At 68.2% G+C, this 56,531-nt stretch carries 54 protein-coding genes (2 of these 54 running past the window's edge); 19 read left to right on the plus strand and 35 right to left on the minus strand.

All coding sequences use genetic code 11. The features are described from left to right. The 3 genes from ACYVI5_RS17835 to ACYVI5_RS17845 all read right to left on the minus strand — a co-directional run. On the minus strand, window positions 1-555 hold the 5' portion of the coding sequence (locus ACYVI5_RS17835; protein WP_460581588.1) for an alpha-ketoacid dehydrogenase subunit beta. It extends 405 nt beyond the left edge of the window; 555 of the gene's 960 nt are visible here — the first part of the coding sequence; its start codon is at window positions 553-555; its stop codon lies beyond the left edge, outside the window. Between the two features lie 77 nt (window positions 556-632). Further along, window positions 633-1,820 carry a thiamine pyrophosphate-dependent dehydrogenase E1 component subunit alpha gene (locus tag ACYVI5_RS17840; RefSeq protein WP_460581425.1) on the minus strand — a complete coding sequence of 396 codons (1,188 nt, stop codon included), beginning with the start codon at window positions 1,818-1,820 and terminating at the stop codon, window positions 633-635. Window positions 1,821-1,825: 5 nt separating this feature from the next. Next, complete coding sequence (locus ACYVI5_RS17845) at window positions 1,826-2,932, minus strand: histidinol-phosphate transaminase (RefSeq protein WP_460581426.1); 1,107 nt, start codon at window positions 2,930-2,932, stop codon at window positions 1,826-1,828. Between the two features lie 82 nt (window positions 2,933-3,014). On the opposite strand from ACYVI5_RS17845, the gene ACYVI5_RS17850 reads away from it, so the two are divergent. After that, window positions 3,015-3,407 (plus strand): phage holin family protein, encoded by a 393-nt coding sequence (locus ACYVI5_RS17850; RefSeq protein ID WP_460535673.1) that lies wholly within the window; start codon window positions 3,015-3,017, stop codon window positions 3,405-3,407. Window positions 3,408-3,526: 119 nt separating this feature from the next. On the opposite strand, the gene ACYVI5_RS17855 is transcribed toward ACYVI5_RS17850, so the two are convergent. Then, a complete protein-coding gene (locus ACYVI5_RS17855; protein ID WP_460581427.1) occupies window positions 3,527-5,011 on the minus strand; it encodes a hypothetical protein in 1,485 nt (494 codons plus the stop codon). Window positions 5,012-5,016: 5 nt separating this feature from the next. Further along, window positions 5,017-5,259 carry a hypothetical protein gene (locus tag ACYVI5_RS17860; RefSeq protein ID WP_460581428.1) on the minus strand — a complete coding sequence of 81 codons (243 nt, stop codon included), beginning with the start codon at window positions 5,257-5,259 and terminating at the stop codon, window positions 5,017-5,019. A 199-nt stretch (window positions 5,260-5,458) separates the two neighbouring features. Here ACYVI5_RS17860 and ACYVI5_RS17865 point away from each other — a divergent pair, with 199 nt between their 5' ends. Both ACYVI5_RS17865 and purB read left to right on the plus strand, forming a co-directional pair. Then, on the plus strand, window positions 5,459-5,983 hold the full coding sequence (locus ACYVI5_RS17865; protein WP_460581429.1) for a low molecular weight protein-tyrosine-phosphatase: 525 nt from the start codon (window positions 5,459-5,461) through the stop codon (window positions 5,981-5,983). Next, window positions 5,980-7,365, plus strand: coding sequence for an adenylosuccinate lyase (gene purB / locus ACYVI5_RS17870; protein WP_460581430.1), 1,386 nt, complete (start codon window positions 5,980-5,982; stop codon window positions 7,363-7,365). The genes ACYVI5_RS17865 and purB overlap by 4 nt, the downstream gene beginning before the upstream one ends. 6 nt (window positions 7,366-7,371) lie before the next feature. Here the strand turns inward: purB and ACYVI5_RS17875 are convergent, their stop codons facing one another. From ACYVI5_RS17875 to ACYVI5_RS17890, 4 genes are all read right to left on the minus strand, one after another. Beyond that, entirely contained in the window at window positions 7,372-7,695 is a 324-nt protein-coding gene (locus ACYVI5_RS17875; protein WP_460581431.1) for a hypothetical protein, read from the minus strand. Further along, the gene (locus ACYVI5_RS17880; RefSeq protein ID WP_460581432.1) at window positions 7,692-8,342 is read right to left on the minus strand and encodes an HdeD family acid-resistance protein; all 651 of its coding nucleotides are present in this window, start codon (window positions 8,340-8,342) and stop codon (window positions 7,692-7,694) included. Before ACYVI5_RS17880 ends, ACYVI5_RS17875 begins: the two co-directional genes overlap by 4 nt. Window positions 8,343-8,468: 126 nt before the next feature. Further along, window positions 8,469-9,278: a class I SAM-dependent methyltransferase gene (locus tag ACYVI5_RS17885; RefSeq protein WP_460581433.1), complete on the minus strand. Its 810-nt coding sequence runs from the start codon at window positions 9,276-9,278 to the stop codon at window positions 8,469-8,471. A 202-nt stretch (window positions 9,279-9,480) separates the two neighbouring features. Next, entirely contained in the window at window positions 9,481-10,311 is an 831-nt protein-coding gene (locus ACYVI5_RS17890; RefSeq protein WP_460581434.1) for a helix-turn-helix transcriptional regulator, read from the minus strand. A 93-nt stretch (window positions 10,312-10,404) separates the two neighbouring features. On the opposite strand from ACYVI5_RS17890, the gene ilvD reads away from it, so the two are divergent. Both ilvD and ACYVI5_RS17900 read left to right on the plus strand, forming a co-directional pair. Further along, window positions 10,405-12,303, plus strand: coding sequence for a dihydroxy-acid dehydratase (ilvD, locus tag ACYVI5_RS17895; protein ID WP_460581435.1), 1,899 nt, complete (start codon window positions 10,405-10,407; stop codon window positions 12,301-12,303). A gap of 44 nt (window positions 12,304-12,347) precedes the next feature. Beyond that, window positions 12,348-13,625 carry a CynX/NimT family MFS transporter gene (locus ACYVI5_RS17900; RefSeq protein WP_460581436.1) on the plus strand — a complete coding sequence of 426 codons (1,278 nt, stop codon included), beginning with the start codon at window positions 12,348-12,350 and terminating at the stop codon, window positions 13,623-13,625. 85 nt (window positions 13,626-13,710) lie between these two features. Here ACYVI5_RS17900 and ACYVI5_RS17905 read toward each other — a convergent pair whose 3' ends face one another. Then, window positions 13,711-14,364, minus strand: a complete 654-nt coding sequence (locus ACYVI5_RS17905) for a GrpB family protein (RefSeq protein WP_460581437.1) — start codon at window positions 14,362-14,364, stop codon at window positions 13,711-13,713. Window positions 14,365-14,475: 111 nt separating this feature from the next. Between ACYVI5_RS17905 and ACYVI5_RS17910 the strand changes: the two genes are divergently transcribed. Next, window positions 14,476-15,006 carry a hypothetical protein gene (locus ACYVI5_RS17910; protein WP_460581438.1) on the plus strand — a complete coding sequence of 177 codons (531 nt, stop codon included), beginning with the start codon at window positions 14,476-14,478 and terminating at the stop codon, window positions 15,004-15,006. Window positions 15,007-15,121: 115 nt separating this feature from the next. Here ACYVI5_RS17910 and ACYVI5_RS17915 read toward each other — a convergent pair whose 3' ends face one another. The 3 genes from ACYVI5_RS17915 to ACYVI5_RS17925 form a co-directional block, all read right to left on the minus strand. Then, window positions 15,122-15,898 (minus strand): thioesterase family protein, encoded by a 777-nt coding sequence (locus tag ACYVI5_RS17915; protein WP_460581439.1) that lies wholly within the window; start codon window positions 15,896-15,898, stop codon window positions 15,122-15,124. A 26-nt stretch (window positions 15,899-15,924) separates the two neighbouring features. Further along, the gene (gene helR, locus ACYVI5_RS17920) at window positions 15,925-18,174 is read right to left on the minus strand and encodes a HelD family protein (RefSeq protein ID WP_460581440.1); all 2,250 of its coding nucleotides are present in this window, start codon (window positions 18,172-18,174) and stop codon (window positions 15,925-15,927) included. 142 nt (window positions 18,175-18,316) lie between these two features. Beyond that, window positions 18,317-19,867: an MFS transporter gene (locus tag ACYVI5_RS17925; RefSeq protein ID WP_460581441.1), complete on the minus strand. Its 1,551-nt coding sequence runs from the start codon at window positions 19,865-19,867 to the stop codon at window positions 18,317-18,319. Between the two features lie 24 nt (window positions 19,868-19,891). On the opposite strand from ACYVI5_RS17925, the gene ACYVI5_RS17930 reads away from it, so the two are divergent. Further along, on the plus strand, window positions 19,892-20,362 hold the full coding sequence (locus ACYVI5_RS17930) for a MerR family transcriptional regulator (RefSeq protein WP_460581442.1): 471 nt from the start codon (window positions 19,892-19,894) through the stop codon (window positions 20,360-20,362). 93 nt (window positions 20,363-20,455) lie between these two features. On the opposite strand, the gene ACYVI5_RS17935 is transcribed toward ACYVI5_RS17930, so the two are convergent. The 5 genes from ACYVI5_RS17935 to ACYVI5_RS17955 form a co-directional block, all read right to left on the minus strand. Then, window positions 20,456-21,247, minus strand: coding sequence for an alpha/beta fold hydrolase (locus tag ACYVI5_RS17935; RefSeq protein WP_460581443.1), 792 nt, complete (start codon window positions 21,245-21,247; stop codon window positions 20,456-20,458). A gap of 389 nt (window positions 21,248-21,636) precedes the next feature. Next, the gene (locus ACYVI5_RS17940; protein WP_460581444.1) at window positions 21,637-23,415 is read right to left on the minus strand and encodes a glycoside hydrolase family 35 protein; all 1,779 of its coding nucleotides are present in this window, start codon (window positions 23,413-23,415) and stop codon (window positions 21,637-21,639) included. A 126-nt stretch (window positions 23,416-23,541) separates the two neighbouring features. Then, on the minus strand, window positions 23,542-24,894 hold the full coding sequence (locus tag ACYVI5_RS17945) for an ABC transporter substrate-binding protein (protein ID WP_460581445.1): 1,353 nt from the start codon (window positions 24,892-24,894) through the stop codon (window positions 23,542-23,544). A gap of 75 nt (window positions 24,895-24,969) precedes the next feature. Further along, the gene (locus tag ACYVI5_RS17950; protein ID WP_460581446.1) at window positions 24,970-25,935 is read right to left on the minus strand and encodes a carbohydrate ABC transporter permease; all 966 of its coding nucleotides are present in this window, start codon (window positions 25,933-25,935) and stop codon (window positions 24,970-24,972) included. Then, window positions 25,932-26,942, minus strand: a complete 1,011-nt coding sequence (locus ACYVI5_RS17955; RefSeq protein ID WP_460581447.1) for a carbohydrate ABC transporter permease — start codon at window positions 26,940-26,942, stop codon at window positions 25,932-25,934. Before ACYVI5_RS17955 ends, ACYVI5_RS17950 begins: the two co-directional genes overlap by 4 nt. A 140-nt stretch (window positions 26,943-27,082) precedes the next feature. Between ACYVI5_RS17955 and ACYVI5_RS17960 the strand changes: the two genes are divergently transcribed. The 5 genes from ACYVI5_RS17960 to ACYVI5_RS17980 all read left to right on the plus strand — a co-directional run bounded on the left by ACYVI5_RS17960 (window position 27,083) and on the right by ACYVI5_RS17980 (window position 33,242). After that, a complete protein-coding gene (locus tag ACYVI5_RS17960; protein WP_460581448.1) occupies window positions 27,083-28,117 on the plus strand; it encodes a LacI family DNA-binding transcriptional regulator in 1,035 nt (344 codons plus the stop codon). A 185-nt stretch (window positions 28,118-28,302) separates the two neighbouring features. Next, complete coding sequence (locus ACYVI5_RS17965) at window positions 28,303-29,163, plus strand: hypothetical protein (RefSeq protein WP_460581449.1); 861 nt, start codon at window positions 28,303-28,305, stop codon at window positions 29,161-29,163. 80 nt (window positions 29,164-29,243) lie between these two features. Then, window positions 29,244-30,581 carry a hypothetical protein gene (locus ACYVI5_RS17970; RefSeq protein ID WP_460581450.1) on the plus strand — a complete coding sequence of 446 codons (1,338 nt, stop codon included), beginning with the start codon at window positions 29,244-29,246 and terminating at the stop codon, window positions 30,579-30,581. A 202-nt stretch (window positions 30,582-30,783) separates the two neighbouring features. Next, complete coding sequence (locus tag ACYVI5_RS17975; protein ID WP_460581451.1) at window positions 30,784-31,803, plus strand: zinc-dependent alcohol dehydrogenase family protein; 1,020 nt, start codon at window positions 30,784-30,786, stop codon at window positions 31,801-31,803. Between the two features lie 62 nt (window positions 31,804-31,865). Next, the gene (locus ACYVI5_RS17980; protein ID WP_460581452.1) at window positions 31,866-33,242 is read left to right on the plus strand and encodes an MFS transporter; all 1,377 of its coding nucleotides are present in this window, start codon (window positions 31,866-31,868) and stop codon (window positions 33,240-33,242) included. Between the two features lie 116 nt (window positions 33,243-33,358). Here the strand turns inward: ACYVI5_RS17980 and ACYVI5_RS17985 are convergent, their stop codons facing one another. From ACYVI5_RS17985 to ACYVI5_RS18000, 4 genes are all read right to left on the minus strand, one after another. Next, window positions 33,359-33,997, minus strand: coding sequence for a transcriptional regulator (locus tag ACYVI5_RS17985; RefSeq protein ID WP_460581453.1), 639 nt, complete (start codon window positions 33,995-33,997; stop codon window positions 33,359-33,361). Next, entirely contained in the window at window positions 33,994-35,109 is a 1,116-nt protein-coding gene (locus ACYVI5_RS17990; RefSeq protein WP_460581454.1) for a sensor histidine kinase, read from the minus strand. The genes ACYVI5_RS17985 and ACYVI5_RS17990 overlap by 4 nt, the downstream gene beginning before the upstream one ends. 9 nt (window positions 35,110-35,118) lie before the next feature. Further along, entirely contained in the window at window positions 35,119-35,568 is a 450-nt protein-coding gene (locus ACYVI5_RS17995) for a hypothetical protein (protein WP_460581455.1), read from the minus strand. Between the two features lie 166 nt (window positions 35,569-35,734). After that, complete coding sequence (locus ACYVI5_RS18000; RefSeq protein ID WP_460581456.1) at window positions 35,735-36,313, minus strand: TetR/AcrR family transcriptional regulator; 579 nt, start codon at window positions 36,311-36,313, stop codon at window positions 35,735-35,737. Between the two features lie 113 nt (window positions 36,314-36,426). On the opposite strand from ACYVI5_RS18000, the gene ACYVI5_RS18005 reads away from it, so the two are divergent. Further along, window positions 36,427-37,308, plus strand: a complete 882-nt coding sequence (locus ACYVI5_RS18005; RefSeq protein WP_460581457.1) for an SDR family oxidoreductase — start codon at window positions 36,427-36,429, stop codon at window positions 37,306-37,308. A 275-nt stretch (window positions 37,309-37,583) separates the two neighbouring features. Next, the gene (locus tag ACYVI5_RS18010; RefSeq protein WP_460581458.1) at window positions 37,584-39,821 is read left to right on the plus strand and encodes an adenylyl cyclase; all 2,238 of its coding nucleotides are present in this window, start codon (window positions 37,584-37,586) and stop codon (window positions 39,819-39,821) included. 120 nt (window positions 39,822-39,941) lie between these two features. On the opposite strand, the gene ACYVI5_RS18015 is transcribed toward ACYVI5_RS18010, so the two are convergent. Next, window positions 39,942-40,622 (minus strand): TetR/AcrR family transcriptional regulator, encoded by a 681-nt coding sequence (locus tag ACYVI5_RS18015; RefSeq protein ID WP_460537370.1) that lies wholly within the window; start codon window positions 40,620-40,622, stop codon window positions 39,942-39,944. A gap of 127 nt (window positions 40,623-40,749) precedes the next feature. On the opposite strand from ACYVI5_RS18015, the gene ACYVI5_RS18020 reads away from it, so the two are divergent. Then, window positions 40,750-41,034 carry a hypothetical protein gene (locus tag ACYVI5_RS18020; protein WP_460581459.1) on the plus strand — a complete coding sequence of 95 codons (285 nt, stop codon included), beginning with the start codon at window positions 40,750-40,752 and terminating at the stop codon, window positions 41,032-41,034. Window positions 41,035-41,118: 84 nt separating this feature from the next. On the opposite strand, the gene ACYVI5_RS18025 is transcribed toward ACYVI5_RS18020, so the two are convergent. The 5 genes from ACYVI5_RS18025 to ACYVI5_RS18045 form a co-directional block, all read right to left on the minus strand. Next, entirely contained in the window at window positions 41,119-42,096 is a 978-nt protein-coding gene (locus ACYVI5_RS18025) for a zinc-binding dehydrogenase (protein WP_460581460.1), read from the minus strand. A gap of 153 nt (window positions 42,097-42,249) precedes the next feature. After that, the gene (locus ACYVI5_RS18030; RefSeq protein WP_460581461.1) at window positions 42,250-43,443 is read right to left on the minus strand and encodes a Gfo/Idh/MocA family protein; all 1,194 of its coding nucleotides are present in this window, start codon (window positions 43,441-43,443) and stop codon (window positions 42,250-42,252) included. Between the two features lie 58 nt (window positions 43,444-43,501). Continuing rightward, window positions 43,502-44,860 carry an ABC transporter substrate-binding protein gene (locus ACYVI5_RS18035; protein ID WP_460537364.1) on the minus strand — a complete coding sequence of 453 codons (1,359 nt, stop codon included), beginning with the start codon at window positions 44,858-44,860 and terminating at the stop codon, window positions 43,502-43,504. Further along, a complete protein-coding gene (locus ACYVI5_RS18040; protein ID WP_460581462.1) occupies window positions 44,857-45,687 on the minus strand; it encodes a carbohydrate ABC transporter permease in 831 nt (276 codons plus the stop codon). The genes ACYVI5_RS18035 and ACYVI5_RS18040 overlap by 4 nt, the downstream gene beginning before the upstream one ends. 12 nt (window positions 45,688-45,699) lie before the next feature. Further along, entirely contained in the window at window positions 45,700-46,683 is a 984-nt protein-coding gene (locus ACYVI5_RS18045; protein ID WP_460581463.1) for a carbohydrate ABC transporter permease, read from the minus strand. 114 nt (window positions 46,684-46,797) lie between these two features. On the opposite strand from ACYVI5_RS18045, the gene ACYVI5_RS18050 reads away from it, so the two are divergent. Beyond that, window positions 46,798-47,778 (plus strand): LacI family DNA-binding transcriptional regulator, encoded by a 981-nt coding sequence (locus tag ACYVI5_RS18050; protein WP_460581464.1) that lies wholly within the window; start codon window positions 46,798-46,800, stop codon window positions 47,776-47,778. A gap of 317 nt (window positions 47,779-48,095) precedes the next feature. On the opposite strand, the gene ACYVI5_RS18055 is transcribed toward ACYVI5_RS18050, so the two are convergent. Continuing rightward, window positions 48,096-49,082 carry an NAD(P)/FAD-dependent oxidoreductase gene (locus ACYVI5_RS18055; RefSeq protein ID WP_460581465.1) on the minus strand — a complete coding sequence of 329 codons (987 nt, stop codon included), beginning with the start codon at window positions 49,080-49,082 and terminating at the stop codon, window positions 48,096-48,098. Between the two features lie 34 nt (window positions 49,083-49,116). Next, the gene (locus ACYVI5_RS18060; RefSeq protein ID WP_460581466.1) at window positions 49,117-49,935 is read right to left on the minus strand and encodes an oxidoreductase; all 819 of its coding nucleotides are present in this window, start codon (window positions 49,933-49,935) and stop codon (window positions 49,117-49,119) included. A gap of 138 nt (window positions 49,936-50,073) precedes the next feature. Between ACYVI5_RS18060 and ACYVI5_RS18065 the strand changes: the two genes are divergently transcribed. After that, the gene (locus ACYVI5_RS18065; RefSeq protein ID WP_460581467.1) at window positions 50,074-50,697 is read left to right on the plus strand and encodes a TetR/AcrR family transcriptional regulator; all 624 of its coding nucleotides are present in this window, start codon (window positions 50,074-50,076) and stop codon (window positions 50,695-50,697) included. Window positions 50,698-50,750: 53 nt separating this feature from the next. Here ACYVI5_RS18065 and ACYVI5_RS18070 read toward each other — a convergent pair whose 3' ends face one another. From ACYVI5_RS18070 to ACYVI5_RS18085, 4 genes are all read right to left on the minus strand, one after another. Continuing rightward, the gene (locus ACYVI5_RS18070) at window positions 50,751-52,028 is read right to left on the minus strand and encodes a threonine/serine exporter family protein (RefSeq protein WP_460581468.1); all 1,278 of its coding nucleotides are present in this window, start codon (window positions 52,026-52,028) and stop codon (window positions 50,751-50,753) included. A 100-nt stretch (window positions 52,029-52,128) separates the two neighbouring features. After that, complete coding sequence (locus ACYVI5_RS18075) at window positions 52,129-52,428, minus strand: helix-turn-helix transcriptional regulator (protein WP_460581469.1); 300 nt, start codon at window positions 52,426-52,428, stop codon at window positions 52,129-52,131. Between the two features lie 88 nt (window positions 52,429-52,516). Beyond that, a complete protein-coding gene (locus ACYVI5_RS18080) occupies window positions 52,517-53,050 on the minus strand; it encodes a DinB family protein (protein ID WP_460581470.1) in 534 nt (177 codons plus the stop codon). A 31-nt stretch (window positions 53,051-53,081) separates the two neighbouring features. Beyond that, window positions 53,082-53,624: a YbhB/YbcL family Raf kinase inhibitor-like protein gene (locus ACYVI5_RS18085; protein ID WP_460581471.1), complete on the minus strand. Its 543-nt coding sequence runs from the start codon at window positions 53,622-53,624 to the stop codon at window positions 53,082-53,084. Window positions 53,625-53,888: 264 nt separating this feature from the next. Between ACYVI5_RS18085 and ACYVI5_RS18090 the strand changes: the two genes are divergently transcribed. Further along, window positions 53,889-54,557 carry a VOC family protein gene (locus ACYVI5_RS18090; protein ID WP_460581472.1) on the plus strand — a complete coding sequence of 223 codons (669 nt, stop codon included), beginning with the start codon at window positions 53,889-53,891 and terminating at the stop codon, window positions 54,555-54,557. A 1-nt stretch (window position 54,558) separates the two neighbouring features. Further along, complete coding sequence (locus tag ACYVI5_RS18095; RefSeq protein WP_460581473.1) at window positions 54,559-55,206, plus strand: dihydrofolate reductase family protein; 648 nt, start codon at window positions 54,559-54,561, stop codon at window positions 55,204-55,206. A gap of 48 nt (window positions 55,207-55,254) precedes the next feature. Here ACYVI5_RS18095 and ACYVI5_RS18100 read toward each other — a convergent pair whose 3' ends face one another. After that, a protein-coding gene (locus ACYVI5_RS18100; protein WP_460581474.1) for an alkaline phosphatase family protein crosses the window boundary here: on the minus strand, window positions 55,255-56,531 show its 3' portion. Its footprint extends 400 nt past the window's final position; the window shows 1,277 of its 1,677 coding nt (coding positions 401-1,677); the start codon falls outside the window, past its right edge; the stop codon is at window positions 55,255-55,257.

A 56,531-nucleotide genomic window follows, 5' to 3' on the forward strand; every position in this document is an offset into this window, starting at 1 on the left:
GACGGCGCTCGCGGAGAAGTCCACCTCACCCTTCGGCCAGTACCGGCTCTTCGGCTCGAGGAAGATCACCGGATCGTCCGAGCGGCAGGCCTCCTGGATCATCCAGTAGGCGTCGTTCGGTGTCGAGGGGCTCACCACTCTTAGCCCTGGGGTGTGCGCGAAGTAGGCCTCGGGGCTCTCCTGGTGGTGCTCGACCGCACCGATGTGGCCGCCGTAGGGGATGCGGATCACCACGGGCATGCGTATCGCACCTTCATGCCGTGCGGTGAGCTTGGCCAGCTGGGTGGTGATCTGGTCGAAGGCGGGGAAGACGAATCCGTCGAACTGGATCTCGCACACAGGCCGGTAGCCGCGCATCGCGAGCCCGATGGCGGTGCCTACGATGCCGGACTCGGCCAGCGGCGTGTCGATCACGCGCTGCGCACCGAACTCCGCCTGCAGTCCCTCGGTGATGCGGAACACGCCGCCGAGCGGCCCGATGTCCTCGCCCATGAGCATGACCTTGGGGTCGTCGGCGAGCGCCTGTCGCAGTCCGGCGTTCAGTGCCTTCGCCATCGGCAGGCTCTCGATGCCGGTGCGGAAGGGCGCATGCGCGGATGCCTGCGGCACGGCATCCGCGGTCCTCACGTCGCTCACGCGGTCACCCCCTGTTTGCGACCCTGCTCGGGCTCGGGCACCGCGAAGGACTTCTCGTACCGCTCGAGCCACGCCTGCTGTTCGACGACGCCGGCGTGCGGCTCGGAATAGACGTGTTCGAACGCGACCTCCGCCGTCGGTGCCGTGAGCTCGAGTGTGCGACGGCGCACATCGGCCGCATAGTCGGCGGCCTCCTCGTCGACGCCATCGAACCAGTCGTCGCCGACGCCACGGCCGGCGAGAAACGTTCGCAGACGCACGATCGGGTCGCGGCCCCGCCAGTGCTCGTCTTCGTCGGCGGAGCGGTACCTCGTGGGGTCGTCGCTGGTGGTGTGGGCGCCCATGCGGTAGGTCACGGCTTCGATCAGGCTCGGTCCGTGGCCGCCGCGTGCTTCGTCGAGCTGCTTGGCGCTGACGATGTAGCTGGCCAGCACGTCGTTGCCGTCCAACTGCACGCCGGGGATCCCGAAACCGCTGGAGCGTAGGTACAGCGGGGTGCGGGCTTGCGTCTTGACCGGCACCGAGATGGCCCACTGGTTGTTCTGCAGGAAGAACACCTGCGGGGTCTGGAAGCTCGCGGCGAAGACGAACGACTCGCTGACGTCGCCCTCGGAGCTGGCGCCGTCGCCGAAGTAGACCATGACAGCTTGATCGGATGCGTTGTCCCCGGTTCCCGAGGCGCCGTCGAACTTCACGCCCATCGCGAAGCCCGTCGCGTGCAGCACCTGGGTGCCGAGCACGAGTGTGTAGATGCGCACGTTGCCGTTCTTCGGATCCGTCGGATCCCAGCCTCTGTTCGTGACACCGCGCATCACCCGGATGATCTCCAGCGGGTCGACGCCGCGGATCATCGTCACAGCGTGCTCGCGATAGGACGGGAAGATGGTGTCCTGCGGCGCTGCCGCGTGGGCGGAACCCACCTGCGCGGCCTCCTGCCCGCTGCTCGGCGGCCATAGGGCGAGCTGGCCCTGCCGCTGCAGGTTGGTGGCTTCGGTGTCGAACCGGCGCACCACGACCATGTCGCGGTAGAAGCGGCGAAAGTCGTCGTCGGTGAGCCGGTCGAAGTAGGGCAGGAACTCGGCGGCGGCATCCGTCGGCTCGAAACGGCCGTCTTCGGTCAGTACCTGCACCGTCGCCGCGGAGAGCCCGGTCGACGACGCGAATCGGTCGTTCGTGGCAGACATCCTCACTAACCTAACTGCTCGGCAGGAGGGCTCTTCCGTAGGTGTTCGACAAGCTCTTCCGTGATCTTTAGAACGCGGTCGACAGATTCCTCCTCGCCTACGCCGACACGGATGCCGTCGGGCACGAACCCGCGCACGGCCAGCCCCGCGTCGAAGAAGCGGTCGATGCAGAGCGCGGTGTGCTCGCCGGTGGGGAGCCAGACGAAGTTGCCCTGGGCGTCCGGGATGTCCCAGCCCTGGTGCAGGAGCGCGTCCCGCAACCGCGCTCGACGCTCGGCGATGACGGCGACGCGCTGGAGCAGCTCATCCTCGCGCTCGAGCGACGCGAGCGCCGCCGCCTGGGCCGTGTCGGTGACGCTCATCGGGATGGCCGTGGATCGCGCCGCGTTCAGCAGCCGCTCGGGGCCGACCGCGTAGCCGATGCGCAGTCCGGCGAGGCCGTACGCCTTGGAGAACGTGCGCAGCACGACGAGGTTGGGGTAGCGGCCCACGAGCGTGCGCCCGTCCACGTGCCTCGGGTCGGTGATGAACTCCACATACGCCTCGTCGAGCAGCACCAGGCGGTCGGTGGGCACGGCCGCCATGAACCGCTCGAACTCCTCGGCTGTGACGATCGGCCCGGTCGGGTTGTTCGGCGTGCAGACGATGATGACGCGCGTGCGATCGCTGATGGCTGCGACCATGCCGTCGAGGTCGTGGCGGGCATCCGGAAGCAGCGGGACGGTGACGCTGGATGCCCCCGAGACGGTCACGAGGCCCGGGTACGCCTCGAACGACCGCCACGCGTACAGCACCTCGTCACCGGGGCCTGCGGCGGCGTTGATGAACTGCGAGATCAGCGCAACGGATCCGGCACCCAGGTGCACCTCGGCGGTTCCGACACCGAACCGTTCGGCCAGCTTGTCCCGGAGGGCGAGGGCTGCGCCGTCGGGGTAGCGATTCAGCGTGCTCGCTGCGGCGACGGCATCGAGCACACCGGGAAGCGGGTGGAACGGATTCTCGTTGCTCGAGAGCTTGAACCCGTCGGCCGGAGGGACACGGCCCTGTTTGTAGGCAGCGAGGCTGGCGATCTCGGGGCGCAACAGCACCCGCTCGACGTTCTGGGCATCCACAGGGCCAACTTACCGTCGGCATCTGCACGCGCGATGGGCGGGGAGGGTATCGCGGACCGCCGCGACCTGGAACACTGTGCGGATGAGGTTTCTGCTGAAACTGATCATCAACGCATTCGCGCTCTGGGTGACCACCCTGATCGTGAGCGGGGTGACGGTGAAGTCCTACGACCCGATCGGCGGCAACTTTCCGCTCATCCTCACCTATCTGCTGATCGCGCTGATCTTCGGCATAGTGAACGGGATCGTCGGAACGGTCATCCGCATCGTGGCCTTCCCGCTCTACGTGCTCACGCTCGGTCTTATCTCCCTGATCGTCAACGGCCTGCTGCTGCTCATCGTGTCGTGGATCAGCGACGCGATGGGCTTCGGCCTGCACGTGGACGGGTTCTGGAACGGCGTCTGGGCCGCCCTGATCCTGGCGATCATCAGCTGGCTGCTGGGACTCATCTTCCGCCCGGTGATGCGGCGGTGACTGGACACGCGGCGACGGTGATCGTGGCCGCCTGAGCCTGGGCCCGAACGCCGGAGGCTCCTCGCGCCGCGAAGCGGCGTGTGGAGGGGTGTTAGGGACCGGCCCTGTGTGCGGCTTTCTCACCACGACCTCCCACCGCCCCCACGGCCTGCCGCTCGGGGGACGACCCGATCGCCGCGGAAGAGCTCGGCGTCGCCGGGGCCGCCCGTCGGGAGCCTGGACAACGCGGCGGCCAGTCGCGGGTCGGCGGCGGCATCCATCTTGTGCGCCGTGGCCGCGTACTCGTTCATCAGGTGCGCGTCGATCGGCGAGGAGTCCGGCGGCACGTCGCCGCTGAACGTCTGTCGCGTGACGACGATGCGGTCGCCTCCGCCCCGGTCGTCGGCGCGCGGGATGCCGCCGAGCGCCGGAACGAGGTCGTCCGTGTGTTCGACGGCGACGTCGATGGTGGTCGACGCGACGTCCACACCCGCGGTGGGGGAGCCGAACGTCACGAGTGCCGGGATGTCGTAGTCACCGGACGTCGCGATCGAGGTGGCCACGATGCCGCCCTGCGAATACCCGACGGGGATGACGGTGTCGCCCGGGCGGATGCCCGCCTGCTGCATCGCCAACTCCGTCGCGCGCAGCGACCCCGGGTCGAGCCGGGCCACGCCGTTCAGATCGCTGGTCATGTCGAATGGCTCGCCGCCGGCGACAGGGCTGGTGTCGATTGTTCCGCCGGCGTACACGACGTAGCTCTGCTTGTCGCCGTCGCCCGGGTAGCGTTCCACGCGCACCTGCGGCGAGTCGCTGCGGGACGGCGGGATGCGCGCGGCCAGGTCGGCGAATCCGGAGGGCGGGGCGACGGTGCTCGACGAGGTGCGCTCCACGTTCACCGGTGTCTCCTTGAAGGCACCGACGGTGCGTCCGGCTCCGACTATGACCGAGCTGCCCCCGCGCAGGCCGAACGCGCCCGTTCCGCGATCGTCGACGAGCGCAGCGAACGGCAGCGGCAGGCCGGCGGTGCCGAGCATCGCGTCGTCGGCCGCCGAGACGGCGAACCGGATCGCGGACACCACCCGCGGGTCGCGGAGCAGACTCGCCTTCGACCCGGCCGCATGGCCGAGGTTCTTGAGGAACGTCTGGGGCGAGCCTGCAACCAGGCTGCCGATGCTGAGGGCGGCAGCGAACGTGGCGAGCAGTTCGGGCAATGCGAGCATCGCGGCGAGGGCCGCCAGCGGCGCCAGCCGGCCGAGCGTCCACCCCGCGACCGTGCTGAGGTCGGCGATGCGGGCATCCGCGTTGCGATCGGCGGCGTCGTACTGCCCGGCGGCCTCGAGCAGCCCTTCGGCGAGACGCTTCGACTGCGAGGCTGCGGTGCGGATGCCGGTGGCCGCCACCTGCGCAAGCCGCGCGGCATCCTGCACCGCGATCGTCACCAGGGTGGTTCCCGGAGGAAGGTCCGACCCGAGCGCGAGCGCCGGGCGCAACGCATACGCGAGCTCGTCGAGGGTGCCGCTCAGCGAGGCGAGAGAGGCGCGGGCGACCAGCAGGGCATCCGAGGTGACCTCCGTGCTGCCGCCGGAGATGGTGATGTCGGAGACGGTGACGTCGTCGGACATGCGCCTCATCCCCCGCGCTCGCTGCGTGCGGTATCCATGCTCGACGCGGGTGGGCCCAGTTGATCGACGGGAACGACCGCCAGCTCCTGTGCCGCACGATCGAGGGCGGCAATCGCGTCGCCGATCGATGCGGTGAGATCGTCGACTCCGGCGCGGAACCTGCGTTGCGCGGGCGATCTCCAGTGCAGGGCACCGGCATCCGGAACCTGCGCCATGAGCGCGGCCAGCTCGGAACGCACGTAGTCCACGGCCGCCTGCGCGGCTCGTAGTGCCGCCTCGTCCAGACGATCACCTCCTGAAATCGCGAAAGGAATGGGATCAGCCTGCCGTCGGGCGTGCGGCCGCCGGCGGCTGGCGGCGCCTGATGGGGGCGAGCCGGCTCGGCGCCTGCCTGGGGACGGAAGGATGCCGGACCGGGAGCATCCGGGCGTACAGCAGAATGGAGGCATGACCTCGGATGCGACCCGGTTCCGCATCTGCTTCGTGTGCAGCGGCAACATCTGCCGCTCGCCGATGGCCGAGGTGGTGCTCCGGCAGCTGGCGGAAGACGCCGGGCTTGGCGACCGCCTGGCCATCTCGTCGGCGGGAACGGGCGACTGGCACGTCGGGGAGCAGGCCGATCCTCGCGCCGTCGAAGCACTCACCGCACACGGGTACGACGGGTCGACGCACCGGGCGCGGCAGTTCGATCCCGCCTGGTTCGCGGATCTCGATCTGGTCGTGGCACTGGACCGCAGCCACGAACGAATTCTCAAAGCATGGGCCGGGAACGACCTCGACCGCAGCAAGGTGCAGCTTCTGCGCAGCTTCGAGACGCCGCGATCCGATTCACTGGATGTGCCGGATCCCTATTACTCGGACCACACGCTCTTCGCCGCCGTTCTCGGCATGATCGAGCGAGCCGACCGGGCGCTGCTGGCCCAGCTGGCCCCCGCCCTGCGCGCACCGTCACAACAACAAGGAAAGTCATGACCTCGCTTCCCCCTCAGCCGCTCAGCCCGCTCGACGGCAGGTATCGCGCCGCCGTCTCCGAGCTCGGGGACTTCCTCTCCGAGGCCGGTCTGAACCGCGCCCGCGTGCAGGTGGAGGTGGAGTGGCTGCTGTACCTCACCTCGCACCGGATGTTCGGGAGCGAGCCGCTGACCGAGGGGCAGGCATCCGCTCTGCGCGCCCTCGTCACCGACTTCGGCCAGGACGAGATCGACCGGCTGGCAACGCTCGAAGCCACCACCAGGCACGACGTGAAGGCCGTCGAGTACCTCGTGCGCGAGAAACTGCACGAACTGGGCCTCGACTCGATCGCCGAGCTGACTCACTTCGCATGCACGAGCGAAGACATCAACAACCTCTCCTACGCGCTGACCGTCTCGGAAGCTGTGCGCGACGTGTGGCTGCCGAAGCTTCGCACCGTGATCGACGCGCTGCGTTCCCGTGCGGTGGAGCTGCGGAACGCCTCGATGCTCGCCCACACGCACGGCCAGCCGGCGACGCCCACCACGATGGGCAAGGAGTTCGCGGTGTTCGTGTACCGGCTCGAGCGCATCGCCGCCCAGGTGGAGGCGAGCGAGTACCTCGGCAAGTTCAGCGGCGCCACCGGCACCTTCTCCGCGCACCTGGCCGCGGATCCGGATGCCGACTGGCCGGTGATCTCGCGCGAGTTCGTGCAGTCCCTTGGCCTCACCTGGAACCCGCTCACGACTCAGATCGAGTCGCACGACTGGCAGGCGGAGCTGTACGGCCGTGTCGCGCACGCGAACCGGGTGCTGCACAACCTCGCGACGGATGTCTGGACCTACATCTCGCTCGGCTACTTCCGGCAGATCCCGCAGGCCGGCGCCACGGGATCGTCGACCATGCCGCACAAGATCAACCCGATCCGATTCGAGAACGCGGAGGCGAACCTCGAGCTCTCCAGTGCGCTGCTCGACTCGCTGGCATCCACCCTGGTCACGAGCCGCCTGCAACGCGACCTCACCGACTCGACCACGCAGCGCAACATCGGCGTCGCGCTCGGCCACTCACTGCTCGCCTTCGACAACTTCGAGCGGGGCCTGCGCGAGATCGCGATCGACGAGGATGCGCTCGCCCGCGACCTCGACGCCAACTGGGAAGTGCTCGGCGAGGCGATCCAAACGGTCATCCGTGCCGAGGTCACGGCCGGCCGCTCATCGATCAGCGACCCCTACGCGCTGCTCAAGGAGCTGACACGCGGCAAGCGGGTCGATCGCGAAGGCCTGGCGGGGTTCATCCGTGCGCTCGACATCGGTGAGGATGCCAAGACTCGCCTGCTCGCGCTCACTCCGGCCGGATACGCGGGCCTGGCCTCGCAGCTGGTCGAGTACGTGGAGCGGTAGCGCGCGTCAGTCGTGCGGGTTACGGGGGCCGGCGTCGGAGCCGGCATCCGTTCCGCCCGACAGTTCAGGATGCTCGCCGTTCTGCTCGGCCAGGTCGCGACGCTCCTCGTCGTCGGGCTTGAATCCGAGCGCGAACATCGCCAGCACGACCAGGGTCGCGATGAAGGCGACGCCGAAGAAGATCAGCGCGAGGACCGGCTCGCGAGTGGACATCAGCACGATGACGCCGACGAATACGGCCAGCACGGCGGCGATGCCGAGGAACTCCACGGGCTTCATGCGGTCGCGCAGGCTCGGCCGGCGGTCCTCTGGGATGTTGTCGTGGGTCACGCGTGTCTCTCCGAAGCGTTCTGATCAGTGTCGCCAGCGCCGGTCTTCCGGCCGCCCTGGCCGCTGGCGACCTGGCCGGGATGCTCGCCGTCGTGCGCGTGCGCGAGACCGAACTTGATCGTGAACGCGCCGATGCCCACGTAGACGCCGACGATCACCGCGTAGGCGCCGAACAGTCCGACCGCGAGCAGGGAGTCCGGCGGGATGACGAGGAAGACGACGGCGAGGATGACCGTGAGGCCGCCGATGACCATCCAGTCGCGCGCGGCGTCGTACCGGTGGCGGGCGCGCCATCCGCAGTAGAACTCCGCGAACCCGGTCAGCAGTGCCCACACGCTCACGCCGTAGAGCAGCGCGCCGAGGCCGGCCCCGTTCAGCACAAGGGCCGCGATGCCGACTACGACGCCGAGCGCGCCCTGGGCGACGAAGAGCCACTTCGTGAGGGCATTCTTCAGCAGCAGCGCGCCGATGCCGATGACGACGCCCTCCACCAGCGCGTAGCTGCCGAAGACGAGCAGGCCGATTCGCGCCGAGTGCTCGGGGTCGAACGTGATGAATCCGCCCGCAACGAGCGCGACGATGGCGCGCACGAGTGCGACGACCCAGTAGCGATCCGGGCTGACGCGCGAGGACGCGGCTGTGCTCACGTGACTTCTTTCGTGCGGATGGGGCAGTGCGAGTCTTCTGGGTACCGGCGGCTTGCGCTGTGCTTCTGACCTCGAGGGTTCCGCGGCGCCGGGACCGGAACGATTCTACCCGCCGTAGAGCACGGGCTAGCTGGGAGGTCGGCGGCCGACGACGACCGTGCCATCGACGTCGTCGTCGCGCACGATCGAGGCGGAGAAGCCCGCCGCCTCGAGGATGCCCACGGTCGCGGATGCCTGCCTCCTGCTCGTCTCGATCAACACGTGTCTGCCGGGCGAGAGCCACTCATCGGCGCCGGCGCCGACACGTCGCTGGAGTGCGAGACCGTCCGCACCGCCGTCGAGCGCGGCCGGCGCCTCGTGTTCCCGCGCCTCCGGCGGCATCAAGCGGATCTCATCCGTGGGCACGTAGGGCGCGTTCGCCACGATGACGTCGACGCGACCCCGCAGCGAGTCGGGGAGCGGTTCGTAGAGGTCGCCGGTGTACACCCGCGGAGCCTGCGTGGACACCGCGGCCAGCGTGCGGCGAGCGCAGTCGGTCGCTATCGGGTCGATGTCGGCGGCGTGCACAGCGGCATCCGGTCGAGCAGCGAGGATGGCCGCGCCGATCGCGCCCGCGCCGCAGCAGAGGTCGAGCACGACAGGCGCGCGGGGTGCGACCCGCAACGCCTCCCGCACGAGCAGCGTCGTGCGCTGTCGCGGAACGAACACGCCCGGCGCAACACTGACGCGGAGCCCGCGGAACTCGGCCCAACCGAGGATGTACTCCAGGGGTTCGCCCGCCACACGGCGACCGATGAAGTCCTCGAGCTGACGTGAATCGCACGCCTCGTCAAGGATGAGCCGCGCCTCATCCTCCGCGAAGACGCAGCCCACGGCGCGCAAGTGGGCGACGACGGCGTCGAAGCCGGGAGTTGTGCGGTCGGGGTCGGCGGACATGGGGCGAGCGTATGGGTTCCGCCGCGATCGGACGAGCCCACACGGGCCGGACCGCCGAACACAAAGCCATCCAGCGAGCACGGAACGGTCCACCGAGCACGGAAAGGACGTCCGCTCCGTGCTCGTTCGCGCGCTGCGTGCTCGTTCGCGCGCTGCGTGCTCGGTCGCCCGCTGCGTGCTCGGTCGTGCGCTCCGTGGTCGCTCAGCGCTGCGGCGCCGGCGTGTACACCACCACGTGCAGGTCTGGATGGTCGGACGGCACGAACTGGTGGTGCTCGAGCGTGATGAGACCCGCGGTCGGATGCCGGAACACCCGCTCGCGCGACGCGAATCCCTCGATGTCGTGGGCCGCCCATGCCGAGCGGAACTCTGGGCTCGCCTCCTCGAGACGCGAGACGAGGTCGAGGTAGGCGGGGTCGCCGAGGCGAGGGCCGGCATCCGCTCTGAACTCGGCGACGAAGCGTCGGCTCGTGACGTCCCAGTCCGGAAGCAGCTCGCGCACGAACGGGTCGGTGAAGACGAGCCAGAGCAGGTTGCGGTCTTCCGCGCGTGCCGTGGCGACGCCCGGGTAGAGCGCTGCATAGGCGGCGTTCCAGCCGGCGATGCGCCAGTCCGCGGTGACGGTGTACGAGGGCGAGTCGGCGAGCGCATCCATGAAGCGCTGCAACGCGGGCGGAGCGGTGGCCGCCGGCGGACGGGCTGTCGTCGCGGCGGTGGAGTATCCGGCGAGGGAGAGAAGGTACGCATGCTCGGTCACGGTGAGACGCAGGGTGCGAGCGAGGGCATCCAGAACCTGGCGGGACGGGTGGATGTCGCGCCCCTGCTCGAGCCACGTGTACCAGGTGACGCTGACGCCGCTGAGGTACGAGACCTCCTCACGGCGGAGGCCGGTCGTGCGTGAGCGGCCGACGGGCGGCAGCCCGGCATCCGCCCTGGAGAGGTTCTCGCGACGGGCGCGCAGGAACCCGCCGAGCTCGACCCTGCTCTGCTCGGCCATCACCCCTGCCGCTCCTGCGCGTTGCGAGATGTCCACGAGATAACGCTAAAGGTTCAGCCGTGCTAGTACTCCAAGTACTAGCATCCGGAGCGTCTTCCGCTCGCGCCACCGGCCACGCAGCATGTCACCATGCCCGTACTCCGCTCTCGCACCGTCACCCATGGCCGCAACATGGCCGGAGCCCGCGCCCTGCTGCGCGCCGCCGGCGTCAAAGGCAGCGACTTCGGCAAGCCGATCGTCGCCGTCGCCAACAGCTTCACCGAGTTCGTGCCGGGCCACACTCACCTGCAGCCCGTCGGGCGCATCGTCTCGGATGCGATCACCGCGGCCGGCGGCATCCCGCGCGAGTTCAACACCATCGCTGTCGACGACGGCATCGCCATGGGCCACGGCGGCATGCTCTACTCGCTGCCCTCGCGCGACCTCATCGCCGACTCCGTCGAGTACATGGTGAACGCGCACTGCGCCGACGCGCTGGTGTGCATCTCGAACTGCGACAAGATTACGCCCGGCATGCTGCTGGCCGCGCTGCGGCTGAACATCCCGACGGTGTTCGTCTCCGGCGGTCCGATGGAGTCCGGCCGCGCCGTGCTCGCGAACGGCACCGTGCGCACGCTCGACCTGATCGACGCGATGTCGGAATCGGCGAACGAGAACGTGTCGGATGCCGACCTGCAACGCATCGAGGAGGCCGCGTGTCCCACGTGCGGATCGTGCTCCGGCATGTTCACCGCCAATTCGATGAACTGCCTTACCGAGGCGATCGGGCTCTCCCTGCCCGGCAACGGCTCGACGCTCGCCACCCACACGGCACGTCGCGAACTGTACGAGCGGGCGGGCGCCCTCACCGTCGAGATCGCCAAGCGCTGGTACGACGATGACGACGCATCCGTGCTGCCGCGCAGCATCGCCACGCCCGCCGCGTTCGGCAACGCCATGGCGCTCGACATCGCGATGGGCGGGTCGACGAACACGATCCTTCACCTGCTCGCGGCCGCGCACGAGGCGGGCGTCGACTTCGGGCTGAACGAGATCGACGCGCTCTCGCGCCGCATTCCCTGCCTGGCGAAGGTGGCACCCAACGTCACCGCGACGCGCACGTATTACATGGAAGACGTGCACCGCGCCGGTGGCATCCCGGCGATCCTCGGCGAGCTGCGCCGCGGCGGCCTGCTCGACGAGGGCGTGCACTCAGTGCACTCGAACTCGCTCGGCGAGTGGCTGGACGAGTGGGATGTTCGCAGCGGCAAGGCATCCGACGCCGCGTTCGAGCTGTGGCACGCAGCACCCGGTGGCGTGCGATCCTCGTCGGCGTTCTCCCAGTCCGAGCGCTGGGAGGAGCTCGACACGGATGCCGCGGGCGGGTGCATCCGTGACATGGAGCACGCGTACACCCTCGATGGCGGCCTCGCGGTGCTGCGCGGCAACCTCGCGGAGAACGGCGCGGTCGTCAAGACCGCGGGTGTCGACGCATCCATACACACGTTCGCCGGAACCGCCGTCGTCTTCGACTCGCAGGAAGCGGCGTGCGAGGGCATCCTCGGAAAGAAGGTGAAGGAGGGCGACGTCGTCGTCATCCGCTACGAGGGACCGCGCGGCGGCCCCGGCATGCAGGAGATGCTCTACCCCACGTCGTTCCTGAAGGGACGCGGACTCGGCAAGGCGTGCGCGCTGATCACCGACGGACGCTTCTCGGGCGGCACGTCGGGCCTCTCGATCGGACACGTCTCGCCGGAGGCCGCTGCGGGCGGCACGATCGCGCTCGTGGAGAACGGCGACCGCATCGTCATCGACATCCCGAACAGGTCGATCAGTCTCGACGTGCCCGAGACGGTTCTGGATGACCGCCGCCGCGCCATCGAGGACGCCGGCGGTTACCGTCCGGTCGGCCGCGAACGCGTGGTGTCGCCCGCGCTGCGCGCCTACGCGCTGATGGCCACCTCGGCCGACACGGGTGCGGTGCGCGATGTGGATTCGGTGGAGGCGGCGGTCGCTGCGAGCCGGATGCCCGCGCCGGTCGGGGTGTAGTCAGCCCTACCCTCGTAGGGGTCCCCATCGAAACGAGGTGTCGAGTGCCCGATCCCCAGAGCGGCGCCGTGCGCACGCTGCGTGGCGGGATGCTGCTGATCGGGCTGCTGCTGATCGCGGCCAACCTCCGTGCGGCGATCACGTCGGTGGGGCCGGTGCTGGGCGACATCCGCAGCGATCTCGGGATCGGCGCTGTCACGGCATCCGTGCTCATCTCGATCCCGCTGGTCGCGTTCGGCGTGTTCTCTCCCGTCGCACCCATGCTCGCCGCGAAGTTCGGCATCGAACGCACACTCGGCGGCGCGATCATCGTGCTCGCGTTGGGCATCGTCGCGCGGTCCTGGCCCGGCCTCGTCACGCTCTGGGCAGGCACCGTACTGCTCGGCCTCGCGATCGCCGTGATCAACGTGCTACTGCCCGCGCTCGTCAAGCGCGACTACCCGAACCGGGTCGGCTCGGTCACCGGAACGTACTCCGCCGTGCAGTCCGGCATCGCCGCCATCGCGGCCGGAGTCGCGGTGCCGATCGCGGATGCCGCCCCGCACGGCTGGCGCCTCTCGCTGGGCATCTGGGCGGGACTGGCGCTCATCGCGTTCGCCGTGTTCCTCCCGCAGTTGCGGAACGGGCCGGAGTGGATGCGCGGGCCGTCGCAGGCGGTGCCCGTCACTTCCCACGGTCAGCCGGAGAGCCACCTCGAACCGGCCGGCGCTGCAGGACGATCGACGCGCCCTCCGCGCTCGTACCGCTCGCCGTGGGGCGCCGCACTCGCGTGGCAGGTGACGCTGTTCATGGGTCTGCAGTCGACCATCTACTACACCGTGGTCACGTGGTGGCCGTCGGTGGAGCAGGCATCCGGGGTCTCCGCCGCCATCGCCGGATGGCACCAGTTCGCGTACCAGATGTTCGGGCTGCTGGGCACGGTGCTGTGCGCCGCGACCATCTCACGGATGCGCGACCAGCGCACGATCGCGGTGGGCGTGAGCGTGCTGATGTTCGTGGGCATCCTGGGACAGCTGACCGCGCCGGCGCTTGGACTGCTGTGGATCGCGCTCGTCGGGCTCGGCTCGGGCGGATCCATCGTGCTCGCCCTCGCCCTGCTCGGCCTGCGCACGCATCACCACGGCCAGTCCGCTGCGCTGTCGGGGATGGCGCAGTCGATCGGCTACCTGCTCGCCGCGACCGGACCGATCGCGATCAGCATCCTGCACGATGCCAGCGGCGGGTGGGCTGCGCCGCTCATCGTGATGCTGGGGGTCATCGTCGTGCAGGTGGTTTTCGGCGTGCTCGGGTCACGCGACCGGCTGCTGCCGTTGCGTGCGTGAGCCGTAGCCCTGCCGTTCACGTTCCGCTTTCCCAGATCGCGGGTGTGCGGCATCCGGGCCGGCAATCTGCGACCATCCTGCGCGTCTATGAAGTCCCGTCGGCCGGCCAGGACGGATGCTCGTGCGGCGGCACGCTGAAGATGCGCGAGTAGATGTCGTCGATGACGCCGTTCTTGTCGAGGTTGTACGAGTCCGGGTCGTCGGCCGTTTCGATGGCGAGTCGTCGCTTCGCGGCGGCGTAGAGGTCGCGGTCGTCGGGATGCGAGCGCAACCAGTCGCGGAACAAGAGGTGCCGCAGCGGCTCGGGGGACCCGGCCTGGAACACGTGCAGGTTGACGCCGGTGCGCACGAGCATCCGGTGTCCGTTCCACCACGGTTCGCGCAGCACGTGCCGGTAGCCGGCGGAAATCAGCGCAGGCACGTATGCGCTCTCCTCCGCCGAATCGGGCACCTGCACGTCGATGTCGATGATCGGCTTGGCCGGCAAACCTGGGACGGACGTCGATCCGACGTGCTCGATGCGCACGATGAGGTCGCCGAGCGCGTCGACGATCTTCGCGCGCTCGCGCTCGTACTCGGCCGGCCATGCCGGATCGGGCTCGACGATCACGATCGGCGCGAACGCTGCAGGCGGCCCGTCGACCCAGCGGATGTCCTCCTGGTCCTCATCGCCGAGCTGCCTGCGGGTGAGTTCCTCCGGATAACCGTGCTCGGATAATGCTTCCGACTGCGCGCGCACTTCGACCTCCCAGTTCGAGCGAGCAAAGTCTTCAAGCGTACGACTCAGGAAGTCGCGCTACAAGCATCCGCTCGTCAGGCAGTACGTGCGCGCCGCTGGGAGGATGTCACGGTGACCTACGACGCGACCGAGCAGACGACCGACTACCAGGCGACGCGGGTGCGGATGCACGCGAATACCCGGTTCGAGGCGTTCGTCGCGGCGCTGGAGCAGGCGGTACCCGAGCTGTCGCACGCGGATGCCGTCGCACGACTCGCCGAGGACGGCGACTGGTCGGGGTTCACGCGTGGCCTGCAGTGGGAGGCGCCCAGTGGGTTCGTGCGTGTCTGGTCGTGGTCGCCGTCAGAGCTCATGCGGCACGCCGGCAACTCGACGCCGAGCGCGCTCTGGCTGATCGTGAATCACGCGATCGGGGCGCGCCTCTTCCGTCACGATCCGGCCGCCATGCTCTACTCGCCGCTGCGCGTCGAGGCTCACGCCGCTCCGGATGCCGGCACCATCGTGAGCTTCGACGTTCCGAGCTCCCGGCTGCGCGGCTTCGGCATCAATAAGGTCACGCAGGCCGGCGCCGAGCTCGACCGTGCGCTCGGCGACCTGCTCGAGGACCTCGGCCTGCCCCGCCCCGCCGCGCTGCGTCGCTGACGCATCGCTCGACGTCGAAATTGGGGGCCGAAAGTGTCGTTTCCGCCACTTCACACGACACATCGGGACCACAAGTCGGCGCTGGCGAGCCGCTTCAGCGGTGGGGGCGGCCAGGTCAGCGGCGGCGGCGCACCGTGAGGCCCTGTGCGCAGGTGCCGATGACGCCGCGCTCGTCGTGCAGCACGGTCTGCGTGACGCCCAGGCCGCTCACCCCGTACGCCACAGTGGTGTCGAACCCGAGCCAGTCGCCCTGCGGCTGTGCGAAGAGGTGTGCGGTCAGGTCGATGTTGGGGAACAGAACATCCTGCGGCGCGAACCGCGGCGTGATGCCGTTGGCGATGTCGAGGATGCTCAGCAGCCGCCCCGTCGCGCTCACCGGTTCGCCCTCGAGCAACGCAACCCGCGGGCGCAGCCACACCTGCGCCCGGCCCTGCTCAAGGCGCGTGCCGTGCACGTCGACGGTGCGCACGAACTCGCCCGGCCAGGCATCGAATCCATTCCACGCCTCCAGCTCCGCACGCGAAGGCATCGCGGGGAACGCGTTCCCGGCGAGCTTCTCCGTGTCGTGCCTGGCCATCAGCCATGCCCGCAGGATGACGGATGCCCGCCCGCCGTGGCTCATCGTCGCCTCGACGAGCTCGACGGTGCGGCCGGGTCGCAGCGTGCGGGTCTGAATCTCGACGACGTCGATCGGCATGGTGCCGAGGATGTCGAACGACAGCCGACCGACCTGCAGCCCGTCGGCGATCCGGTCGGCGAAGGTGCGCTCCACGACGTGCGTGAGCAGGCCGAGCGCGGGTGCGATGTGCTGCTCCGCCGGATCCCACGCGCCGCCAACCGCAGGCGTCGCACGGAAACGGGAGTCGTCGAGTCGTTCGAAGTACGCAGTCACCCAAGAGATCGTAACGAGGGCGCGGCTCACGTCGTCAGGATCACCAGCTGCTGCGTCGCACGCGTCATCGCCACGTAACGGTCGACGGCACCCTCGATGCCTTCGCCCCAGCGGTCGGGGTCGACCAGCACGACGAGGTCGAACTCGAGCCCCTTCACGTGCTCGGGACTCAGCGAGCGGATGCGTGCGCTCCCCGTGAATGACGGGTCTCCGATCACGCACGCGACACCCTCCGCGTGCTCCGCCGCCCACGTGTCCACGATGCCGCGCAGCCGGGACGCAGATGCCCGCACCACCGGGTGCCCGCCGCGGCGAATCGAGACCGGCACGTTCGCATCCGGGATCGCGGCACGGATGACCGGCTCGGCGGCATCCATCACCTCCTGCGGGGTTCGGTAGTTGATGCTGAGGGATGCCTGCACGGCCTCGCCCAGCCCCACACGCTCGAGCCGCTCGCGCCACGACTCGGTGAACCCGTGCCGCGCCTGCGCCCGATCGCCCACGATGGTGAAGCTGCGCGACGGGCAACGCTGCAGCAGCATGCGCCACTCAGCGTCGGTCAGCTCCTGCGCCTCGTCGACGATCACGTGCGCGAACGGGCCGGCGAGGGCATCCGAGTCGGCCGCGGGAAGCGCCGACTCGTCCACCAGCGCGTTCTTGAGGTCCTGGCCACGCAGCATGGTCATGACGAGCATCTCGGAGTCGTCGGCGGCGATCAGGTCGTCGGTGATGCGCTCCCGCTGCTCCCGCTCCGCGGCGAGCGCCGCCTCCCGCGCGCGTGCCCGGCGAGTGGCATCCGGGTCTCCGATGCGCAGCCGGGCGGCGTCGAGCAACGGAAGGTCCGAGACGGTCCAGGCGCGGGCATCCGTGCGCTGCAGCATCCGGATCTCGTCGGACTCGAGCCACGGTGCGCACAACCGCAGATAGGCGGGCACCGACCAGAGGTCGCCCACCACACCCGGCGGATCGAGCAGCGGCCACGCCTTGGCGAACGTCGCGGTCAGGGCGTCGTCGCCCGCGAGATACCGGCGCAGCTGGTGCGGAGGAGCCTCGTCGTCGTCGAGTTGATCGACGAGGATCTCCAGCAGCGCGTCCCACACCTGCTGCCTCGCCTCATTGTGCGGGGCACCCGGCTCGGCGGAGTCGAACGCCTCCGTCCATTCGGCCTCGCCGACCTCCGCGTCGCCCCACGGCGTCTCGACCACGAGGTCGACGGTCGGCGGCTGCTCGTAGTGCTTCACGGCGGCCTCTACGGCGTCGATCAGGCGAGCGGATGCCTTCAGCCGAGCCACCCGCTGGTCGCCCTCGTCTGCGACGGAGGAACCTTCTGGCACCAGATCGCGCAGCGTGCAGATGCGCACGCTGTGCTCGCCGAGGCTGGGCAGCACGTCGTCGACGTAGTCGAGGTACGCCTGGTGCGGCCCGACGAACAGCACCCCGCCGCCTGTGCCGCCCTCCGAGCCGCCGATGCGGGGCTCGGAGTACAGCAGGTAGGCGGCACGGTGCAGTGCGACCACGGTCTTGCCGGTGCCGGGTCCGCCGTCCACGACGAGCGGGCCGTGCGAGCCGGCGCGGATGATGGCATCCTGATCCGCCTGGATCGTGCTCAGAACGTCGCGCATGCGCGGCGAGCGGGTGCCGCCGAGGCTCGCGATGAACGCCGACTGGTCGTCGAGCGCCGCATTGTACTCAAGGCCATCGGCCGTGAAAACCTCGTCCCAGTAGTCGCTGATGCGACCGCGAGTCCACCGGTAGCGCCTGCGGCTCACGAGCCCCATCGGGTTCGCGTGCGTGGCCGCGAAGAACGGCTCGGATGCCGGTGCCCGCCAATCCACCAGCAACCGGCGCCCGTCGCCATCGGTGAGGCCGAGCCGCCCGATGTAGATCGGCGCGCCGCCGTCTGCTGCCACCATGCGTCCGAGGCAGAGGTCGAGGCCGAACCGGCGCAGCAGCCGCAGCCGCGACGCCAGCCGCCGGATCTCCAGGTCGCGGTCCATCGCCGCCTGGCCGACGCCGCCCGGCTCCCGGCGAACGGCGTCCAGGCGTGCGGTCAGCTCGGCGAGCTGCCGGTCGAGGGTGCGTCGCAACGCGGCGAAGTGCTCCTCGTCCGCGCCGATCAGTGCCGGGTCTGCTTTGGTGTTCAGCCGGGGCGGCAGGGCGAATGCGCTGCAGGCGTCGGGCGTGTTCTCGTCGGGTGTGCTGCTGTCGTTCGTGTTCGAGATCGAGCTGTGGTCGGTTGTGCTGCTGTCGTGGGTGTTCGAGATCGTGGCCGTCATCCGTTCTTCCACCTGTCATCGCACGCGAAAATGGCATGCGATCAGCGATTCTGCATCACAGAGGGGCTCTTGCGGCAAGCCCTGTGCCGTGCGGGATAATGGAAATGCGGGCTGAGGCTTGGAGCGGTTCCGGGAACGCCGCCTATCTCGCGACTGTGCTGACCGGTGGTTGAGCGGGTGCCTGTTCGAACTCGGCAGCGGCCTTACGCGCCGTTCCCTGCGCCCAGCGCCCGGTGCTCATCACGGCGAGAACGGCGAGTGCGAGGCCGAGGCCGGCGAGCATCCACCAGATGCCACGTGCCGCGTCCGTGAACGCCGCGGCTTGCGCGCCCGTGTGACGGATGCTCGTGCTCAGGATGCTCAGGCTCGGTCCGACGAACACGCCCGCGACCGCGACGCCCAACGCGGTGCCCGTCTGCCGGCCGGCCGAAGCCAGGGACGCCGCAAGTCCGGCCATCGATCGCGGCATGCCGGACACCGCCGTGTTGCTGATCGGCGGGTTGACGAAGCCGAGGAAGACGCCGACGAGAAGGAAGGCGGCGAGGAGTGCCGGCATCCACGTCGCGGGAGTGACCCAGAGCAGGGCGACGCCCGCCGCGGTGAGCGCGACACCGGCGACGAGCAGCGGATGCCGCGGCCCGCGCGCTCCGACCATGCGGCCGGAGATCGGCGAGAGTGCCAGCACGAGCACGCCGATCGGCAGCAGGCAGAGCCCGGCGGACCAGGCGGGGAGACCGCGCACGGTCTGCAAGTAGAGCGTGATGACGAACAGGAACGCCTGGAAGCCGCACAGCGCGAGGATCGCCATGACGAGCGCCGAGACGAACGGCACGCTGCGGAAGAGCTTCGGCTCCAGCAGCGGTTCGCGACGCCGGCGCTCGACGAAGACGAGCGCGATCGCACTGGCGGCCGAGGCGGCGGCTGCCGTGAGGATCGCCAGTGATGTCCAGCCCAGCGAACCGCCCTCGATGACGGCGAACACCGTGCCGCCGAGCAGAACGGCCACCAGCAACTGTGCGACCGGGTCGAAGCGGCGGGCGCGAGCGGCGCGGGACTCGGGCACGAACAGAGTGACGAGCACGACGGCGAGCGCGACGATCGGCAGGTTGACCATGAAGACCGCGCGCCAGCCGGCCGCGCCGACGAGCAGTCCGCCGAGCACCGGACCGAGGGCAAGGGCAAGGCCGCTCATCGCGCCGTACACCCCGATCGCCCGCGCGCGTTCCCGCGGGTCGGAGAATGTGTTGGCGACGATCGCCATCGCCACCGGGTTCAGCATCGTACCGCCGACGGCCTGCGCCGCGCGGGCCGCGACGAGCCATCCGATCGTGGGGGCGAGCCCGCAGGCGAGAGAGCCGACGCCGAAGATCACGAGCCCGATGACGAACATCCTTCGACGTCCGAATCGGTCGGCGAGCGAGCCGGAGAGCACGAGGAAGACGGCGAGCACGAGGGCGTAGGCGTCGATGGTCCACTGCAGGCCGTCCGCCGAGGCGTGCAGCTGGCGACGGATGTCCGGCAGCGCCACGTTGACGATGGAGAGATCCATCACGACGACGATCATGCTCATGCAGCAGATCGCCAGGATCAGCAGGCGCCTGACGCGGCTCGGCTCGGTGCCCGGCGTCGGCGCGGTGCGCACGACGGGCGGGGTCGGGTTGCTGGATGCCGGAATCGGGGTGGGAGCTCGCATGCTCTCGAACGTAGGATTTAGAGCGTGCTCGAAGTCAAGACGGCGCCCGTGCCGAAGCATCCGACTCGTCCGTCGCCCGAGGACCGGGAAGTACCGGAGGGCGGTGTGACCATCGCGGAAGCCGCCCGCCGCACGGGGGTGAGCGCCCACACGCTGCGCTACTACGAACGCGCGGGTCTCGTCGTCTCACCCGTCGACCGCACGAGCGGAGGCCGCCGTCGATACCGCCACATCGACCTGAAGTGGATCGTGATCTGCACCAAGCTGCGCGCCACCGGGATGCCTATCAAGGGCATCCGCAGGTACGCCGAGCTGGTGGCGGCAGGACCGGGCAACGAGCAGGAACGCCTCGAACTGCTGGAGGCGCACCGCGCGAACGTGCTGGAGAAGCTCGCCGAGGTGCAGGAGAACCTGCAGACCATCGACCACAAGATCGCGGTCTATCGCGGAAGTCTCGCCGCAGGCGAAGCCGATCGGCTCTGGGCGCCCCGCTAGGGGCCCGACTTTCTCCGTTCAGGTCGCGAAATCTGCCGTTATCCGGGCGTCATAACGGCAGATTTCGCGACTTGAAGCGGGTGCCGAGGCGACCTACGACGTGAGGAAGTCCACGATCAGCGGGGTCACCGACTCGGCGCGATCGCGCAGTACGGTGTGCGAACCGCCCCGCACGATGAGCAGGCGAGCGTGGGGGATGCTGCTGGCGAGCATCCGGGTGTGCCCGCGGCGGATGACGTCGTGCTGGCCGGCGAGCACCAGCGTCGGCGCCGAGATACGGCTCAGGTCGCGCATCCCGATACCGGGTGCATCGAGCATGAGACGCAGCAGCTCGAGCTTGTGCCTTCGAGCGTGGCCGGGGGTGAGGATCGCAGCGAGGTAGAGCATCCGCAGTCCCCATTGCACGCCGAATCGCAGGCCGCCTACTCCGAGGTTGCCGGACGCAAGCACGAGGGAGCGCACGAGTTCCGGATGCCTGACGGCCAGCAGCATCGCCACGTTCGCGCCGTCGGAGAAGCCGAGCACGTCGAACGGCTCCGGTGCGGCATCCGTTCCCGCGCCGAGCGCTCGGATCACCCGGGCGGCGTCGTCGGCCATGCGCGAGAGCGTGAGCGGCCCCGAGCCCCGCGCCGACCGCCCCTGACCGCGGCAGTCCATCGCCACGACGCGGTGGTGCTCTGCGAGCAGGGGTAGGTTGCGGTTGAAGAAGCGCAGGTCGCCGGAGTTGCCGTGGATGACCAACAGCGGCGCCCCCGATCCGCGCACCTCGACGTGGAGATCGCCGACCCGGTGCTGCCAGCTCGTGTGCTCGCCTGGCAGCTTGTCGGGGCGCGGCAGCACATCGGCGCCGTTCCCCGGCGTCGGACCGCGTTGCAAGTCGAGCACAATCACACGGTAAGTCACCTGCCTATGCGGCGCTCATGCATCCGCTCAGCGCCGGCCGCGGAACGGGCGCCTCCCAGGATGCACGGCCCGGCATCCGCTCGCTCCGGCCCCCACGGAGCGCACCACCAAGCACGGAACGGACCACCGAGCACAGAACCCACCACCGAGCACAGAGCGGACCACCGAGCACGGAACGGACCAGCGAGATACGAGACGATGACATCGTCACGCTGCACGGTCTCCGACTCACCGGGTCTGCGCTGACGGTGGCCGACACAGCGCGAAGTCTGCCGCTCGCGACGGCTCTGGCCGTCGCCGACGCATCACTGCGCCTTGCGGCCATCGACGGTCACGACTACGACCTCGACCGAGCGGCCGGCCGCGGCCGCCTACTCCTCTGTGTGTCCCAGCATCGGCGACGGAAGGAAACGGGCCGTACGCGACGACATCGCGTCGAGCTCCAGGACGACCAGCTCGTTCTCGCCAGCGCGCGTCGCACCGGCGGGCACGTAGAGCGTGCGCTGCGGCCCGGCGCTCCAGTAGCGCCCGAGTGGGAACCCGTTCACCCAGGCTGCACCCTTGCCCCAGGAGACCGTGTCGAGGAAGAGGTCGGCGGATGCCTCGAGCTCGAACACCGCGCGATGGAATCCAGGCAGCGACAGGTGGCCGCGACCCACCACGCCGCCACCGACCATGTGCGCCGACGCAGCAGCACCAGCCGTGCGTGTGAGCGCATCCGCGTCCAGACGCAGCGTCTCCCACCGATCAAGCTGAACGCCGTCGACGCTCGCCGGGCCGATCAGGCCCTTCCGCTCGCCGATGCGGGGGCCGTAGTCGACGCGTCCCTCGTCCTCCACGACGACGAGCAGCTCATAGCCGCCGGGCACCACCAGGGCTCGCTCGTGCCGCTCGCGCGCCAGCACTCCGATCCGCACGCCGTCCACGAAGACGATCGCGCGGTCGCGCACCTCGTCGAAGGTGAGCACCGCAGGCGAACGATTCGACAATGAGGCCCGGTACGCGACCAACCCGCGGTACACGCCGAGGTCTTCCATGGTGGGCAGAGCCGAATGCGTCAGCCACGAGTCCACCGCTGCCGCGGCATCCAGAAGCCCGGCTCCGGGCGAAAGCGACACCTCGAAGCTCGGTGCCGGCGAGCGCGGCACCCGCTCGAACTCGGGCACGGGCGCGTACTTCGCGATCACCTCGCGGAACGCCCAGAACTTCTCGGTGGGGCGTCCGGCCTCGTCGATCGGGGCGTCGTAGTCGTATGAGGTGGTGATCGGCTGGTACACGCCCTTGTCGTTCGCGCCGTTCGTGAATCGGAAGTTCGTGCCGCCGTGCACCATGTAGATGTTGACGGATGCACCGGCCGCCAGCAGCGCGTCGAGTTCGGCCGCCGACGCGGCAGCGGGCGTTGTGTGGTGGTGCGCGCCCCAGTGGTCGAACCATCCGCACCAGAATTCGCCGCACATCAGCGGTCCGGTCGGCTGCTGAAGCCGCAGCCGTGCGAGGCGCTCGACGGCGTGCGAGCCGAACGAGCCCGTCTTGTGCAGCTCGGGAAGGCTGCCGTCCGCGATCATCGATCCGCTCGGCTGGTCGACCGTGATCAGCGGGACGGTGATCCCGGATGCCCGAGTCGCCTGCGTCAACTCGCGCAGGTACTCCTTGTCGGAGCCGTATGCCCCGTATTCGTTCTCCACCTGCACGAGGATGACCGGGCCGCCCGCGTCCACCTGCAGCGGTGCGACGATGCCGAGCACGTGACCCAGATAGCGCTTCGCAGGGTCGAGGAAGCGGGCATCCGTGCTGCGCATGCGCACGCCGGAGTCGGCGAGCAGCCACGCCGGCAGTCCGCCGCCGTCCCACTCCGCGCAGATGTACGGGCCCGGCCGCACGATCGCGAACATGTTCTCCTCGGCGACGATCCGCAGAAAGCCCTCGAGATCGAGGCGCGGGTCATCCGTCACGAAGGCACCCGGCTGCGGTTCGTGCTCGTTCCACGGAACGTAGGTCTCGATGGTGTTGAGACCCATCGCACGGGCGAGCCGGATGCGATCGCGCCAGTGCGCGGGATGCACGCGGAAGTAGTGCAGAGCCCCCGAGATGACGCGGAAGGGGGCGCCGTCGAGCAGGAAGGCGTCGGATCCGATCTCGAAACGGCCCATGCGTGAGAACTCCAGGTTGTGGTGCGGGTGCGGCAGAGGAAACGGGCCGGCTCGTCACTCGAGCCGGCCCGTCATCGGGTGGGTCGCCGGTCGAGCTGCAATCGCCGCTCGACCGGGCAGGTTTCGCTAGGAGCCGGTCTTGACCGTGAAGCCCTGCTGGTTGCCGTAGCTGATCAGCTGCTTCTGCCAGTTCTCGAGCCCGGAGTCCAGCGAGGTCGCGCTGCTGTACGACTGGCCCACCGTGTCAGCGAAGATGCTGTTCGCGTACACCTCGTACGGCAGGTACTGCCAGCCCGGCAGCACGTTCTTCGCGCCGTCGACCAGCACCTTGTTGATCTTCTGGCCAGCGAAGTACGCGGGTGCCTGATTCAGGAACGAATCCGAGTTCTGGTCGGCGACCGTCGACGGGAACCCGCCGCCGCTCTTCACGAAGATGTCGACGCTCTGCTTGCTGTCGTTCAGCCACTTCAGGAACCCGGCGGCGAGCGCCTGGTTCTTGCTCTGCTTCATGACGACCTCGGAGCTTCCGCCGTTCTCGGCGTTCACGGCCTTGCCGTCGTAGGTCGGGATCGGCGCGACGGCCCACTGCCCGGATGCCTGCGGCACCGACGACTCGAGCACACCGGGCATCCAGGCGCCGGTGATCAGCGTGGCGATGTCGCCGTTGCCGAGGCCCTTGTACCAGTCATCCGTCCAGCCCGGCGTCTGGGAGAGGAGCTTGTTCTCGACGAGCTCGTTCCACACCGAGGTGAACTTCTTGGTGCCGGAGTCCTGCAGGTTGATCGTCACCTTCGTGCCATCGACCTTGAACGGATGCCCGCCCGCTTGCCAGATCATGCTGGTCGCGAACCCGGGGTCGCCGCTGTCGGAGGTGATGTAGGCGTTCGGGTCGGCGGCGTGCAGCTTCTTGGCGGCATCCACGTACTCGGCCCACGTCGTCGGCACTGAGATGCCGTACTTGTCGAACACGGTCTTGTTGTAGAACATCGCCATCGGGCCGGAGTCCTGCGGCAGGCCGACGAGCTTGCCCTGCACGTTGACGTTGCCCCACGGACCGACCGAGAAGTCCTTCTTCAGCTTGTCGAAGCCGAACTGCTTCAGGTCGACGAGGGAGTCGCTGAGCGCGAACTGCGGCAGCGCGTAGTACTCGACCTGGGCGACATCCGGTGCGCCCTTGCCCGCCTTCACCGCGTTCTGCAGCTTGGTGTACTCCGTCGTGTTGGTGCCGGCGTTGACGAGCTTGACATGCACCTTCGGGTACGCCTTCTCGAACGCGGCGACCTGTGCCTTGGCGGCCGGGGTCCACGTCCAGTACGTGATGGTGCCGCCCTCCTTGAGGGCCGCGTTCACGTCTGTGGAGCTGCCGCCTGCGCCGTTGCCGGATGACGAGCATCCGACCAGGGCAGCCGCGACGACCGCACCGGCGGCCGCGACGGATGCGAGCCGGCGGAGCGCCGACGATCGCGTGCTGTGTTTCATTTCGTGCCTTTCACTTCATCGGGATGTGAGGGGTTCGGGTAGAGGAGCTCGGGTAGAGGAGAACGACGGATGCGCTCACGACTTGACGCTTCCGGCGGCCAGCCCCGACTGCCAGTAGCGCTGCAGGAAGAGGAAGGCCACGACGATCGGCACGATCGTGAGCAGGCTTCCCGTGATGACGAGGTTGAAGATCGGCTGCGCGCCCACGCCTGTGGCCTGCGCGCTCCACTGGCTGAGGCCGACGGTGAGCGGATACCAGGTCGGGTCGCTCAGCATGATCAACGGCAGGAAGTAGTTGTTCCAGGTGGCGACGATCGCGAACAGGAGCACCGTGACGATGCCGGGCGCGAGCAGTTTCAGCGAGATCGTGAAGAAGGTGCGCAGCTCGCTCGCGCCGTCCATGCGCGCCGCCTCGAGCACCTCGGTGGGAACGGCGTCGATCGCGAACGTCCAGACAAGGTAGAGCCCGAATGGACTGATCAGCGACGGCAGGATGATCGCCCACGGCGTGTTCGTCAGCCCGATCTGGCTGAACAGCAGGAACGTCGGCACCGCCAGGGCCGTTCCCGGCACCGCGATCGCGCCGAGCACGACCGCGAACACGGCGCGCCTGCCGCGGAAGGCGAACTTCGCGAGACCATACCCGGCCAGCGTCGCCAGCAGGGTCGCGCCTCCCGCACCGACCCCGACGTACAGCAGGGTGTTGCCGAACCAGTGCAGGAAGATGCCGTCCTTATACGTGAACGTCTCGGCGATGTTCTGGAACAGCGCGAAGTGGTGTCCGAAGCCGAGCCCGAACGTGGAGAACAGGTCGCCCTGCGTCTTCGTCGCATTGATGAGCAGCCAGGCCAGCGGCACGAACGAGTAGACGACGAAGAGCGCCATCACGATGGTGAGCACGATGTTGCGGCGCGGGCGCGCGGCCGGCCGGCGTCGGCCCACTGCGCCCATGGGACGACGGATGCCGCCTGCCCGGCGCGTGCTGGCATCCGTGCGCCGGGTGCTGGCATCCGTCGGTGTTGTCGTGGTCGCGCTGGTCATCGGTTCTCCGCTCTCGTTCCGCGCACCTGCACCACGTAGGCGATGACGGCGGTGATCAGCCCCATCACGATGGCGACGGCCGCGGAGTAGTTGAACTGCTGGCCGGCGAACGACAGGTTGTAGGCGTACATGTTCGGGGTGAAGTTGCTGCCGATGGAGTTCGGCGCGAGCGGTTGCAGCAGATTGGGTTCGTTGAAGAGCTGGAAGCTTCCGATGATCGAGAAGATGACCGCGATCACGAGGGATCCGCGGATGGCCGGCAGCTTGATGTCGAACATCACGCGCCAGGCGCCGGCGCCGTCCAGCTCGGCGGCCTCGTACAGGTCGGGCGAGATGGCGCGCAGCGCCGAGTAGAAGATGAGCATGTTGTAGCCCATGAACTCCCAGGTGACGATGTTGCCGATCGAGCCGAGGATCCACGACTTGGCCAGCGGCGCCAGGTGCCACCCGAATGCGTCGTTCACAGCTGCGGTGAGCCCGAACTGATCGCCGTAGATGAAGCCCCAGATGAGCGCGGCGACCACTCCGGGAACCGCGTAGGGCAGGAAGATCGCGATGCGGAAGAACCCTGCGCCGTGCAGACGCGCACTGTCGAGCGCGAGCGCCGCGATGAGCGAGAGCACGAGCATGATCGGCACCTGCACGACGAGGAACAGCAGCACGCGCAGGAACGACTCCCAGAACTTCGCATCCTGGAAGAGCGTGATGTAGTTGCCAAGGCCGACGAAGGCAGTGCCGCCGACGAGCTGCGTGCGGAAGACGCTCAGGGCAAGCGCGTAGACGATCGGCGCCACGATGAACAGCGCAAGGCCGATCATGAACGGCGCGACGAAGCCGACGCCTGCCAGCGAGACGCGGCGCTGGAGTGTCGAGCGCTTGCGGCGGGTAGGGCCGCCCTGCGAGCGAGAGTCGCCGCTCTTCTGGCGGGAACCGGCGGGGGAGCCGGGTGAGCCGGCGGGGGAGCCGGTCGCACCCGCTGGGGATGCGGGCGATGAGGTGATGGACACGATTTCGGGTTCCTCAATGAACGATGTTCACGTAAACATGTTTACGCTAACATACTCGGCGATACGATTCTGTCGACCGCGCTCGTTGTCGCCGGTGCTGCTGCCGGGGCGGATGAGCGGTCGCGGAGCGAGGGAGCGCGATGACCGACACGGAGCAACGCGAATGGCTGCGCCCGGCATCCATCGCCGATGTCGCCGCGAGGGCCGGCGTTTCATCGCAGACGGTCAGCCGCGTCTCCAATGGCCTCGACACCGTCAAGGCCGAAACCCGCGACCGGGTGCTCGCCGCAATGGCGGAGCTCGACTACCGGCCCAACAGCGCAGCACGTGCCCTGAAGAGCGGCAGGTTCCAGACGATCGGCGTGCTCATGTTCACGCTGCAGAACATCGGGTCGATCCGCATCCTCGACGCGATCACGGCCGAGGCCGCGTCACACGCATTCTCCATCGACCTGATCTCGATCGGCGACCCGTCGACGGGCGACATCACGGATGCCCTCTCCCGCCTCGACCACGAAGCGGTCGACGGGATCATCGTCATCCTCGAGGCGCACGAGCTGCGCGAGCACTCGATCACATTCCCCGACCGCATTCCCTCCGTGCTCGTGGACTCCCGCGAGTACGACGACCGGATCTCGGTGAACGCAGACCAGCGACAGGGCGCGCGACTGGCGGTCGAGCACCTGCTCGAGCTCGGGCATCCGACCGTCTGGCACGTGGCGGGACCGGTCGAGAGCTCGAACGCGGCATCAGACCGCGCCGAGAGCTGGCGGCAGACGCTGCGGTCCCACGGAATCGAGGCGCCCGAGCCCCTCGGTGGAAGCTGGCGGGCCGAATCGGGCTACGAGGCCGGCCGAACGATCGCCGGCCGGCAGGATGTCTCGGCCGTCTTCTGCGCGAACGACCAGCTCGCGCTCGGTGTGCTCCGCGCCCTGCACGAGGCGGGCCGGGATGTGCCCGGCGAGATCAGCGTCGTCGGTTTCGACGACAACCCCGAGTCGGCCGAGTACTGGCCGCCATTGACCACGGTCCGGCAGAACTTCGCGGAAGTCGGCCAGCGCGCGTTCGCCCTGCTCAACCAGGCGATCCAGCGCGAGACCGTGAAGCCGGGGCTGCGGCTGATCGAGAACGAGCTCGTGGTGCGGGAATCGACGGCGCCGTTCGTGGCGCGCTGACACCTCGGGCTCTCGGAGAAGGTGGGGGTTGCACGACGCAGTAGCCCGCCCTGTCTATCCCACATACGGGGTGGACATGCTCTGCTCATCCGTGTACCGTCTCCTCCTGTCTGCGTCGAAGAACACGAGCCGAATGACGGCTCCGAGAGTCCAACGATTCCTCGACGCTCACGAACGGCTCATCAGTGGAAATCTCGGAATCGCGCCCAGCTTCCTGGCTGCTGCGCGTCCTTCTGCTCGGTGCCGCACTTGCCGCTGGATGGGTGATTCTCACAGTCGTTCTCGGCGTCGCCTCGCAGAGCGCCCACGCCGAAGACGCGATTCCGGATGACATTCCGGCCGTGTCCAGCTCCTCGACAACGGCATCGACGCCGCCGTCCACGCAGTCCGTCGACTCGTCGATCGTGGGACTCGCGACCGGCACCTCGAACGACCTCGCGTCGACGACATCCGCCGTGACCTCCGCCGTGCAAAGCACCGTCGCGCCGCTCACCACGGCGCCGGCCCCGACCGTCGATTCGTCCGTGTCCGGACTCGGCGACACAGGGTCGTCTGCCGGCACGTCCCCCGCTGTTCTCCTCGATGCCGCATCGGCCGCCGGCTCGACGCTCGACGCGCTCGACGGCACCGTCTCGAATACGCTCACCTCGGCCGTCGACGTCGTCCGCTACCCAGCGGTGGCATTGCTCGGTCCCGTGCCCGCCTCCCCGCGACCGGTGGTCGACAGCGCCTCCCAGACATCCGTCCCGGCGTCAGCGGTCCCTCGCACGTTCGCGCAGGGTCACGCGGGCCTGAGTGCGACGAGGCCGGGATCCGCGGCAGCCGACCGGCTGCCTGCGCCGTTCGGCACGCCGCCGAATGAGGCGTCCGGATGTCTCGGAGTCGGAATAGGTATTGCCGGCTCGGGAGCAGCGGGTGGCGGGGGCTCTGCGATGTCGCCGAACCTGCTGCTGCATGCGGCACTGACATCCGCGGCGGCACGCCTCCAGCCCGGCGATCGGCTGCCGCCGGCACCGCCGGAATCGCCCGAAGTCTCTCCCGACTGAATCCGCCTCACCGTCGCTCTCGACGGACAGGCACACTCGCGCTTTCTTGCGCTCAGATTCAGATACGAAGGACAGAAACTATGCATCGCGTCATTTCGCGCGCCCTGTGGGGCACCATCATCGCCGGTGGCTTGACACTCGCCGGCGCCACGGCAGCAAACGCTGCGACACCGGCAGACGCGGGGAGCGACACCGGAGCCACGGCATCCGCGTTCTCCTCGACGAGCGCCAGCAGCACCATCGACAGCACCGGCAACGTCCTGGGCGGCGTCATCGGCACGACCGGTTCCTCCGTCAGCGGAGTTCTCCGCTCGGCGGGCAATACGGCGGACGGTGTGATCGGCACGACCGGCGCCACGGTCAACGACACCATCCGCACCACCGGCGCTACGGCCGGTGCTTTCGTGGGCACCACAGGTTCCACCACGACCGGCGTCATCGGGAGTGCCGATTCTGCGGTGAACAGCGTCACGAGCTCGGCGGACAACACCGTGTCGAACGTCGCCGGCACGGTCACGGGATCCGCCCGCACCGCAGCCGGCGTCGCGGATGGTGCCGTGGGTACCCTCGACAGCGCCGTGCGCACCACCGCAGGCGACGGCGTCACTGCCGTCAGCGGCCTGGTGAACCGGGCGCCGGGCAATGCTGCAGCACTGAGCAAGCTGGTCGACACCGGCCTGATCACCGACGGGGTCTCGCGACTGCCGGGCATCCCCCTCGGAGATCTCGCAGGCGGAGCCAACAGCGCTCTCGGCCAGACGATCGAGGCACTGGGCGCCACCGCTCGGCGCACTGACGGGCTCGACGGCCTGCTCGTCGCAGGTCCCAGGAAGGCGCTCGCCACCGTGAGCGGCACCCTCGGCACGGTGACTTCGGCGCTCCCGAGCACCGGCAACCTCACCGGGTCGCTCCCGAACGTCGAGTCGCTGCCGAACCTCGGCAACCTCACCGGGTCGCTGCCGAACCTCGGCAACGTCACCGGCGTGCTGCCCAACACCGGCGACCTCACCGGGTCGCTGCCGAACGTCGAGTCGCTGCCGAACCTCGGCAACCTCACCGGGTCGCTGCCGAACCTCGGCAACGTCACCGGCGTGCTGCCCAACACCGGCGACCTCACCGGGTCGCTGCCGAGCACCAGCAACCTCACCGGCGTGCTGCCGAGCACCAGCAACCTCACCGGGTCGCTGCCGAGCATCGGCAACGTCACGGGCACGCTGCCGAACGTCGAGTCGCTGCCGAACCTCGGCAACCTCACCGGCACGCTGCCGAACCTCGGTAACCTCACCGAGTCGCTGCCGAACGTCGGCAACCTCACCGGCACGCTGCCGAACGTCGGTACGCTGCCCAGCGCCGGCAACCTCACCGGCTCGCTGGCAGGCATCCATGATGTCGCGGGTTCGTTGCCAGACCTGGCGTAGTCCAGCGCAGACGCGCAGGTTCGGCCTCACCAAGGCCTGAACCAGGCGTCCCACCATCGACTGGACGGGGCGAGGCCTTCTCGCCCCGTCCAGCCGGGGTCTGCATGCCCTGCCATTACCTGTTCCGCCAAGGACTCCCACGAACGCGCGCGAGGGTGTTCCCTTGTATCGCACCCCATCGACCACAACTGGAGGCCACGCAATGCGCGCAGTCATCATGGATGCTCCCGGCGAGATCAGCGTCGTCGAGCGCGAAGATCCGACGATCGTCGAGCCGACGGATGCGATCATCCGTCTCGCTGCCACCTGCATCTGCGGCTCGGACCTCTGGCCGTATCGCGGGGTCGACCATCCGGATCACACCCCGATGGGTCACGAGTACGTCGGCGTGGTCGAAGAGATCGGCCCGGACGTGAAGAACATCAAGGTGGGCGACTTCGTCGTCGGATCGTTCATGGCCTCCGACAACACGTGCGAGATCTGCCAGGCGGGCTACCAGTCCCGCTGCGTGCACGTCGTGGGCATGGGCTCGATCGGAACGCAGGCCACGAAGGCACGCATCCCACTGGCGGATGGCACGCTCGTCGCCACGCCCGGTCAACCTGACCCGGACCTGATTCCGTCGCTGCTGGCGGCATCCGACGTGCTCGGAACCGGATGGTTCGCTGCAGTCGCCGCAGAAGCCGGCCCCGGTAAGACGGTCGCGGTCGTCGGCGACGGAGCGGTCGGCCTGCTCGGTGTGCTGGCCGCGAAGCAGCTCGGCGCGGAGCGGATCATCGCGATGTCCCGCCACGCCGACCGGCAGGCGCTCGCGCGCGAGTTCGGCGCGACCGACATCGTGGAGGAGCGCGGGGATGCCGGCGTGGCCCGCGTCAAAGAGCTCACCGGAGGCCTCGGCGCACACAGCGTGATCGAGGCGGTCGGAACGCAGGAGTCGTTCCTGCAGGCGATCCGTTCGACCCGCGCCGGCGGGCACATCGGTTTCGTCGGAGTCGCCCACGACGTCGCCATCCCGGGTGACGAGCTGTTCTTCAAAGAAGTTCACCTGCTCGGCGGACCGGCACCCGTTCGCCGGTTCCTGCCCGAGCTGATCGACCTGATCTGCACGCGCACGATCGACCCGGGCAAGGTGTTCGACCTCACACTGCCGCTCGAACAGGCCGCTGAAGGCTACAAGGCGATGGACGAGCGCCGCGCAACCAAGGTGCTGCTCACCGTCTGAACCCGCGCCGGGCATCCGTCAAGCCCTACCGAGCCAGGTCGCCCCGCGGCTTGCTGGATGCCATGGCTGGCTTCATCTCAGAGGTGCGATCGAGCGCCAACGGTCTCATCATCAGGGCCGCGATCATCGCGGCAATCGGCGGACTGCTGTTCGGATACGACACCGGTGTCATCTCGGGCGCGCTCCTGTTCATCAAGAAGGATCTGCACGCCAACGCCGCCGCGCAGGAGTGGATCGTCTCGGTGCTGCTGCTCGGCGCCATCATCGGCGCGCTGATCTCTGGCTACCTCGCCGACAAGATCAGCCGCAAGTGGACGAAGGTGATCTCCGGCTGTGTCTACTTCATCGCGGCCATCGGGTGCGCGCTGTCGATCTCGGTGCCGATGCTCATCGGGTTCCGGTTCCTGCTCGGTGTCTCGGTGGGCACGGCATCGTTCGTGTCGCCGCTGTACATCTCCGAGGTCGCGCCTCCCCGCGTGCGCGGCGGGCTCGTCTCGTTCAACCAGCTCGCGATCACGTCGGGCATCCTCATCGCCTATCTGGTCAACTTCGCGTTCCAGGGCTTTCCCGGCAACTGGCGATGGATGCTCGGAATCGCGGCACTCCCCGGCGCAGCCCTCGCGATCGGCATGCTCACCGTGCCGCACACCCCGCGCTGGCTCGCGCAGGTGGGCCGCGAGGACGACGCCCGAAAGGTGCTGGAGAAGCTGCGCGAGGGCGACGAGAAGGCGGATGTCGACGGCGAGCTGAAGGAGATCAGGGAGGCGAACCAGCGCGAGGCCGGCAGCAAGGTGAAGGACCTCTTCGGTCCGAAGGTGCGCCCGCTCATCCTGATCGGGCTGGGGCTCGCGATCGCGCAGCAGTTCGTCGGCGTCAACACGGTGATCTACTACGCCCCGACCATCCTTTCCGACACCGGACTCTCGGCCAGCAGCTCGATCGGGCAGACGGTGTTCGTGGGCGTCACGAACGTGGTGTTCACGATCGTGGCGGTGCTGCTGCTCGACCGTGTCGGGCGCCGTGCCCTGCTGCTCATCGGCACCATCGGACTGACCGTGTCGCTCGCGGTGCTGGGCATCTACTTCGCCATCCCGACGCTGCAGCACACGGCCGGCTGGCTGGCGCTGATCTGCCTCATCGTCTACATCGCGGCGTTCGCGATCGGCCTCGGGCCGGTCTTCTGGCTGATGATCTCCGAGATCTTCCCGAGCGGGCTGCGCAGCAAGGCCATGTCGGTCTCCACCATGACGAACTGGGCGGCGAACTTCGTGGTCGCGGGCTCGTTCCTCACGTTGAACATGGTGATCACCCGGCAGGGCACGTTCTTCGTCTACACGGCGATCGGCATCGCCGCGTTCCTGTTCTTCATGTTCCGGGTTCCGGAGACGAAGGGACGCTCCCTGGAGCAGATCCAGACCGAGCTCGTCGGCGAGAAGTAGCTCGCGCTCGACGTTTCGCCGTCGCACTCGGCGGCGTTCACGCGGCGCTGTCACCTTCGCAGCAGCGTTGCGAGCAGGCCCACCGTTTCGACCACGGCTGCCTACGCACGTTCGGGCTACCCGGTGAGCAGTCCGCGCCTGAAGCCTTCGGCCACGGCGGCGGCGCGATCGCCGACGCCGAGCTTGGCGTAGATGCTCAGCAGGTGCGTCTTCACCGTGGCCTCGCTGAGGTGCATGCGGGCGCCGACCGCGCGGTTCGTGGCTCCGTCGGCGACGAGGGCGAGCACCTCCAGCTCCCGCGGGCTCAGCGCGTTCGCCGCCGGTGCGCGCACCCTGCCCATCAAGCGAGAGGCGACGGACGGCGCAAGAACCGCCTCGCCGGCAGCGGCGGCACGGATGGCCCGCAGCAGGTCGTCGCGCGGCGCATCCTTCAGCAGATACCCGGTCGCTCCCGCCTCTATCGCCGGCAGCACGTCGGCGTCGGAGTCGAACGTCGTGAGGATGACGACCCTGGCACGGATGCCCAGCCGGGCGAACTCGCGGGTCGCGGCGACACCGTCGGTGCCTGGCATCCGCAGGTCCATCAGCACGACGTCAGGGTCGAGCACACGCGCGAGCGAGACGGCCTGGGCGCCGTCGGATGCCTCACCCACGACCTCGACATCGGGAGCGGACGCCACCATGCCGACGATCCCGTCGCGCACCACGGGGTGGTCGTCGGCCACCATCAGCCGGATGGGCGTCGCTTCGCTCACGCCGGAACCTCCGCACGCACCGCCGTGCCGTGTCCCGGCCTCGATTCGACGGTCAGGGCGCCGGCCACGGATTCGATCCGTTCCCGCATCGCCACCAGACCATACCCGCCTTCCCCGGTACGGGCGGCCCGCCCGTGTCGTTCCGCCGGATCGAAACCGCAACCGTCGTCGCGCACCTCCAGGCGAGTTCCCGAGCGGTCCGATCGAACGGTCAGCGCCACGCGGTGCGCCTGAGCGTGCCGTTCGACGTTCGCGAGCGCCTCCTGCGCCGCTCTGAGCAATGCGACCTCGGCATCCGTCGACAGAGTTCGGCTGTCGCCCGAGACGCCGAAGTCGACGGGGATGCCTGTGCGCGCCGACCAGCTCGCGGCCACGTTGCGGAGGGCGTCGTGCAGTCGCATCGCGTCGAGCGCGGCCGGGCGGAGCGCCTGCACCGAGCGTCGTGCCTCCGCGAGGCCGTCCCTGGCGAGCTCGATCGCGGCATCCGAGTGGCGGCGGCGCGTCGCGTCATCCGGTGCCTGTTCGGCCGCCTGAAGCTGCGTCACGATGCCGGCGAACTTCTGCGCGAGCGTGTCGTGGATCTCACGCGCCAGCCTCGCTCGCTCCGCTGCTGTGGCGGCACGCTCGTCCTGTCGCTGCGCGATGAGCAGACCCCAGGAGAGCCCGCACATGATGACGATGTTGATCGCCACGACGACGACCCGGCCGATCAGGCCGAGCGTGTCCGCCCCGAAGCTCGAGCTCTGGGCCAGGCCCGCCACGACGGCTGTGCCGCCTACCGGCAGAAGCTCCCACGGCCATTCGACGAGCGAGTAGGCGAAGGTGAACGTCGCGATCGTGAGGAACCCGAAGTACCCCTGGAGAAGCACGAGCGCCAGGTTCAACAGGATGGCGCCCGCCACGAATACCGCTATGGCCACCGGACGGTCACGCCAGCGGAACGGCAGGTTGCGCATCACGAGCACCCAGACGCCGTACGCAGCACACAGCACGAGCACGGGCACAAGGCGCGCCCGTGCGCCCCATTCGGTGCCGAGGGCGAATGCTGCGAGCATCCCCAGCACGAGGTAGGGCGCGTAGGTGAGAACGGTGCGCCAACGCGGGTCGACCACGTACCGACCCTATGCCGTGGCCGTTGCCACGGCTTTGGGGAAGAGGCGTCCCATGCGAGGGAGGTTGACGAGGATGACCGCCGGCAGCACGAGAAGCCCGCAGACCGCCTGCTCCACGCGCACCCAATCGGGGAGGAATCCGGGGATCGAGACGATCACGATGACCGCGATGACCACGATCGGCGTGATGATGCGCAGCCGGATCCACGCGGCGCGCGAGCCGCGCGCGGCGGATGCCCCGATGAGCAGCAGCACCACGGCGCTGGCGAGCACGAGCGAGCAGCGGATCCAGATGGCGCTTTCGATGGATGCGCCACCCACGCTCATCGCGACGAGCACGGCGATCATCGCGGCGCTGACGACGAGGAAACCGGTGAACAGGAGAAGCACAGGACGGAACGCCGCGCGCCGGAGCGCCGGGATGTCGATGCGGAACGGGAGGGAGTCGGTGTTTGTCATGACTCCAGCGTCGCGAGCCTCGGATCCGGCCGGATCAACCGAACGGTCAGGCTGCGCCACCGATCGGTTGATCGTGGTCACCGCTGTTGTCTCTTGGCTTCTCGCCTGTCGCGACTGCCGGCGGCGGAGCGCCCGCTACGACAGCATCGGCCAGGCCCGGCTTCGCTCAGCCCAGCGAAGCTGTGGCCGCTCGCAGCTCGCCCAGAGCGCGCGACGTGTAGTACGCGAGGTCGTGGTCGGACTCGCGGTCGGCCTCCGTCCAGTCGGCGTATCCGCGCTTGAACGCGAGCAGACCGAGCTCGGCGGCAAGGTGGGCCGTCGGGTCCGGTACTCCGCGAGCGACGAGTGCGGTCGTCATGGATGCCGCGAGGCCGACGCTCTTCAGTGCGTCCCGTTCCTGCAACTCGCTGCTTGCTGCGATGGCCGCCTTCATCCGCGGCCAGAGCTCACGGTTGATCGGGCTCATGACGCCAGAGGCCGCCTTGAGACCTGCAGCGACGGCCTGCAATGGCGTGGCATCCGAGGGTGCGCCGGCTATGCCCTCCGCGAGCAGTGTCCCGAGGATCTCCTGCCCGGCGACCAGGAGCTCGCGCTTGTCGGGAAAGTATCTGAAGAACGTGCTCTTCGTGAGCCCAGCGCGCTCGGCGATCTGGGCAACGGTGGTCTCGTCGTAGCCCTTCTCGCTGAACAGCTCGACGGCCGCGACGACGAGGCGATCGCGCGCACCGGGTTCCCATCGAGCCATGCATCCAGTGTAATGACGGGACTTTTGTCTCATCACAGGTGTAGAGTGATGAGACATCGGTCCCATCACTTGTGGACCGAGGTCCCACATCCACTACTCACCAGGGAGATCACATGCACGTCTTCATCACCGGCGGCAGCGGCTTGGTCGGCTCGGCCGTCGTCGCGGAACTGCTCGAGCACGGGCACACTGTTCTGGCGCTCGCACGTTCGGATGCCTCCGCTCGGGCTCTCGAGGAGGCCGGCGCCACGACCCTGCGCGGCGACCTGGCCGCGCTCGACGTCATCCGTGCCGGTGTCGCCCAGTCCGACGGCGTCATCCACCTCGCCTTCGCCAATGACTTCAGCGGCCAGGAAGCACTCGAGCGAGCGATCGCGGAAGAGACCGCCGCGAGCGCGGTGATAGGCGAAGAACTTGTCGGCACCGATCGTCCGTTCGTCAAGGTCTCGGGAACGCCGGCCGAGCCCGGACGTGCGTCGACCGAGAGCGACCCGATACCCACCGGTGGGCCTGTCGGCGGCCGAAGCAAGTCCGTCGCGGCCGCGCTCGCGCTGGCCGATCGCGGTGTGCGCAGCAGTGCCGTCCGCCTGCCGCGCACCGTCCACAACAACGGCACCGGCGGCTTCGCCGGACTGCTCACCCAGATCGCGCGCCAAACCGGCGTCTCCGGTTACCCGGGAGACGGCTCTCAGCGCTGGCCGGCCGTGCACGCCCTGGATGCCGCCGTGCTGTTCCGGCTGGCTCTCGAGCGGGCGGATCCCGGGACCGCCTGGCACGCGGTGGCCGACGAGGGCGACGCGGTGCGCGACATCGCCGCGGTGATCGGTCGGCGGCTCGGCCTGCCGGTGCAGCAGGTTCCCGAGGAGACGTACGGCCCGCTCGGCCCGATCTTCGCGACGGACCAGCCGTCGTCGAGCGCACGCACCCGGGAGTTGCTCGGCTGGGAGCCGACCCACCCGAGCCTGCTCGAGGACCTGGAGAACATCCAGCCCTGACCGCGAAGAACCCGCACTCTCGCGCACCCGAACCCGCACCCTCGCCAGGCCTGCTCCAGTCCCCGCGAGGGTGCGGGTTCGTCCTCCCGAGGGTGCGCATTCCTACCGCCGAGGGTGCCGGTTCGTCTCCTCGAAGGGTGGCGCAGGAACGCGGTCAGTGGCAGGGTTACTTTCCAGTCAGTAAGTGACGAGTCCACCAGGGACATGCTCCACCCGTTTTCAGGCACCGCCGCCTGAGATCCGCGTGCAGGCGGCTCGGCAAGAAGGAGAACCAGATGAGTCGTTCCGCACCCTCCCGTCGCATCTTGGCGGGAGCGACCGTTCTCGCCTCGTCGGCACTCGCGCTCAGCGGGCTCGGCCTGCTGGGCGCCGTGCCGGCATCCGCCGCGACTCCCGCCGATGGCTCCACGGCGGGCTGCCAGCCCGACCCCTCCTACCGCGCACCGGCCGCGCCGGACTTCGGACCGAACGTGGTCATCCTCGATCCCGGCATGAGCAACGACGCGATCAACGCGAAGCTCGCGGCCGTGTCGAACGAGCAGGAGTTCTCGTCGAACCGGTACCAGGTGTACTTCCTGCCAGGCACGTACGGATGCGGCACCAACACCAACAACTCCGGCCCCGATCAGGCGACGAACATCATCAACGCCAACGTGGGCTTCTACGAGTCGGTCGCGGGTCTCGGCGGTTCGCCCGACGACGTCACGATCAACGGGGCCCTGCACGTCGAGCCCGTCCAGCCGAATCCGACGGCGCCCTGGGAGGGACAGAGCCCCGGCTCGCTCGACAACTTCTGGCGAAGCTTGAGCAACGTCAAGATCAATCCGATCCAGGAGCCCCTCGGCGAGGATGCCACACGCCAGTACCCGGAAGGCATCACCGACCCGCACACCATGCGCTGGTCGGTGTCGCAGGCCGCCCCTCTGCGGCGCGTCGACATCGCCGGCAACCTGACCCTGATGGGCCGCTTCGGCGCCTACGCGAGCGGCGGGTTCCTCGCCGACTCGAACGTCGACGGGCTCGTGACGAACGGCTCACAGCAGCAGTGGTACACCGAGAACAGCTCGTTCGGATCCTGGTCGAACGGGGTGTGGAACCAGGTGTTCTCCGGCGTGACCGGCGCCCCGAGCGACACCGCGTATCCGAACCCGCCGTACACCACGCTGGGCTCCACACCGGAGAGCCGGCAGGCCCCGTTCCTCTACGTGGGCCAGGGCCAGTACCGGGTGTTCGTGCCGAAGGCGCAGAAGAACGCGTCGGGTGTGTCCTGGTCGACGGATGCCTCGGCCGGCACGTCCCTGCCGATGAGCGCGTTCTACATCGCACACCCGGGTGACTCCGCGGCACGCATCAACGCGCAACTGGCATCCGGTAAGAACCTCATCGTCACGCCCGGCGTCTACAACCTTGATGAGGCGCTGCGGGTGCGGCGAGCGGACACGGTCATCCTCGGGCAGGGCGAGGCGACGCTGACGCCCACGCACGGCAACGCCGCCATCGAGATCGGCGACGTGAAGGGCGTCAAGGTGTCGGGACTCACCATCGACGCCGGCGCCGAGACCAGCAAGGTGCTTGTGCAGGTCGGTCCGGACGGTGCCCGGGTAAGCGACCCGAGCGATCCGACAACGTTGAGCGATGTGTTCGTGCGCATCGGCGGGGCCCAGCCAGGCAGCGTGGACACCGCGATCGTCGTGAACAGCAGCAACGTGCTGCTCGACGACATCTGGTCGTGGCGCGCGGACCACGGGACGGGCGTGGGCTGGACGCTGAACACCGGCCAGCACGGCCTTGTCGTCAACGGCGACCACGTGGAGGCGAACGGGCTGTTCGTAGAGCACTACCAGCAGGCGCAGACGGTGTGGAACGGAAACGACGGCACCACGGTCTTCTACCAGAGCGAGCTGCCCTACGATCCGCCCACCCAATCCGCGTGGATGGACGGCACCCGCGACGGCTACGCCTCATACCAGGTCGCCGACACGGTGACGAGCCACCACGCATATGGGCTCGGCATCTACTCGTTCTTCGACCCGACCCGCGAGGCCGGCGGCGTCGATCAGAACGTGTTCGCCCAGTCCGCCATCCAGGCACCGGTGAACCCGAACGTGGCGTTCCACCACGTGGTCACGCAATTCCTGAACGGCGGCGGCGGCATCGTGCACGGCATCAACGGCACCGGCGACACCGTGTCGGCGACCGCACCAACCGGACACACCGCCTACATCGTGGACTACCCGTCGGCGGGCACACCCGTGACAACGGTCACCTTCGCCACGCCTGGCGCTCAGCCCAACGGTGCGGGCTTCTACAAGGGCGGGTCCGTCACGTTGGTGATCGGCACGACCGGTGACACGTCCGCGGTGCTCACCGCGAACATCGACGGCCGCGCTCCCGTCACGGTGACCGGGCCGATCAAGCTCGGCGAGGGGTCGCACACAGTCTCGGTCACCGCGACGGATGCCGCGGGCGACGTCGAGGCGGTCGGCACCTGGCGCGGGCGCGTGGTCGGCTAGCGGGCACGTCGACACTATGGATGCCACACCGAGACTTGGGCGAACGGCCGTAGTCTCGGCGGCGCATCCATAGTGTCGGCGGCGCATCCGTAGTGTCGGCGACGCCTGGCGTCGGCCGGCTCAGTCGCCCCTGGCCTCCAGCAGCGCGGCACGAGCGCGGGCATCCGGTGCAGGAGTACCGGATGCCAGCCTGTCGACGATCTCGTTCATCACCATCTCGACGGTGGCCCGCATGTCCACAGCATCCGGATCGAGCAGCCACTGCACCTGCAGCCCGTCCATCACCGCGATCAGCGAGTTGGCCGCACGCAGCAGTTCGTCGTCGGTCACGTCGTGCGCCGCGAACTCGCGCAGAACGCGCATCAGCTTCTCGCGCAGCGCGGCGATCCTGCCGCGGAAGTACTCCTGTGCAGGATGCCCCTCGGTGACCGACTCCGCGGACAGCACGGCATACGCCTGTACGACGCCGCGGCGCTCGGTGTTGGCCTCGACGGTGTCGAGGATGTGGCCGACGAACGCCGGCCCGTCTACCTGCGCGCGGGCGGCGATCCCGTCGACTTCGTCTCCGTCGCGGTACTGCAGCACCGCCACCAGCAGTCGCTCCTTGCTGCCGAAGTGGTGCAGCACGCCGGCGTGCGTCATTCCTGCGCGTTCCGCCACCTCGGTCAGCGCGGCCTTGTTGTAGCCGCGTTCGCCGAACACGCTCATCGCGGCCTCGAGCACGGCCTCGCGACGTGCCGCCGTCCCCGCTCGTGCCTTCGACTTGCCGCGCGACTCGTCGCGCATCGTGGATGCGGTCACCTGGGCTCCTCGGTCATGTCGCCGATCTGCGGCTGTTTGCCGACTATGAGTATTCTCGGATGCCATAACTTACTGACGTGTAAGTAAGCTACCGCACAGGCTACACAGGAGAACGGAAGGGCGAACCATGAACTGGGCATCCGTCGTTGCCATGGAAGCAACGTACGACCTCGGCAACACGCAATGGAACCTCACGCTCCTCAGCGAGCGCGGCACGCCCGTGCTCTTCTTCGTCGACTTCGACCATCCGGATGCGCTCAGTCCCGAGGCCCTCGGCTGGGACGCCGCGCTCCTGGCGCCGCTCGACCTCGACTTCACGCCTGACGGGAGCTGGCGCGCCCAGCCCGACGGCCGATGGACGGCCGCCGTGCAGGCACGACGCGCCAGAGAACTCCAACTCGCCGCGGGCTGAAGCGCACCCCGGCCACACAAGCGCGCACCCTCGGCAAGACAAAAGCGCACCCTCGGCGACACAAACGGCGCACTCTCGGCGGTGTCAGGGCCGCAGCAGCACCTTGCCGACCCGGCCGGCGCGCGTGCTCGCGGCCACGGCGGCACGCACGTCGTCGAGAGCGTGCACGCTGTCCACGGGCAGGGTCAGCCGCCCGTCGCCGATCAGCCCGAACAGCTCGGCGAACAGCGCGCGCTTGGTCTCCGCCGGCATCGCGGCCGATACCTTGCTGCCCCAGAACCCCTTGATCACCGCCTGCTTGAAGATGACCGCGCCCGACGACAGCTCCATGCGGTCGGAGGCCATCGCCCCGAACGACACCAGCGTTCCGCTTTGGCCGAGCAGGTCGAGTAGATCGCCCGATGCCGTGCCGCCTACGGAATCCACCGCGGCGACGATCGGTTGATCGCCGGCGAGCTGTCGCACCCGGTCGCGCCACGTCGGGTCGTCGGCGGCGACGGCATCCGAGATTCCGGCATCCGCGAGCGCGGCGACCTCCGCGTGCCTTCGCACGACGCCGATCACGCGGATGCCCCGGCTCGCCCCGATCTGCGCGACGAGCCGCCCGACCGCGCCGTTTCCCGCGTTCTGCAGGATGACGTCTCCCTCCCGCACGCCGAGGAAGTCCACCAGCGAGATGGCGCTGAACGGCATCGCGACGAGCTGCGCCGCGACCTCATCGGGGATGCCGTCCGGCACCGGAACCAGCGCTCCCGCCTTCGCGATCACGTACTCCGACCATGCCCCGAACGCTCCGCCGGTGGCGACGCGCTGCCCGAGTTCGAACCCCTCGACCTCGTCACCGAGCGCGTCGACGATCCCCACGGCCTCCGTGCCCGCGCGGGCCGGCAGCTCGGGCTTGTAGCCGTAGGTACCACGGATGGTCCACAGGTCGTGATTGTGGATCGGCGAGAGCAGCACCCGAAGGCGCACCTCGCGCGGCCCGGGCTGCGGAACCGCGACATCCTCGACCCCCAGCACGTGCGCGGGGTCGCCGAACTCGTGATGGACGATTGCACGCATGGGCTGCTCCTCTTTGTCGATGACCGACGCCTGCGGCGTCCTCCCTCCAAATTGTGGACGCCCATTGCCGTTGTCGCGCGGCATAACGGCAACGGGCGTCCACTATTCCGTAAGACAGCAGGCGCTACCGAGCAGGAGGAGAGGCGCCGCCGATCAGGCGGGCGCGTCGCCGAAGTCGGGGATGGGCAGCCGCGCTCCGCCCTTCAGGGCGGACTCGTGCGCCACGATCCCGGGCAGCGTGTAGCGAGCAGCGACCCACGCGTTCACCGGCGGAAGCGTGCCGTCCACCACGGCCCGCACGAAGTCGTCGGCGAGAAAATGGTGGCTGCCCTCGTGGCCGCTCGGCAGACCGTGGAACTCCTCGGGCAGCCGCGACGGGTCGTGCACCTCGGCGTAGCCGGAGACGAACGACTCCCGCAGCTCGGGCGCGACATCGGCGAGCTCCGGGTCATCCAGAGACATGGATGCCTCGGTGTCGAGCTGCTTGCTGACGTCGAACACCTCGTACTTGTCCTGCCAGAGCGACACCGTCGCCAACTGCTCGAAGCTGGCCTCGGTGCCGAAGTAGCGGAACCGGGACTCGCGGATCTGCGACGGATACCCCACCCGGCGCATCTCGTTGGTGCGCATCACGGCGCCGTTGTCCAGCTCGAACAGCGCGCTCGCGTTCGAGAAGTCGTTGTCGAACTGGCTCACCTCCTTGTCGAACACGCCGTCGCCCCGGTCGTCGACGATGCCGATGCAGCTCACGCTCACCGCATGGCCCGGGATCGCCCCGAGCACCCCGCCGATCGCGTGCGTCGGATAGAGCATGGGCGGGTAACTGGCCGTCGACTTCCAGCCCTCGCCCCCGCTGTACTGGTAGGCGGCGTAGAAGCCGAGGTCCATGTCGTGCACGTAGTCGCCCTCGGCGTAGATGATGCGCCCGAACGCGCCCTCCGCCACCTTCTTGCGCGCGAACACCGTGGCCGGGTTGTAGTAGCTGGTCTCGCCCATCATGTAGGTGAGGCCCGTCTGCTTCACCGTGTCGATGATCGCCGCGATCTCCTCGGCCGAGATGGCCATCGGCACCGCGGAGTACACGTGCTTTCCGGCCTTCAGCGCGGCGACCACGAGCGGCCCGTGCGTCCACCGCTGAGTGAAGATGGCCACGGCATCCACATCGCTGGCCAGCATGGCATCGAAGTCTTCGACCGTTCCGTCGAGGTGCTCGCGTTCCACGAGCTCCGAAGCGCGCCCGGGCAGGATGTCCGTCACCAGCACCCGGTCGACATCCGGATGCGCCTTGAACAGCTTGGCGAAAGAAGGGGCGAACTGGCCGGCACCGACCATTCCGATGGAGATCATTGTCACCTTTCGTTGCTTTATTGCGTGGGTTCTCAACGCACGACGGAGCCGCAGTGCGTCACTTCTTGCTGGCGTACGAGATGCGGTAGTCGAAGATCTCGGAGGCCGCGGCGAGCGAGCTCGCGACCGGTTCCTGCCCGAGGAAGGCCGGCCCGAGGGTGGTCGTCACATTGGTCAGGGCTTCCTGCATGCCCGTGGCCACCGGGAAGTTGACCGTCTTGCCGTGCGCGGCATCCAGGAACCAGGACATGTCCAGGCCCTTCTTCTTCCAGTAGGCGAGGAACAGCGGGTCGAGCTCCTTGATCGCCGACCACACGTATCCGCCCTCGGCCATGATGCGCTGCGACTCGGGACCGCCAAGCCACTGCACGAGCTGCCATGCCTCCTTCGGATGCGGCGTGTTGCTCACGATCGCGTCGATCAGGCCGTTGAAGACGCTGATGCGTCCCTTCGGGCCAGATGGCATCGGCATCACGCCGATCTTGAAGCCGGAGAGCTGGCTCACGGTGAGAGTATTCCAGTCGCCGGTCATCCATAGGGCCATCTGGCCGGAGGCGAACAGCGTCTCCACGTTCGTCGAGTCCCCGTTCGGCCCGGTCTGCGCCGCCGGCACGATGACGTGCGCGGCGCTGAGCATGTCGGTGATGAAGCTGAACATCTCACGGTTCTGCGGGCTGTTCATCGTCGACGAGGTGGCGTACGGCTTAGGCAGCATCGAGCCGCCGTTCATCGCCATGTAGTTGCCGAACGAGTCCTGGTAGCTGTTCGTCGCGGCGGTGGCGTACATGGCGATGTTCCCCGGATCGAATCCCGCGTCGAGCGCGCTGCGACCGTTCTTGTCCAGGGTGATCCGCTTCAAGAAGTGCAGGAAGCTCCCGCCGTCCGTCGGATTCCACTCGAGGTCTGTCGGCGGCTTCGCGTAACCGCACTTGGCGAGGTGGGTCGCGTTGTAGAAGAAGCAGATGGTGTCCCAGTCCTTCGGCAGGCCCCAGAGATGGTCGCCGTCGGTGTGCAGGTCGACCAGTGCCGGGTAGTACCGGCTCATGTCGATGCCGGCCTGCTTCACCTTCGGAGCGACATCCGTGAGCACACCACCCCGTCCCCAATCGGCCAGCCACGGCGTGTTCACCCAGAACACGTCGGGCGCGTTGCCCGAGATGTACTGCTCGGTGATCTTCTGCTGGTAGTTGCCGTACGGCACCTGCTGGATCGTGACGCGGATGTTGGGATTCCGCTTCATGAACTCGGCGACCGATTTCGTGAGGCCGATCTGCTGGTTCGCATCCCACAGCGCGTACGTGAGATCGACCGTCTTACCGCCGTCGCCCCTGAATCCCCAGCCGGCTGCCGAGCATCCGCTCAACGCAAGGGTTCCCGCCGCAGCCCCGGCGAGCTGGAGGAACTGCCGCCGCTTCATCGGCTCGCTCCCGACAGGTTCACCGAGTTGACGATGTGCTTCTGGAAGATGGCAAACAGGATCACCATCGGGATGAGCGCCACCAGCGAGCCCGCGAGCACCAGGTTCCATTGCTGCGCATAGTTCGAGTTGAAGTTCGCGATCCCGACGCTGAGCACCTGCAGGTCGTTCGAGTCGGTGGCGATCAGGGGCCAGAGGAAGTTGTTCCAGCCGAAGATGACCGCGATGATCGCGGCCGTCAGGATGACCGGCTTCGCCAGCGGAACGATAATGCGACGCAGGATGCCCAGCTCCGAGAGCCCGTCGAGGCGTCCGGCTTCGACCACCTCGCCCGGGATCGTCTGCAGATACTGCCGCATGAGGAAGACCGTGTACGGGGTGCCGAACACGTACGGCAGGAACAGCGCCCAGTACGTGTTCACGAGTCCCGCGCCCGACATCATGATGTAGAGCGGGATCATCGTCACCACGTTCGGCACCATGAGCATGGCGAGGAAGCCCCAGAAGATCGCCTCACGGCCGGGGAACTTGATACGCGCGAAGGCGTACGCGCCCAGCAGCGAGAAGCCAACCTGGCCGATGGTGAGGATGACCGTCACGACGACCGTGTTCGCGAGGTACGTAGCGAAGTGGTACTGGGTGAAGATCGTGACGAAGTTGTCCCAGGTGAAGTGCGAGGGCAGCTGCCAGGCCCGATCCGACTGGATCTCCGACAGCGGTTTGAACGCGGCGAAGATCGAGAAGATGTACGGGGTCAGGAAGACCGCGGCGATGAGGAGCAGCACGACAACGTAGAGCGTCTTGCGCAGTCCGGCATTGAATGTCATGGTCGGAACTCCTCACATCATTTCGTAGACGGTCTTCTTCTGGAAGTAGTTGAACTGCACCAGAGTGACGACCAGGATGATCAGGAAGAGGATGACCGAGAGCGCGGATGCCGTGCCGAACCGGAATCCCTCGAACCCGTTCTGATAGATGAGGATGTTCATCACCGTGGTGGACGTGCCAGGGCCTCCGTTGGTCATCACGTAGACCGTGTCGAAGACCTGGAACGATCCGATGACGCCCGTCACCACGACGAAGAGCATGGTTGGCCGCAGCAGAGGCAGCGTGACGAACCAGAAGCGTTTCCACGGCGACGCGCCGTCGATGGATGCCGCCTCGTAGACGTGCTGCGGAATCGCGGCGAGCCCGGCGAGGAAGAACAGCATGTTGTAGCCCACGTACTGCCAGATGTTGGCGAACGCCACGACCGGCATCGCCCAGCCGGGTGAGTTGAGCCAGTTCGGCCCGGTGATGCCGATAAGGTGCAGCAGCGTGTTGACCACACCGGTGCTGGGGGCGAAGATCCACTGCCAGACCACGCCCATCGCTACCGGCATCGCGAGATAGGGGAGCACGCACAGCACGCGGATGACCGCGGTGAACCTGCCCCTCCGGTTCATCAGCATCGCCATGCCGAGGGCGAGCACCGTCTGCGCGGGGATGTTCAGCAGCACGTACCAGAACGTGACGACGAGAGCGTGCCACGCACCCTCGTACTTGAACGCGTCGATGTAGTTGCTGAAGCCCGCGAACGCCGGTGCATTCAGCATGTTCCACTTCATGAACGACAGCACGAACACGAAGATCACGGGGATCAGCAGGAAGACCACCACCCCGAACAGGCTGGGGGCGAGTAGTCCGTATGCCGCGAGATACCGCTTGCGCTCTGGCGCGCGGTTCCTCACGTTCTTCGCGGGCGCGGGCCGCGCCTTCACCGGGACGTCTTGCGCCACCCCGGTCATGATGAGGTCTCCATCGACAACTCCTTCGTCTTCCATGGACCACCCGGTTGACCGCATTGGTTGAACGTTCGATCATGGGGCGTGGTGCCATCGTGACAGACGCGCCGAGTCTCTGTCAACGAATGCACCAAGATCGTGGGAGGAGGCGAGATGACCGGAACGGGACGCGTGACCATCGACGACGTCGCACGCACGGCAGGCGTCTCCCGGCAGACCGTGTCGAACGTCGTGCACGGCACCGGCCGGGTCGGCGCCGCGACGGCGGAGCGCGTGCGTGACGTGGTGGACCGGCTCGGCTACGTGGTGCATCCCGGCGCGCGCAGCCTGCGATCACTGCGCACCGGTCAGCTCGCATTCCCGCTCGACGAGTACATCGAGGGCAAGGACGATGTGTTCAACCTCGACTTCGGACGCGAGCTCACCTTCGCCGCCGGCAAGCGCGGCTACCACGTGCTGCTCATGGTGCCCAGCCTCGACGCGATGCGCGATCTGATCCGCTCAGCCCGCGTCGACGGCTTCGTGTTCTCGAACCTGAAGAGTGACGACCCGCGCGTTGCGCTGGTGACCGAGTACGGCACGCCGTTCGCGTGCATGGGCCGCACCGAACCGAGCCAGCGCCAGCCCTGGGTCGACATCGACAACGCGGCGGGCATCCGGCTCGCCATCGAACACGTCGCTTCGCGCGGCCACCGCCGAATCGTCTACTTCGGGTATGAGCCGATGAACTACTGGGACAAGGAGCGGGCGGATGCCTACCACTCCACGATGAAGGCGCTCGGCCTTCCGCCACAGTCCGTTCTCACCGACGGCGATCCGTCGAGCGTGGCGAGAGCCGCCGCGATCTCGGGCGACGCGACAGCCGTCGTGTGCAGCGGCGACCAGCTCGCCGAGCAGATCTACGAGGCCGCCGCGGAACGCGACATGGCCATCGGCCGCGATCTGGCGGTCACGGGCTTCGGCCACGACGTGATCGGGCGCAACCTGGTGCCGTCATTGACCACCGTTCGCACGCCCATCCGTTCGATCGTCGAACTCGTGATGCAGCGCTTCGTGCGCGAAGTGGCGGGCGAACCGGATGCGCCCGGCGAGCTCATCGTGCCGGAACTGGTCGTAGGCGCCAGCACGGGATGAACCGCGATCAGCACCGTCGGTCGCCGCCCACCAGGCGAGAAGCGCCATCCGCTCGTGCAAGCCGTGTCCTAGCCTGAAGCCATGCTGCTCCGCATCGCCGGACGGGCCACGGAGACCTGGCATCGGCTCGCCCCTCTTGTGCGTGATTCACTCGGCGCCCCGTTGCTCCTCGTTCTCTCACTGCTGCCTCTCGGCGTTCCTGCGCTGCAGCTGGGTGACGCCGGACGTGGACCTACAGCTCCGGCGATGCCGAGCCGAGATGTCGAAGCTTCACGATCATCCTCTGGCCCCTTTTAGGCCTACCTCGGCGATGCTCCTTAGAGCGCCGCGTCGGCGTCCGCGGAGGCCAGCATGCTGTTGATGTTCGCGGCGGCCGCTGCCCCTGCCGCTGCGGAGGAACCGACCTGGGCGGCCGGGTCGGCGGCGTTGCCCGCCACCCACACACCCGGCACCTCGGTAATCCCGGCCGTGCCGGAGGCGAAACCGCGTCCCGTGTTGTTCGGCAGGTCCTGCATCGGCAGGCGCAGTCCTTCTAGACCTCTGCTGCGGGCTTGCATGTGCGTGCCGACGGCGAGGACACGGCGGGCCACGACCTGGCCGTCGGCCAGGCGGACCCCGGCGAGGGCACCGTCCTCGTCGTCGACGATCTCGGTGATCGGGGTGTCGATGATGCGGATGTCGCGGGCGGTGAAGCGGGCGCGGCTGTCCTCGTCGAGGTCGGCGCCGTTGGTGAAGTAGGTCAGGTCCTCGGTCAGCTGACGGAACAGGAACGCTTGGCCGATGGAAGCCGGGCCTGTGGCGATGATGCCGATGGGCTCATCGCGCACCTCCCAGCCGTGGCAGTACGGGCAGTGCACCACACTGTGGCCCCAGTGCTCGGCGAGCCCTGGAATCTCTGGCAGCACATCGGTGAGGCCGGTGGCCACCAGGATGCGGCGAGCGGTGATGCGGCGGCCGTCGGCCAGGGTGACGATGAACCGCAGGTCCCCGTCGGCCGACGGGGAAGCAGCCTCGGCCGCGACGACCTCGCCGTGGATCACTCGTCCGTCGTACTGGCGCACCTGTTCCCGGCCTCGTCGGAGCACCTCGAACGGCGGGGTGCCGTCGAGGACGATGAAGCCGTGCACAGCCTCCGCGGGCGCATTCCGTGGGGAGCCGCTGTCGATCACGACGACCGACCGGCGGGACCGGGCGAGGATCAGCGCACCGCCGAGGCCCGCAGCGCCTCCGCCGATCACCACCACGTCGACGATCCCCTCGGCCAGTGAGTCGCTTGCGTACGAAAGAGTCGTGCTTACAGCCATGGTCTCCTGCCTTTCCTTTTCAGCCCTGGTTCAGTCAGTTCTTCGGCAGCCGGTTGAGCTTGCGGATCTGTTTGTCGAAGGCGCTCGAGGGCACGAACCGGCGCAGCAGGCTGACACGGCCTGCCAATGAGCCAGCGGTGTACCGCTGTTTGGGTCGGGAATCGGTGGCGGCCGCGACGATCACCTTCGCGACAACGTCCGGGGCATCGGCAGTGCGTATGGCGGAGGACAGCACGTCTCGGGAGATCTCCCGCTGTGCGGCGTAGGCGGGCAGCGGCGAGTCGGGTGCCAGACTGCTCGCCTCGAAACTCGTGCTCGTGTAGCCCGGCTCGATCAGCAGCATCCGCACGCCGTGCTCGCGAAGCTCGTGATCGACGGACTCGGCGTAGCCCTCAACGGCATGCTTGGTGGCGGCGTACACGGCCATGAAGGGCGCTGGAATCCGGCCGAGCACCGATGCGACGTTGACCACGCGGCCACTGCCTTGGGCGCGCATGTGGGGCAGCACGGCGTTCGTCATTCGCATCAGACCGAAGACGTTGATGTCGAACACTTCCCTGGTCTGGTCGATCGAGCTCTCCTCACCGGCGCCGACGGCCCCCACGCCCGCGTTGTTGACCAGGACGTCGATCCGACCGAACCGTTCGATCACCTCCTCAACCAGGGAGTGGACCGACACGTCGCTGGCCACGTCGAGATCGAGGAACGTCACGCCGGCAAGCGGTGCGGCAGTCGCCGCGTTGCGGCTCGTACCGACCACCGTGAAGCCGGCCTCCGTGAGGGCGAGCGCCGTCGCCCGCCCGATCCCGGAGGAGGCTCCGGTCACAACGGCCACTGAGGAAGCTGTCTGCATGTTGATTCCTTCGCTTGTGGGCATGACTTCGTCTGCGTTGCGCGCGGTGCGCAGGCTGATTGTGTACTGAACAGTCAGGAATCTATAGAGTTCTGTACTGAGTTGTCAAGAACTGCGTCTTGGAGCTAGCTTTTGCGTATGGGGAGACCACGAAGCTTCGACCGTGACCACGTTTTGCATGCCGCCGAGCGGCAGTTCCGCACCACGGGCTACAACGGCACGAGCGTCGACGACATCAGCGCTGCCACGGGCCTGGGCCGCGGCAGCCTCTACGCCGCATTCGACGACAAGCACGGCGTGCTGTTGCAGACGATGGCCGGATACTTTGCCCGCCTGGGCGAGCTCGCGCCGAAGGCGCTCGCCGGACCGGATGACGGCGCCTTGGAGCGACTGCACGGTTACTTGCTTCGCGCGGTTCGCGGGGTGCCACTCGCCGATGACGTGCCGCCCGCCCCTGACCGGGCTGCTGCGGCCTGCTTCGCCGCCAAGATGGCCCTGGAGATCGGCGCCTCCGACGCCGAGGTTCAACGCCTCGCCAGCGAATGCTTCTCCGTGGTCGTCACCGCTGTGGCCGAGTGTGTGCGCGCGGCGCAGCGCAACGGTGACATCGACCCGAACGCCGATCCTGACGATCTTGCCTACCTTCTGCTGACCGTCATCCGCGGGATCGACGTCGTGGGCGCCTCCGGCCAGAGTCCCGCCCGCCTGACCTCGATTGCAGACAGCGCGTTCGCGTTGTTGCCTCGCGGGCACCACCGCTGAAAGGGCTCGGCCGGCCTCGTTGCGGGCAGAGCGGTCGCTCCGATGGGGCCCGTTCAGAGCTTCCGGCGTCGTGACGCGATCGACAGCAGTGGCCCGCGCACCCGCCGGGTGCCGCGCGACATGTTCCGCCAGGATGCCTGTGTCACGTACTGTCCGGCGATGGCGCCTGCAGCGAGTGCTGCAGCGACAGCGGCCGCGACGAGCGCAGCGAGCACGCCGGCGACCGATCCGGATGCCAGCTGCATCAGCGCGTTGAACAGTACGAGGCCGGGAAGGAGTGGAACGAGACCGGTGATCACGAGCGCGAGCACGGGTGTGCGGCTCAGGTGCGCGAGGATCGAGGCGAGCATCCCGACGGCAAGTGCCGCGATAGCGGATGACCACACCGGCCCGAACGCGTTCGCCGCGCAGACGAGGTAGAGCGCCTCCGCCACCGCGCCGAGCAGGCAGACAGCCCAGAGCGCGCGCCACGGCACCTGAGTCGCGAGCGCGAAGCCGATCACGATGACGATGGCGGCCGCGACCGTGATCGCGGGCGGCCCGCCGGTCTGCGTGCCGCTCGACATCACATCCAGAGACAGTCCGAGGCCCGAGAACACGAGGGATGCGCCGATCACCCCGGCCGCGATGCCGATCGTGATGACGAGCGCCTCGGTGAGCCGCGCGAGCCCGGTGAGGTAGAAGCCGGAGAGGATGTCTTGCACGCCGCCGAAGATCGCGGTGCCTGCCAGCAGCACGATGATCGTGGCGACGACAACCAGACGTGCCGACTCCTGCGGTTGTACGAGGTGCACGACGACGGCCGCGACCGGTCCGACGACCCCGCCGACAACACTCTGGAAGAAGACCGGAGCGCGGCGCCGAGCCATGAGCGACGTGATGCTCTCCAGCACGAACGCCGCGACGAACGCCACTGCCGCCACGAGGAGGTCGCCGCCGACGAGGAGTGCCGCGCCGCCTCCGATCAGGCTCCACCCGATGCGCAGCACGAGACGGGATGCCTGCGGCTTGTGCGACGCGATTCGCGCCAGGTGACGCCGTGCCTTGTCGAGTTCGAACTTCCCGTCGACAATCTCCTCGAACAGGGTGGACGCCGCGGCCAACCGGGCGAAGTCCATCCCGCGGGCCGGGATCGTGTGGCGTCGCGACACCGACTCGTACGTGCCCGGGTTCGTCCAGGTCAGGCTCAGCACGGTGTGCGTGACATCCGAGTCGACGTTCCGCACCCCGTACGCGCCGGCGATCGCGGTCATGGCGGCGGTCGCATCCGCTGCTCCTGCGCCCGAGGAGAACAACACTTCGGCCAGCCGGATCGCGAGGTCCAGCACCATCCGGATTCGTCCTGGTGCGTCCACCGCTCGACCCTCAGTCATCGATGCCAACGCTACTCATCGTCGAGCAGCGGTTCGATGATGCGGCGGGACGACGAACTCAGGCGGCCGTGTCGATCGGCGTGATGCCGGACACGTCCACGCCCCGCGCACGCCACAGATCATGGTTGGTCTGGAGCGTCAGCCAGAAACGAGGCGTCGAGCCGAGCGCCTTAGCCAGGCGCGCAGCCATCTCCGGGGTGAGACGGCTCGTGCCGTTCAGCACCCGGATCATGGTTGAGGGAGCAACGCCGAGACGGTCTGCCAACTGCCTACCGCTCATGCCAAGGGGCTCAAGATATGTCTCGGTGATGAACTCGCCGGGGTGAGGCGGGTTGAACATCTGCTTGGTCTCGTTCATCAGTGGTAGTCCTCATAATCCAGCACGTACGCGTCCCCGTCGTGGAACTCGAACGTGACCCTCGAACCGACTCTTTCGTGGTGCGGAGCTACGCGTGGCCGAGGTGATCTGCGAACGGGTCGGTGAGCAGCTCGAGGTGTCCCTCGTGGCACGCAGTCTCCTCGAGCATGTGCACCAGTGCCCAGCGCAGCGTGACGGGACCCCTTCCGAAGGAGGGGTGGGATGCTCTCGTGTCGAGATCGGGGATCGACGCCACCACGGCACGGCTCCGGTCGCACGCAGCCTGATACAACGCCGTGAGCTGCTCGACGGTGTCTTCGACAGCGGATTCGAAGTCCCAGTCCGGCTGGCTGGTGAAGGGAGCGGATGCCCACGGTTCGGGAAGTTCTCCCGCCCCGATCCGCACGGTGAACCAGTGATCCTCCATGTGCGCGAGGTGCTTGACGACTCCGCCGGGTGTGAGCCTCGTGGCGGGCAAGCTCGCCGCTCCCGACTCCCTGTCGGATAACGCCGAGAACCTGGCGATGACGCGTCGGCGGTAGAGGTCGAGGAACTGTGTGAGCGTGGTGCGTTCGTCTGCGTCGAGGTCGGGATAGATCGGTACCTGTTCAGGGTCACCCATGGCCCGAACAGTAGAGCACTGAGGTCGCCACTCAGCTCCTTTTGTAGAGCCCGTCGATGCGCCCGCGAGCCAGCACCTTGGCGTTGCTCACGACTAGCCCGGTGAGGGCATCCGGCGAAAGCGCGTCGGCGTTCGCTCCGAGGTCGAGCGGTGCTTCCAGCGCGAACAACTCGAAGACGTAGCGATGCGGCCCGTGTGACTTCGGCGGGGCGGGCCCGAGGTAGCCGATGCCTTCAGCCGAGCGAACGAACTGCACTCCGCGCCCAACGTGCGGCGCGCTGAGCGCACCTCGCTCGAGCGAGCGCAGCGAAGCATCCAGAAGCGCGAGACAGTGCAGATACGGGATGCGACTGGGCGCGTCCGGATCCTCGATGACCAGCAGGAACTGGGCAACGCTCGCGGCAGCGGTCCATGCCAGTGCTGGTGAAAGGTTCTCGCCGCCGGCGCGCACGGCGGCATGCGTCAACGGGATGAAGCCGTTGTCGCCGAAGTCCGCGCTTCGGAGCTCGATGGTGCCGGGTGCGGCGAGAGACGAAGCGTCCCAGAGGAGCCCGGTTCGTGAGTTCGAGATCATGACGGCGAGGATAGGCACCCAACCTCGATGCGCACACAGCCATCGGCTGCGGCGATATGTTCTCTGCCCGACCGACGCGGGAGGCGTGTCTCAGTTCCTGCGGCTTCCGTGCTGATCGCGGGCAGGTTGTGCGACACGGCCAGGAGTCGTGTCTCGGAAACTGCGCCACGCGTTCCCCGAACCCGCGCCTTCTGAGACATGCGCGACCCCGAAGAGGCTCCGCGACTCCTTGACGCGCCCGGCTTGCAGCCGTACGTTCACCCCATGGTCGAGCCCATCACCTCGAAGCAGTTCCATGAAGCCCAAGGCGTCGAAGACTGGCGCGTGCTCTCCGACGGCGCGGCCGCGTTCTTCGCGACCGGATCGTTCGCGAAGGGTCTCGAGTTCGTCGACAGGATCGGCGCCCTCGCGGACGCCGCGAATCATCATCCCGATATCGACCTGCGCTATCCAGCGGTGCTCGTCAAGCTCATGACCCACGAGGTGATGCCGAACGGATGGCTGAGCGAACGCGACGCGGCCCTCGCCGCACAGATCTCGGAGGTCGCACGCGAGCTCGGGATCCCCACGGATCCGACCAAGGTGCAGACGCTTCAGATCGCGATCGATGCCCTCGACATCCCGAAGGTGCAGGCGTTCTGGGCCGCGGTGCTCGGCAGGTCAGCCACCGAGGAGGACCTGTTCGACGAGAACGGCTTCGCCCCGAACTTCTGGTTCCAGCAGATGGATGCCGCCCGCCCGCAGCGCAATCGCATCCACATCGATCTCTACGTGCCGGCCGATCAAGCGGATGCCCGTGTCGCCGCAGCGCTCGCGGCCGGCGGAACCGTGGTGCGCGACAACGGCCCGCAGTGGTGGACCCTTGCCGACCCGGAAGGCAACGAGGTCGACGTCGCGCCGTGGCCCGACACCTGGTCCGGGTGGGGCGGCTGACATGACACGAGTTCGAGCCGACCTGTTTCTTTCCCTCGACGGATATGCCGCCACCACGGAGCCGACTGCGGACAGCCCGATGGGCGAGGACTGGGATCGCCTCACGGCGGCATACATAGCGACTCGCACGTTTCGGAAGATGGCCTTCGGCGACACGAGCGGCGCCGGCACCACGGGTGTCGACGAGAGTTACGCTGCCGCGTTCTTCGACGGGATCGGTGCCGAGATCATGGGTGCTGGGATGTTCGGCTTGCACTCTTTCCCGGACGACCCGGGCTGGAAGGGCTGGTGGGGCGACGAGCCGCCGTTTCACACCCCGGTCTATGTGCTCACTCACGGGGCCCCGCGTGAGTCGATCGCGATGGCTGGCGGCACGACCTTCCACTTCCGCAATGACCCAGTCGAGAAGGTGCTGGCCGAAGCGACTGAAGCTGCAGCGGGCGAGGATGTCCGTGTCGGCGGCGGCATCGGCACTGCGCGCGAGTTCCTGCTCGCCGGGCTCGTCGATGACTTGCACCTCATGATCGCTCCTGTCATCCTCGGCCGCGGAACACGGCTGTGGGATGACCTCGGCGGGCTCGAGCGCACGCATACCGTCACCACGGAGGTAGCGGAAAGCGGCACGATCCACGTCAACTTCACGCGATAGGGGAATGCGTCACAACCATCGCGCGAGCAAGCTCGCTAGCCGCTCGGCTCAGTAAGTCACGCCGCCGGGCAGGATCACCGGCGGGCGCGGCCGCTGACCGAAGTCGAAGTCGGCCGCGATGTTGCCGAGCTCGGGGTTGTTCTCCCGCACGTCGGGGCGCGGGTCCGGTCGCCCGTCGGTGGCCGGGTCCAAGCGCTGTCCGTGCAGGAAGTCGTCCTCGATGAACTTCACATACGCATCGTGACTGAGCGTCTGATGGTCGATGAAGCCCTTGCGCGCATACGGACTGATCACGATGGCGGGCACGCGCAGCCCGTATCCGTTCTGGTCGACGACCGGGGGTTTCACGTGGTCGTAGAAGCCGCCCCAGTCATCCCAGGAGAGGAAGATCGCGGTGCTCGACCAGTCCGGGCTCTTCATGACGGCATTGATGAGACCCGTCACGTAGGCCTGGCCGGCGCTGACCTTCGCCGGCGGATGCTCGCTCACCTGACCGCTCGGGTCGATCCAGCTCACCGCCGGCAGGGTTCCCGCTTTCACGGCCGAGTAGAACTTCGTCAGTGACTGGATGTTTCCCAACTGTCCGTCCTGCTTCACGGTGTCGAAGTAGGGGAGCGGGTTCCAGATGCCCGGCGTCTTCGCGTTCTGCTTGACGGGCGCGCACGTCATGGCCGAGTCATCCTCACAGTCCGGCTCCGTGCCGTTGAACACGTAATAGCCCCATGACACCTTCTGCTTGTGCAGCAGGTAGGTGAGATCCGTCCACGCGTAGTCCGGGGGTGCGAGCGCGTTGGATGCCGCGATCAGCTTCTGCTTGAGCGCGTCGGGCAGCGTCGCCTTGTCCACCGCCGCCTGGCAGGTGGCGAGGGAGTCCTTCGCGGTGCAGTTCCGCCGGATGAGCGCGTGCAGCTGCGCGGCGACATCCGGGGTGATGCCGATCTTGGTCAGCTGCGCCTGGCACGCCGGCTTCGCCATGCCGCCGCGGCAGGCGCCGATGAGGTTCTTCTTGACGGCACCGCCGAAGTCGGGTGGGTTGCCAGGGCTCTGCAGCGCGTTCACGCAGCTCTGCGGGTCGCCGGCCGTGCTGCACTTCGCCGACCACTCCGAGACCATGTACAGGTGCGAGGGCAGGCTCCACGACGCATTCGACTCGAACAGGTGGTCGTCGAGAACGAAGTCCTTCGCGTAGGTCCAGTAGTTCGGGATGTCCGCGCCGGTCTTGTATCCCATGACATCGGTCTGCGTTCCCGCGGCGCACGACGGCGCATTGGGTGCGCACTTCTTCTTCGCCTGCTCGGCCTGTGCGACGAAGCCGTCCATCTTGC

Source organism: Humibacter ginsengisoli (genome assembly GCF_054780095.1).

What these genes read in the sequence shown, in the direction of transcription:
- ACYVI5_RS17840 (WP_460581425.1), bottom strand. Translation starts at nt 1,820, where the DNA reads ATGTCTGCCACGAACGACCGATTCGCGTCGTCGACCGGGCTCTCCGCG.
- ACYVI5_RS17850 (WP_460535673.1), top strand. Translation starts at nt 3,015, where the DNA reads ATGAGGTTTCTGCTGAAACTGATCATCAACGCATTCGCGCTCTGGGTG.
- ACYVI5_RS17855 (WP_460581427.1), bottom strand. Translation starts at nt 5,011, where the DNA reads ATGTCCGACGACGTCACCGTCTCCGACATCACCATCTCCGGCGGCAGC.
- ACYVI5_RS17865 (WP_460581429.1), top strand. Translation starts at nt 5,459, where the DNA reads ATGACCTCGGATGCGACCCGGTTCCGCATCTGCTTCGTGTGCAGCGGC.
- purB (WP_460581430.1), top strand. Translation starts at nt 5,980, where the DNA reads ATGACCTCGCTTCCCCCTCAGCCGCTCAGCCCGCTCGACGGCAGGTAT.
- ACYVI5_RS17885 (WP_460581433.1), bottom strand. Translation starts at nt 9,278, where the DNA reads ATGTCCGCCGACCCCGACCGCACAACTCCCGGCTTCGACGCCGTCGTC.
- ilvD (WP_460581435.1), top strand. Translation starts at nt 10,405, where the DNA reads ATGCCCGTACTCCGCTCTCGCACCGTCACCCATGGCCGCAACATGGCC.
- helR (WP_460581440.1), bottom strand. Translation starts at nt 18,174, where the DNA reads ATGACGGCCACGATCTCGAACACCCACGACAGCAGCACAACCGACCAC.
- ACYVI5_RS17925 (WP_460581441.1), bottom strand. Translation starts at nt 19,867, where the DNA reads ATGCGAGCTCCCACCCCGATTCCGGCATCCAGCAACCCGACCCCGCCC.
- ACYVI5_RS17940 (WP_460581444.1), bottom strand. Translation starts at nt 23,415, where the DNA reads ATGGGCCGTTTCGAGATCGGATCCGACGCCTTCCTGCTCGACGGCGCC.
- ACYVI5_RS17945 (WP_460581445.1), bottom strand. Translation starts at nt 24,894, where the DNA reads ATGAAACACAGCACGCGATCGTCGGCGCTCCGCCGGCTCGCATCCGTC.
- ACYVI5_RS17950 (WP_460581446.1), bottom strand. Translation starts at nt 25,935, where the DNA reads ATGACCAGCGCGACCACGACAACACCGACGGATGCCAGCACCCGGCGC.
- ACYVI5_RS17960 (WP_460581448.1), top strand. Translation starts at nt 27,083, where the DNA reads ATGACCGACACGGAGCAACGCGAATGGCTGCGCCCGGCATCCATCGCC.
- ACYVI5_RS17970 (WP_460581450.1), top strand. Translation starts at nt 29,244, where the DNA reads ATGCATCGCGTCATTTCGCGCGCCCTGTGGGGCACCATCATCGCCGGT.
- ACYVI5_RS17975 (WP_460581451.1), top strand. Translation starts at nt 30,784, where the DNA reads ATGCGCGCAGTCATCATGGATGCTCCCGGCGAGATCAGCGTCGTCGAG.
- ACYVI5_RS17980 (WP_460581452.1), top strand. Translation starts at nt 31,866, where the DNA reads ATGGCTGGCTTCATCTCAGAGGTGCGATCGAGCGCCAACGGTCTCATC.
- ACYVI5_RS17995 (WP_460581455.1), bottom strand. Translation starts at nt 35,568, where the DNA reads ATGACAAACACCGACTCCCTCCCGTTCCGCATCGACATCCCGGCGCTC.
- ACYVI5_RS18000 (WP_460581456.1), bottom strand. Translation starts at nt 36,313, where the DNA reads ATGGCTCGATGGGAACCCGGTGCGCGCGATCGCCTCGTCGTCGCGGCC.
- ACYVI5_RS18005 (WP_460581457.1), top strand. Translation starts at nt 36,427, where the DNA reads ATGCACGTCTTCATCACCGGCGGCAGCGGCTTGGTCGGCTCGGCCGTC.
- ACYVI5_RS18010 (WP_460581458.1), top strand. Translation starts at nt 37,584, where the DNA reads ATGAGTCGTTCCGCACCCTCCCGTCGCATCTTGGCGGGAGCGACCGTT.
- ACYVI5_RS18020 (WP_460581459.1), top strand. Translation starts at nt 40,750, where the DNA reads ATGAACTGGGCATCCGTCGTTGCCATGGAAGCAACGTACGACCTCGGC.
- ACYVI5_RS18025 (WP_460581460.1), bottom strand. Translation starts at nt 42,096, where the DNA reads ATGCGTGCAATCGTCCATCACGAGTTCGGCGACCCCGCGCACGTGCTG.
- ACYVI5_RS18030 (WP_460581461.1), bottom strand. Translation starts at nt 43,443, where the DNA reads ATGATCTCCATCGGAATGGTCGGTGCCGGCCAGTTCGCCCCTTCTTTC.
- ACYVI5_RS18035 (WP_460537364.1), bottom strand. Translation starts at nt 44,860, where the DNA reads ATGAAGCGGCGGCAGTTCCTCCAGCTCGCCGGGGCTGCGGCGGGAACC.
- ACYVI5_RS18040 (WP_460581462.1), bottom strand. Translation starts at nt 45,687, where the DNA reads ATGACATTCAATGCCGGACTGCGCAAGACGCTCTACGTTGTCGTGCTG.
- ACYVI5_RS18045 (WP_460581463.1), bottom strand. Translation starts at nt 46,683, where the DNA reads ATGGAAGACGAAGGAGTTGTCGATGGAGACCTCATCATGACCGGGGTG.
- ACYVI5_RS18050 (WP_460581464.1), top strand. Translation starts at nt 46,798, where the DNA reads ATGACCGGAACGGGACGCGTGACCATCGACGACGTCGCACGCACGGCA.
- ACYVI5_RS18055 (WP_460581465.1), bottom strand. Translation starts at nt 49,082, where the DNA reads ATGGCTGTAAGCACGACTCTTTCGTACGCAAGCGACTCACTGGCCGAG.
- ACYVI5_RS18060 (WP_460581466.1), bottom strand. Translation starts at nt 49,935, where the DNA reads ATGCAGACAGCTTCCTCAGTGGCCGTTGTGACCGGAGCCTCCTCCGGG.
- ACYVI5_RS18065 (WP_460581467.1), top strand. Translation starts at nt 50,074, where the DNA reads ATGGGGAGACCACGAAGCTTCGACCGTGACCACGTTTTGCATGCCGCC.
- ACYVI5_RS18070 (WP_460581468.1), bottom strand. Translation starts at nt 52,028, where the DNA reads ATGGTGCTGGACCTCGCGATCCGGCTGGCCGAAGTGTTGTTCTCCTCG.
- ACYVI5_RS18075 (WP_460581469.1), bottom strand. Translation starts at nt 52,428, where the DNA reads ATGAACGAGACCAAGCAGATGTTCAACCCGCCTCACCCCGGCGAGTTC.
- ACYVI5_RS18080 (WP_460581470.1), bottom strand. Translation starts at nt 53,050, where the DNA reads ATGGGTGACCCTGAACAGGTACCGATCTATCCCGACCTCGACGCAGAC.
- ACYVI5_RS18085 (WP_460581471.1), bottom strand. Translation starts at nt 53,624, where the DNA reads ATGATCTCGAACTCACGAACCGGGCTCCTCTGGGACGCTTCGTCTCTC.
- ACYVI5_RS18090 (WP_460581472.1), top strand. Translation starts at nt 53,889, where the DNA reads ATGGTCGAGCCCATCACCTCGAAGCAGTTCCATGAAGCCCAAGGCGTC.
- ACYVI5_RS18095 (WP_460581473.1), top strand. Translation starts at nt 54,559, where the DNA reads ATGACACGAGTTCGAGCCGACCTGTTTCTTTCCCTCGACGGATATGCC.